The sequence below is a fragment of the Nakamurella lactea DSM 19367 genome (assembly GCF_000426645.1).
In the GTDB taxonomy this organism is placed as follows: domain Bacteria; phylum Actinomycetota; class Actinomycetes; order Mycobacteriales; family Nakamurellaceae; genus Nakamurella; species Nakamurella lactea.
This window is the reverse complement of sequence record NZ_AUFT01000007.1, coordinates 346,029-403,699: the sequence shown is the minus strand read 5'-3', so window position 1 is coordinate 403,699 and position 57,671 is coordinate 346,029. Positions and strand designations below refer to the sequence as shown.

46 protein-coding genes (2 of these 46 cut by a window edge) are annotated in these 57,671 nt (G+C 68.0%); 11 read left to right on the top strand and 35 right to left on the bottom strand.

Annotation, left to right across the window (positions count from 1 at the left end; all coding sequences use genetic code 11):
* Both K340_RS28825 and K340_RS0109700 read left to right on the top strand, forming a co-directional pair.
* Nucleotides 1-318, top strand: the final stretch of a protein-coding gene (locus K340_RS28825) for a thiamine pyrophosphate-binding protein (protein WP_051265651.1). The gene continues 1,320 nt to the left of window position 1, outside the view; 318 of the gene's 1,638 nt are visible here — the last part of the coding sequence; its start codon lies off the left edge, out of view; it ends in the stop codon at nucleotides 316-318.
* Nucleotides 319-371: 53 nt separating this feature from the next.
* Nucleotides 372-944, top strand: coding sequence for a MerR family transcriptional regulator (locus K340_RS0109700; protein ID WP_051265649.1), 573 nt, complete (start codon nucleotides 372-374; stop codon nucleotides 942-944).
* 66 nt (nucleotides 945-1,010) lie between these two features.
* Here K340_RS0109700 and K340_RS28820 read toward each other — a convergent pair whose 3' ends face one another.
* From K340_RS28820 to K340_RS28810, 6 genes are all read right to left on the bottom strand, one after another.
* Nucleotides 1,011-1,847, bottom strand: coding sequence for a PIG-L deacetylase family protein (locus K340_RS28820; RefSeq protein ID WP_084614223.1), 837 nt, complete (start codon nucleotides 1,845-1,847; stop codon nucleotides 1,011-1,013).
* Nucleotides 1,848-1,960: 113 nt separating this feature from the next.
* Complete coding sequence (locus K340_RS0109690; RefSeq protein ID WP_029136572.1) at nucleotides 1,961-3,091, bottom strand: mandelate racemase/muconate lactonizing enzyme family protein; 1,131 nt, start codon at nucleotides 3,089-3,091, stop codon at nucleotides 1,961-1,963.
* Nucleotides 3,092-3,150: 59 nt separating this feature from the next.
* Nucleotides 3,151-4,761: an N-acyl-D-amino-acid deacylase family protein gene (locus K340_RS0109685; protein ID WP_029136571.1), complete on the bottom strand. Its 1,611-nt coding sequence runs from the start codon at nucleotides 4,759-4,761 to the stop codon at nucleotides 3,151-3,153.
* Nucleotides 4,758-5,528, bottom strand: a complete 771-nt coding sequence (locus K340_RS0109680; protein ID WP_029136570.1) for an amino acid ABC transporter ATP-binding protein — start codon at nucleotides 5,526-5,528, stop codon at nucleotides 4,758-4,760. Before K340_RS0109680 ends, K340_RS0109685 begins: the two co-directional genes overlap by 4 nt.
* The gene (locus tag K340_RS28815; protein WP_037363599.1) at nucleotides 5,525-6,250 is read right to left on the bottom strand and encodes an amino acid ABC transporter permease; all 726 of its coding nucleotides are present in this window, start codon (nucleotides 6,248-6,250) and stop codon (nucleotides 5,525-5,527) included. The genes K340_RS0109680 and K340_RS28815 overlap by 4 nt, the downstream gene beginning before the upstream one ends.
* A 63-nt stretch (nucleotides 6,251-6,313) precedes the next feature.
* Nucleotides 6,314-7,258 (bottom strand): substrate-binding periplasmic protein, encoded by a 945-nt coding sequence (locus tag K340_RS28810; RefSeq protein ID WP_051265646.1) that lies wholly within the window; start codon nucleotides 7,256-7,258, stop codon nucleotides 6,314-6,316.
* Nucleotides 7,259-7,424: 166 nt separating this feature from the next.
* Between K340_RS28810 and K340_RS28805 the strand changes: the two genes are divergently transcribed.
* Both K340_RS28805 and K340_RS0109660 read left to right on the top strand, forming a co-directional pair.
* Nucleotides 7,425-8,171, top strand: coding sequence for a GntR family transcriptional regulator (locus K340_RS28805; protein ID WP_051265644.1), 747 nt, complete (start codon nucleotides 7,425-7,427; stop codon nucleotides 8,169-8,171).
* Between the two features lie 4 nt (nucleotides 8,172-8,175).
* Complete coding sequence (locus K340_RS0109660; protein WP_029136569.1) at nucleotides 8,176-9,366, top strand: mandelate racemase/muconate lactonizing enzyme family protein; 1,191 nt, start codon at nucleotides 8,176-8,178, stop codon at nucleotides 9,364-9,366.
* Between the two features lie 18 nt (nucleotides 9,367-9,384).
* Here the strand turns inward: K340_RS0109660 and K340_RS0109655 are convergent, their stop codons facing one another.
* A complete protein-coding gene (locus K340_RS0109655) occupies nucleotides 9,385-11,037 on the bottom strand; it encodes a gamma-glutamyltransferase (RefSeq protein WP_029136568.1) in 1,653 nt (550 codons plus the stop codon).
* A 15-nt stretch (nucleotides 11,038-11,052) separates the two neighbouring features.
* Complete coding sequence (locus tag K340_RS28800; RefSeq protein ID WP_051265642.1) at nucleotides 11,053-13,035, bottom strand: S9 family peptidase; 1,983 nt, start codon at nucleotides 13,033-13,035, stop codon at nucleotides 11,053-11,055.
* A 157-nt stretch (nucleotides 13,036-13,192) separates the two neighbouring features.
* On the opposite strand from K340_RS28800, the gene K340_RS0109645 reads away from it, so the two are divergent.
* On the top strand, nucleotides 13,193-14,404 hold the full coding sequence (locus tag K340_RS0109645; RefSeq protein ID WP_029136567.1) for a PucR family transcriptional regulator: 1,212 nt from the start codon (nucleotides 13,193-13,195) through the stop codon (nucleotides 14,402-14,404).
* A gap of 12 nt (nucleotides 14,405-14,416) precedes the next feature.
* Here the strand turns inward: K340_RS0109645 and K340_RS28795 are convergent, their stop codons facing one another.
* The 8 genes from K340_RS28795 to K340_RS28780 form a co-directional block, all read right to left on the bottom strand.
* Nucleotides 14,417-16,276, bottom strand: coding sequence for a dipeptide ABC transporter ATP-binding protein (locus K340_RS28795; RefSeq protein WP_051265640.1), 1,860 nt, complete (start codon nucleotides 16,274-16,276; stop codon nucleotides 14,417-14,419).
* Nucleotides 16,273-17,130, bottom strand: coding sequence for an ABC transporter permease (locus tag K340_RS0109635; protein WP_211229353.1), 858 nt, complete (start codon nucleotides 17,128-17,130; stop codon nucleotides 16,273-16,275). The genes K340_RS28795 and K340_RS0109635 overlap by 4 nt, the downstream gene beginning before the upstream one ends.
* Nucleotides 17,131-17,134: 4 nt before the next feature.
* On the bottom strand, nucleotides 17,135-18,088 hold the full coding sequence (locus tag K340_RS0109630; RefSeq protein ID WP_029136565.1) for an ABC transporter permease: 954 nt from the start codon (nucleotides 18,086-18,088) through the stop codon (nucleotides 17,135-17,137).
* A gap of 46 nt (nucleotides 18,089-18,134) precedes the next feature.
* On the bottom strand, nucleotides 18,135-19,808 hold the full coding sequence (locus K340_RS0109625; protein ID WP_084614219.1) for an ABC transporter substrate-binding protein: 1,674 nt from the start codon (nucleotides 19,806-19,808) through the stop codon (nucleotides 18,135-18,137).
* 188 nt (nucleotides 19,809-19,996) lie between these two features.
* Nucleotides 19,997-22,306 carry a S9 family peptidase gene (locus K340_RS0109620; protein WP_029136563.1) on the bottom strand — a complete coding sequence of 770 codons (2,310 nt, stop codon included), beginning with the start codon at nucleotides 22,304-22,306 and terminating at the stop codon, nucleotides 19,997-19,999.
* 100 nt (nucleotides 22,307-22,406) lie between these two features.
* A complete protein-coding gene (locus K340_RS0109615) occupies nucleotides 22,407-23,717 on the bottom strand; it encodes an NAD(P)/FAD-dependent oxidoreductase (protein WP_029136562.1) in 1,311 nt (436 codons plus the stop codon).
* Complete coding sequence (locus K340_RS28790; RefSeq protein WP_161632081.1) at nucleotides 23,714-25,321, bottom strand: DUF885 domain-containing protein; 1,608 nt, start codon at nucleotides 25,319-25,321, stop codon at nucleotides 23,714-23,716. Before K340_RS28790 ends, K340_RS0109615 begins: the two co-directional genes overlap by 4 nt.
* Before the next feature lie 1,153 nt (nucleotides 25,322-26,474).
* Nucleotides 26,475-27,128, bottom strand: a complete 654-nt coding sequence (locus tag K340_RS28780) for a fumarylacetoacetate hydrolase family protein (protein ID WP_051265636.1) — start codon at nucleotides 27,126-27,128, stop codon at nucleotides 26,475-26,477.
* Between the two features lie 181 nt (nucleotides 27,129-27,309).
* Between K340_RS28780 and K340_RS35785 the strand changes: the two genes are divergently transcribed.
* Both K340_RS35785 and K340_RS0109590 read left to right on the top strand, forming a co-directional pair.
* Nucleotides 27,310-28,086, top strand: coding sequence for a GntR family transcriptional regulator (locus K340_RS35785; RefSeq protein ID WP_051265634.1), 777 nt, complete (start codon nucleotides 27,310-27,312; stop codon nucleotides 28,084-28,086).
* Nucleotides 28,083-28,811 (top strand): SDR family NAD(P)-dependent oxidoreductase, encoded by a 729-nt coding sequence (locus tag K340_RS0109590; RefSeq protein WP_029136561.1) that lies wholly within the window; start codon nucleotides 28,083-28,085, stop codon nucleotides 28,809-28,811. The genes K340_RS35785 and K340_RS0109590 overlap by 4 nt, the downstream gene beginning before the upstream one ends.
* Here K340_RS0109590 and K340_RS28770 read toward each other — a convergent pair whose 3' ends face one another.
* The 10 genes from K340_RS28770 to K340_RS34090 all read right to left on the bottom strand — a co-directional run bounded on the left by K340_RS28770 (nucleotide 28,812) and on the right by K340_RS34090 (nucleotide 39,963).
* Nucleotides 28,812-29,489, bottom strand: coding sequence for a bifunctional 4-hydroxy-2-oxoglutarate aldolase/2-dehydro-3-deoxy-phosphogluconate aldolase (locus K340_RS28770; protein ID WP_051265632.1), 678 nt, complete (start codon nucleotides 29,487-29,489; stop codon nucleotides 28,812-28,814).
* Nucleotides 29,486-30,478 (bottom strand): 2-hydroxyacid dehydrogenase, encoded by a 993-nt coding sequence (locus K340_RS28765; protein WP_051265630.1) that lies wholly within the window; start codon nucleotides 30,476-30,478, stop codon nucleotides 29,486-29,488. Before K340_RS28765 ends, K340_RS28770 begins: the two co-directional genes overlap by 4 nt.
* Nucleotides 30,479-30,538: 60 nt before the next feature.
* Nucleotides 30,539-32,419, bottom strand: a complete 1,881-nt coding sequence (locus K340_RS0109575) for an ABC transporter permease (protein ID WP_161632080.1) — start codon at nucleotides 32,417-32,419, stop codon at nucleotides 30,539-30,541.
* A 5-nt stretch (nucleotides 32,420-32,424) separates the two neighbouring features.
* Complete coding sequence (locus K340_RS0109570) at nucleotides 32,425-33,855, bottom strand: ABC transporter substrate-binding protein (RefSeq protein ID WP_029136559.1); 1,431 nt, start codon at nucleotides 33,853-33,855, stop codon at nucleotides 32,425-32,427.
* Between the two features lie 236 nt (nucleotides 33,856-34,091).
* Complete coding sequence (locus tag K340_RS28760) at nucleotides 34,092-35,117, bottom strand: Ldh family oxidoreductase (protein ID WP_154674159.1); 1,026 nt, start codon at nucleotides 35,115-35,117, stop codon at nucleotides 34,092-34,094.
* Nucleotides 35,114-35,995 carry an SMP-30/gluconolactonase/LRE family protein gene (locus tag K340_RS28755; RefSeq protein WP_051265626.1) on the bottom strand — a complete coding sequence of 294 codons (882 nt, stop codon included), beginning with the start codon at nucleotides 35,993-35,995 and terminating at the stop codon, nucleotides 35,114-35,116. The genes K340_RS28760 and K340_RS28755 overlap by 4 nt, the downstream gene beginning before the upstream one ends.
* Nucleotides 35,992-36,762, bottom strand: a complete 771-nt coding sequence (locus K340_RS28750) for an SDR family NAD(P)-dependent oxidoreductase (RefSeq protein WP_051265624.1) — start codon at nucleotides 36,760-36,762, stop codon at nucleotides 35,992-35,994. Before K340_RS28750 ends, K340_RS28755 begins: the two co-directional genes overlap by 4 nt.
* A complete protein-coding gene (locus K340_RS0109545; RefSeq protein WP_029136558.1) occupies nucleotides 36,759-37,751 on the bottom strand; it encodes an alpha-ketoacid dehydrogenase subunit beta in 993 nt (330 codons plus the stop codon). The genes K340_RS28750 and K340_RS0109545 overlap by 4 nt, the downstream gene beginning before the upstream one ends.
* Nucleotides 37,748-38,758, bottom strand: coding sequence for a thiamine pyrophosphate-dependent dehydrogenase E1 component subunit alpha (locus K340_RS28745; protein ID WP_051265622.1), 1,011 nt, complete (start codon nucleotides 38,756-38,758; stop codon nucleotides 37,748-37,750). Before K340_RS28745 ends, K340_RS0109545 begins: the two co-directional genes overlap by 4 nt.
* Nucleotides 38,755-39,963 (bottom strand): 2-oxo acid dehydrogenase subunit E2, encoded by a 1,209-nt coding sequence (locus K340_RS34090; protein ID WP_029136557.1) that lies wholly within the window; start codon nucleotides 39,961-39,963, stop codon nucleotides 38,755-38,757. Before K340_RS34090 ends, K340_RS28745 begins: the two co-directional genes overlap by 4 nt.
* 118 nt (nucleotides 39,964-40,081) lie before the next feature.
* On the opposite strand from K340_RS34090, the gene K340_RS28730 reads away from it, so the two are divergent.
* Entirely contained in the window at nucleotides 40,082-40,825 is a 744-nt protein-coding gene (locus tag K340_RS28730; RefSeq protein WP_084614215.1) for a FadR/GntR family transcriptional regulator, read from the top strand.
* Nucleotides 40,822-42,249 (top strand): xylulokinase, encoded by a 1,428-nt coding sequence (locus K340_RS36215; protein ID WP_029136556.1) that lies wholly within the window; start codon nucleotides 40,822-40,824, stop codon nucleotides 42,247-42,249. Before K340_RS28730 ends, K340_RS36215 begins: the two co-directional genes overlap by 4 nt.
* 12 nt (nucleotides 42,250-42,261) lie before the next feature.
* Here the strand turns inward: K340_RS36215 and K340_RS0109520 are convergent, their stop codons facing one another.
* The 4 genes from K340_RS0109520 to K340_RS28720 form a co-directional block, all read right to left on the bottom strand.
* Nucleotides 42,262-43,314, bottom strand: a complete 1,053-nt coding sequence (locus K340_RS0109520) for an NAD(P)/FAD-dependent oxidoreductase (RefSeq protein ID WP_029136555.1) — start codon at nucleotides 43,312-43,314, stop codon at nucleotides 42,262-42,264.
* Nucleotides 43,311-45,917, bottom strand: coding sequence for an alpha-galactosidase (locus K340_RS0109515; protein WP_029136554.1), 2,607 nt, complete (start codon nucleotides 45,915-45,917; stop codon nucleotides 43,311-43,313). The genes K340_RS0109520 and K340_RS0109515 overlap by 4 nt, the downstream gene beginning before the upstream one ends.
* A gap of 81 nt (nucleotides 45,918-45,998) precedes the next feature.
* Nucleotides 45,999-48,479 (bottom strand): alpha-galactosidase, encoded by a 2,481-nt coding sequence (locus tag K340_RS34085; RefSeq protein ID WP_051265620.1) that lies wholly within the window; start codon nucleotides 48,477-48,479, stop codon nucleotides 45,999-46,001.
* A gap of 206 nt (nucleotides 48,480-48,685) precedes the next feature.
* Nucleotides 48,686-49,564 (bottom strand): AraC family transcriptional regulator, encoded by an 879-nt coding sequence (locus K340_RS28720; protein WP_084614214.1) that lies wholly within the window; start codon nucleotides 49,562-49,564, stop codon nucleotides 48,686-48,688.
* Nucleotides 49,565-49,624: 60 nt separating this feature from the next.
* On the opposite strand from K340_RS28720, the gene K340_RS28715 reads away from it, so the two are divergent.
* Nucleotides 49,625-50,371 carry an alpha/beta fold hydrolase gene (locus tag K340_RS28715; protein WP_211229351.1) on the top strand — a complete coding sequence of 249 codons (747 nt, stop codon included), beginning with the start codon at nucleotides 49,625-49,627 and terminating at the stop codon, nucleotides 50,369-50,371.
* A 16-nt stretch (nucleotides 50,372-50,387) separates the two neighbouring features.
* On the opposite strand, the gene K340_RS28710 is transcribed toward K340_RS28715, so the two are convergent.
* From K340_RS28710 to K340_RS0109475, 5 genes are all read right to left on the bottom strand, one after another.
* Nucleotides 50,388-51,146, bottom strand: a complete 759-nt coding sequence (locus K340_RS28710; protein WP_084614213.1) for an isochorismatase family protein — start codon at nucleotides 51,144-51,146, stop codon at nucleotides 50,388-50,390.
* Nucleotides 51,147-53,018 (bottom strand): hydantoinase B/oxoprolinase family protein, encoded by a 1,872-nt coding sequence (locus K340_RS0109490; RefSeq protein WP_029136553.1) that lies wholly within the window; start codon nucleotides 53,016-53,018, stop codon nucleotides 51,147-51,149.
* A 5-nt stretch (nucleotides 53,019-53,023) separates the two neighbouring features.
* Nucleotides 53,024-55,084 (bottom strand): hydantoinase/oxoprolinase family protein, encoded by a 2,061-nt coding sequence (locus K340_RS0109485; protein ID WP_029136552.1) that lies wholly within the window; start codon nucleotides 55,082-55,084, stop codon nucleotides 53,024-53,026.
* 73 nt (nucleotides 55,085-55,157) lie between these two features.
* Nucleotides 55,158-56,372, bottom strand: a complete 1,215-nt coding sequence (locus K340_RS0109480; RefSeq protein WP_029136551.1) for a CaiB/BaiF CoA transferase family protein — start codon at nucleotides 56,370-56,372, stop codon at nucleotides 55,158-55,160.
* Complete coding sequence (locus tag K340_RS0109475; RefSeq protein WP_029136550.1) at nucleotides 56,369-57,058, bottom strand: GntR family transcriptional regulator; 690 nt, start codon at nucleotides 57,056-57,058, stop codon at nucleotides 56,369-56,371. Before K340_RS0109475 ends, K340_RS0109480 begins: the two co-directional genes overlap by 4 nt.
* 168 nt (nucleotides 57,059-57,226) lie before the next feature.
* On the opposite strand from K340_RS0109475, the gene K340_RS0109470 reads away from it, so the two are divergent.
* Nucleotides 57,227-57,671, top strand: the beginning of a protein-coding gene (locus K340_RS0109470) for a hydroxymethylglutaryl-CoA lyase (RefSeq protein WP_029136549.1). Its footprint extends 473 nt past the window's final position; the window shows 445 of its 918 coding nt (coding positions 1-445); its start codon is at nucleotides 57,227-57,229; its stop codon lies beyond the right edge, outside the window.

Below are 57,671 nucleotides of genomic sequence, written 5' to 3'. Positions count from 1 at the left end.
GGCGAGCTGGCCACGATCGCACAGTTCGACCTGCCGATCACCGTCTGCGTGTTCAACGATCGCGGGTACGGCATCCTTCGCGGCATCCAGTCCGCTACCTTTGGTGGAGCTCAGAACGACGTCGACCTGGCCACGCCCGACTTCACCATGCTCGGCACAGCGATGGGCCTGCCCAGCCGGTACGTCGATTCGGTTGAGACTTTCGACGCCGCGTTTGCCGAATCGGTCCATCAACCGGGGCCGATGCTGATCGAGATCGATCTGACCAAGCTGCAACCGATGGACTACCCCATCGGCGCGCAGGAGCTGTTGAGCTAGCAGCACAGGTCGGCGCGCCGTCTATAGGGTGGATGAACGCAAGGAGGCACTCGGTGACAACCATCGAAGACATCCTCGACAAGTACGGCAATGGGCTGACCGTTAAGGACTTCACCGCGGAACTGGACCGGACACTGTCCCAATCCGGCCGACCGGATCCGGCAGCACTCAGCTCCCACGACCGCGCGACCCTGGTGGCCGTCGGCGTGCCGGAAGCCGACCTCGACGCCGATGTCGCCAACGACCTGATCCGCACCCGCGCCGACAACCTCGTCCGCCTCGCCGGTCAATCGGCGACCGTTCAGCAGGTCGCGGCGCGGCTGCATCGAACCGAACAACGGATCCGCAGTGCCATTGCCGACGGAACGCTGTACGGCATCAAGCTGGGCCGCGGCTGGCGGCTGCCATTGTGGCAACTGACCGAAGACAGTCCGCTCCCGCAGCTGCGCCGGGTGATCGCCGCGATCCCGTCCGGAACTCCTGCGCTGGCGATCAGCAACCTGATGGCCACACCCAACCGTGAGCTGTTCCTGGATGACGCACCGGCCTCACCCGCGGACTGGCTGCTCGCCGGCGGGGATCCGTCACGCGTCGAGAAGCTCATCGCTGATCTCCTCCGGTCGTGAAGCTCCCCGGCCACTGAGCCATCCCGGCCTGATCGCTGCGTTTTATGCAGCCACCGCCCGCATCGGCTACCTCTGGGACTGATCTCGTCCGACAGCGTCGGAGGTCCGATCGACCGTTGCCGCCTCGCCGTCACCGGAATCGCCGGGCATCTGGAACGGCAGTCCGATCACCTCGAACGCACAACACGGGATCCCGCCGAACCTGTCGGCGGCGAAGCCGGCGAACATTCGCAGCATCTGCGCCGGGTCCGGCGCCTCCGGTCCGAGACCTTCCAGGTAGGCGCGGTGCGCACTCAACGACGCAACACCGGCGTCCAGGTGGTCGCTGACGTCGACCGCGTGACTCGGCTGCCCGGAACCTGCTACGGCGGTGAACTTCACCCCACTCCACGGCGGCAGGGCCGCGCCGTCCGGTCCGGTGAGATCGGTGAAGACCCAACGGTTCGCGGCGTCCCTGACGGCGTCAAGGGTGGCCAGCCCGACAACGCGGTGATCGGCCATGTTGAAGATGCCCGGCCCGAAAATCTCCCGATGACTGGTGCCGATCACCACGTCCGGGCGGTGCCGGCGGATCGCCGCCGCAATCTCCCGGCGCAGCCGCATCACGTCGTGGATCGTCCCGTCCGGGTGGTCGAGGAACTCCAGGTCGGTGACGCCGACCGCCTGGCAGGCCGCCCGTTGCTCGGCGGCGCGCACGGTGGCTGTGGTGACCGGATCCATCGAGTCGATGCCGGCCTCACCGCGGGTGGCCAGCAGGTATCGCACGGTCTTGCCCTGCGCCGTCCACCGCGCCACTGCTGCGGCTGTGCCGTATTCCATGTCGTCGGGGTGGGCGACGACTGCCAGGGCCGAGTCCCAGTCCTCCGGAAGCGGTTTCAACTGCGAGAGTTCGCTGGTTGTCATCGCTGCATCCTCGTTGACGGGCCGCGCATGGTCAGCCGCCAGGCGGGCGAATCAGTCGCCTGGCGCCGACGCCAACGGACGCCGCGGCACTTGTCGTCGGCCGAAACCAGGACTTACAGCAAGGGCTCCCCACCGGTGTAGCGACGGACCGCCTCTGGGTCGAGAGCCGGTGCCAGCCCAGGTGTGGTCGGGATCGCCAGCATGCCCTCGTCATCCAACGTCCAAGGCTCGGCGACGATGTCGTCGATGTACGGCGAACCGGCAATGTACTCGACTCGGTCGGTCTGACGCAATGCCGACGCCAGCTGCAGATCGGCTCCGAGCCCGATTGCGGTATTCCATCCGTGCGGAATCAGCTGCACGTCGTGATCCTCTGCTGCCCAACCGATTCGCCGCTGCTCACTCAGTCCGCCAACCTTGGTGACGTCGGGTTGCACAATGTCGAACGCATGCCGTTGCAGCCAGGGCAGGAACGATTGCCGGCGAGTCATCACCTCGCCTCCGGAGATCGGCACCGGCGAGGCCGCCCGGAGCGCCACGAAGTCGTCGAGTGCGTCCGGGCACAAAGGTTCCTCGAACCACCTGACGTCATAGGCGGCTAACATGGCGGCCGTCCGGTGCGCCCACTTCAGGCCGTGGCGCCACAGACTGTCGCTGCCGCCGGCGTCCACCATCAGCTCCGCCGTCGGTCCGACGGCGGCTCTGGCATCCGCGATGATCGCCTCATCGGTGGCGCTGTCTTCCCGCCCGAACGGCCCCCAGCCGATCTTGAACGACCGGAACCCTTGCGCGGCGACGCGATGCAACGCCTCAGCCATCGGTCCCGGATAGTCCATCAGCAGGGAGGCGTAAGGCAGTACCCGATCACGCCACCGTCCGCCGAGTAAGCGACCGACGGGCTGGCCGGTCGCCTGCCCGAGAATGTCCCACAGCGCAAGATCGATACCGCCGATGGTATGGGTGACGGCACCTCCACGACCCAACCAGAAGGTCGCCCGATGCAACTTCTCGCTGACGCGTTCGGGCTCCAGCGCCGTCTCAGTCTCGAGCAGCGGCCAGAGCACGTCGAGTGAGGCCTTCACCAGCGCATCGCAGGTGAAGGCGCTCCCCACCCCGACCAGACCCTCGTCGGTATGCACTGCGATCAGCGTGTGGACGACGTCGTCGGCCTGGATCTCCTCACTCCAGCCGCCGGCCGGTGTCGAGCCTCGAAGGCCGGCGGCGCGAATCTCTCTGATCTTCAACTGTTCTCACTCTCGGGTAGTACCACTGGCAGATGGTGCGGATCGGCCTGCGGGGCCGATCAGGATCGACGCCGCAGCACTCGACCGGCGCGCCGCCCGGTGTGTTCGGCGTCCCGGACGACGACCTGGCCGTTGACGGTGACCAGCTTGATGCCGTCCGGGTAGACGGCAGGGTTGGCGAAGGTCGAGTTGCTGTGCAGCCCGTCGGAATCGAAAACGACGATGTCGGCGTAGTAACCGGGTCTGATCAGGCCACGTCCGCTGAGGCCAAACCGAGCGGCGGGCTGGCCAGCCATCTTCCGTATAGCCTCGGCGAGTGTCAGCGTCTTGGTCTCGCGCACGTGGTGTGTCAGGTACTCGACATGTCCGCGGTAGGGCAAGGGGTTTGCGGTGATCTGACTCAGCGGGCCGTGGTCGACGCTGGTGTAGGCATCGACACCGAGGCTGAATAGTGGATGCGACACCATTTCCGCGAGGTGCTTCTCGGTGAACAGGTCACCGACCATGATCAGGTTGCCGATTCCCTCGCCGGCTGCGGCGAGCACATCGAAGTAGGAGTCCCAGACGTCCTGCCGTCGGCGGCGGGCGATCTCGAGGAAGGTCAGGCCGTTCAGTTCAGGCATCTGCGGACTGTTCTGCAGCCGCACCCGTTCCCACTGTCCCTGATGGATGAACCGCCAGTAGCGATCGCACTGGTCGCGCAGACGGGTCCGCACCCCGTGGTCGCGCAACATGGTTGCAGCGGCGCCCGGACCATCGGCGAGCACCCAGGTCGGCAGCAGACCGGTCATCATGCCGAGCCCCTGCCGGAAGGGCGTGGTATCCGCCTGCACGTCCAACCCGGCGGAGCGGGCGTTGGTCATCAGCTCGACAGCGCGTTCCCACCCACGCTCGGGGGCGCCGGTGTTGTCCCTGACGTTCAGGTGAGAGATCTGCGCCGACGTGTTGCCCGTTCGCGCGATGGCCAGGAACTCATTGATGGACTCAAGGATCTGCGAGTCTCGGTTCCGGACATGGCTGGCGTACATGCCGCCGTACCTGCCCGACACGGCCGCCAGCCGCATGAGCTCGGCCGTGCCCGCCGTCGCGCCGAGGCTGTACTCCAGCCCGGAGGACATCCCGAGGGCACCGGCCTCCATGGCCTCACTCAGCAGGCTCTCCATAGTCGCCAGCGCCGCCTCATCGACGTCGCTACCGGAGACGCCGGCGGCCTCTCGCAGTGTGCTGTGTCCCACCAAGAAGGCGAGATTCTGTGCCACACCGTCCTTCTCGACGTCCGCAAGATACTCGCCGAACGACCTCCAGGTGATCTCGCCCGAATAGCCGTAGGCCCGCATACGGCCCATGGCGGCGTCCAACGACTGCCCGCTGACCGGTGCATTGGTAATACCGCAGTTGCCGACGATCTCGGTGGTCACACCCTGCCGAATTGTCGACTGAGCATCACGATTGGAGTGCAGCGTCCAGTCGGAGTGGCTGTGCGGGTCAACAAACCCCGGTGACACAACGAGCCCTCGCGCGTCGAGCTCCTGCTCGGCTGCATCAACTCTGCCGAGCTGGACAATACGATCGCCGGCCACTCCGATGTCGCAGCGCCTGGGTTCCTCGCCGGTGCCGTCAACCACCCTGGCGTTGCGAATGGCCAGGTCCAATCTTGAGGGTGCCGTCATGCGGTGCCGTCCTGTGCCGTGTGGGTGAGCACCGAGGACAGGAACGACCTGGTGCGCGGTTGAGCTGGTGCCTCGAAGATCTCGGCCGGGCTGCCTTGTTCGACGATCCGCCCCTCATCCATGAAGATCACCCGGCCGGCGACCTTTCGGACGAAACCCATCTCGTGGGTGACGACGATCATCGTCATCCCGTCCTCGGCTAGCTGCTGCATCACGGCCAGGACGTCGCCGACGAGTTCAGGATCCAGCGCGCTGGTCGGCTCGTCGAACAACATCACCTTCGGCTGCATGGCCAGCGCCCGGGCGATGGCCACGCGTTGCTGCTGACCGCCGGAGAGCTGCTCGGGGTGCTGATCCGCCTTCTCGGCCAGCCCGACTTGGGCCAGCAGCGCGCGCGCCCGCTGTTCGCTCTCTGCTCGATCCTTGCGCCGGACGAACCGCGGACCGGACGCGACGTTCTGTAGCACCGTCAAGTGCGGGAACAGGTTGAAGTGCTGGAAAACCATGCCCACTCCGCTGCGGGTGTCGGCGATCCTGGCGGCGCTCAGGGTCTTGCCCCGCTCGTCGATGTAGGCCTGGTGACCATCGACCTCGATGACGCCCGAATCGGGAGTCTCCAAGTGGTTCAGGCATCGCAGGAGGGTCGACTTGCCGCTGCCGGACGGGCCGATGACGCCGACCACTTCGCCGGCCGCCACCGTCAGCGATACGTTGTTAAGCACCTGGGTACCATCGAAAGACTTGCACAGGTCGGTCACGGTGATCATTTGATGAGCTCCACGGTCTCGACGCCGCCAGTCGGGGTCACGATCAACTTCTTCCGGCCCGAGTAGCCAGCCTTCACCCTCTTCTCCAACAGGATGACCAGCCGGATCGCCGGATACCCAACGGCAAAGTAGAGGATGAATACCATTGTGTAGATGGTGAAGTAGTCGTAGGTCTCGGCGGATACGATCTGCCCAGCGAACAGCATCTCCTGAACCGTGATGACGGCCGCCAGCGACGTGTCCTTGAACAGCGACACCATGTAGTTGCCCAGCGCCGGGATTACGATCCGAATCGCTTGCGGCAGGATGACCCTGACCATCGCCACACTAGGACGCATGCCCAGCGCAGCGGCGGCATCGTGTTGCCCGCGTGGCACGGCCTCGATACCGCTTCGATAGACCTCGGCGAGATAGGCGCTGACGTTGAGGGTCAGGCCCAGGACGGCCGAGACGAACGGACTGAAGCGGATACCGACGAACGGCAATGCATAGTAGATGTAGATCAGCTGAATCAGCAGCGGGGTGGCGCGGACCAACTGCACGTAGCCACTCACGATCCACCGCAACGGCCCAAACGGCGACATCCGGGCCAGCGCGACGAGCAGGCCAAAGGCCAGACTCAGCACGCCACAGATGACCGTCAGTTCGACGGTGACCAGTAGGCCCCTCAGTAGGACCGGAAAAGCTGTTCTGGCCAGATCCGGATCAAAAAGCGAGGACATACTTCACCCAATCTGCAGGTATGGCACGGCTTTCTCCGATAGCAAACACTCGGCCGAAGGAGGTTACGGGCCGTACGGCGGTTGAAAGAAGTTGTCCGTCAGGCCGTAGTTCTTGAGAATGGTGGTGATCACGCCGTGCGCACGCAGTTCGGACAGTGCGCGGCTATACGCGGCGTTGAGTGTGCAGTCTGATTTCCGCAGACCGTACCGGGCGTAGTTGGCCAGTAGCTCGTTCGGCGGCACATCCTCGGTCTTGAGAATCGTCAGTCCGGAGTCCGGATGCTGCATGATGTACTCGGCAGCCTTGGGCGAGTCGTCGACCACCACGTCTTCACGGCCGGCAACCAGACTGGCGAACTCAGCGTTTGCATCCTGATAGGCGATGACCTCGGAGCCGAGTGTCTTCACATAAGCCTGGGACTGTGAGCCGTTGACGACGCCGACCTTGACGTCCTTGCGCTTGAGATCCTCCCAGGACTTGATGTTCCCCGGATTGTCCTCGGGAATCAGGAGCGCCGAGCCGTACCACCAGGCGGGCGCGGTGAAGGCGATGTTCTTGAGTCGGTCGGGCGTCTCGTGGATGTTGCCGGTGATCACATCGATCCTGCTCGAGGTCAGGGCCGGGATCATCCCGTCCCACTGCAGGGTGGTGGTCTTGATGTCGGTCACGCCGATGTAGGCGAGCACCGCCATGTTGATCTCCCAGTCGAGCCCTGCAGGCTCGTTCGTCTTGGAGTCGATGTATTCATAGGGCGCGGCGGAGTAGATGCCCAGATTGATGCCGTCCTTGACGGCCTTGGCGTACGACCCGTCCGTACAGGCGAAAGACGGCAGCGAGTTCTCAGCCGGCGTCCAGCCGATCTTGGTCAGCGACGACCAGTCGGGCGTGACGGTGACCGACTCCGCGACGCCCGGATCGGCAGTATCGCTCCCGCAAGCGGATAGCGAGAAGGTAGCGAGCGCTGCGATCACGGCGACGAGCTGAGTACTGCGGCGGTGGCGTGCCATGCGAACCCCTTTGCCTGGTCGGTGTCGGTTCGGTTTCCGTCGGACTCGTCGACTCCCGGAGGAACCGGCGCCCGGCGGCGGTGCGTTGGGTAGCAACGATGATCTACTATCGATAATCTGTCAAGAGGTAACTTGCACTCACATCGATAGTGAGGAAGGGGGCGTCATGCGACGCACGGATCCGGGCGGTCACCCAGCAGAGAGCGGCAACGGGCTGTTCGCGGAGTGGACCCGGTCGGCCCGACCGGGGGTTCCGGTGTCCAGTCGAAGAGCGATCATCACCCAGATCCGCGAAGCGATCATCTCCGGCCAGATTCCCGCCGGCCAGCAACTAAAACAGGACGAGCTCAGCGCGCTGTTCGGCGTCAGTCCGGCGCCGGTCCGGGAGACCCTGCGGCAGCTGGAAAGTGAGGGCCTGGTCGAACACTTCCCCAATCGCGGCGTGTTCGTGGTTGGGGTCAGCGACGAGGAGGCCCTCCGGGTGCTCTTGCCGATCCGCCTTCTGCTGGAAACGTTTGCCGCACACCAGGTCGTGTCACGGCTGGACGACGAGCTGATCGAGGAACTGCAGCGCCAGATCGAAGTGATGGACGCTGGCGCCGATACTGGCGATATCGCCATGCTCAATGAGGCGGACGCTCGGTTCCACGAGTTGCTGGTCGAGGCCTCCGGATCACCCCACACTATCCAGCTCTGGCGCAGCGTCCTCCCCCGCATCCGCCTGCAGTTCTACCGCCTAGTGCCCAGGCACCCCGATCTTCATGACGTAACGCGGGAGCACCAGACGCTGCTCGAAGTGCTTCGTGGCGGTGATCCGGTAGCTATCGACGACGAACTCCGCGTGCACATCGTCGAGACCTCTGCCGCGCTGATCCTGCAGCACCAGAACGATTCCACTAACGAAGGCAGCTGACACAATGCCGATCAGGACGATTGAATCGGTCGACGCGTTCTACCTTTCGATGCCCACGATCGACGACGTGGGCGATGGCAGCCAAGACATGCTGCTGGTCCGGGTGGCTGCCGCCGGGCAGGTCGGCTGGGGCGAGTGTGAGGCGGCGCCGCTGCCGTCCATCGCCAGCCTTATCTGTCCGCCGTCGCACAGCGCCTGCCGGCCGGTGCTGGAATCAGTTCTTGGGATGCGGCTGGAGACTCCGGCAGACATCGCGGCCGTCGTCCGCAGGGTGCGGACCCGGAGCCTGGATCTGCTCCAGGCCCCGCACATGCTCTCCGGCATCGAGATCGCACTGTGGGATCTGCTCGGGCGCTGCCTGGAGGCTCCGGTGTATTCCCTGCTCGGTTCCGGCCGCTCACATCCTAAGGTCCCCTACGCATCCGTGTTGTTCGGCGACTCTCCGGAACAGACCCTTGCTGAGGCGAAACGTATTGCTGCCGCAGGGTTCCGGGCGGTCAAGTTCGGGTGGGGACAATTCGGCCGGGGCACGGTCCCGGAAGACGCCGATCAGTTGCATGCTGCCCGGGAGGGCATTGGGCCGGACCGGAGCTTGCTCGTCGATGCCGGAACAGTGTGGGTTGACGACGTCGACGCAGCCTCAGAACGGGTGAAGGCGTTGGAAGAGTGCGCGGTGGACTGGCTGGAGGAGCCGTTTATCTCCCATGCCATCGGCGCCTACCGGACCCTGGCCTCCCACTGCCGGACGCTGAAGCTGGCCGGCGGTGAGGGTTCCCACGACCCGTTGATGGCCGACAACCTCATGCGGTTCGGAAACATAGGCGTGGTCCAGATCGACACCGGCCGGGTGGGCGGCATCGGCGATGCCGCCCGGGTGGCCCTCTCCGCAGATCGGCTCGGCGTGCAATTCGTCAACCACACCTTCACCTCGCACCTGGCGCTGAGCGCATCATTGCAGCCATATGTCGGCCTGCCGAACCACGGTTTGTGCGAGTACCCGATTCACGCACGCTCACTGGCCACCCAGTTGACCCGCAACCACCTGGCCGTGCTCGATGATGGACTGGTCCGCGTTCCGGAGGCCCCGGGCCTGGGAATGGAGGTCGACCTGTCTTCGGTCGCCGATCTGGTGGTTGATGTGCAGATCATCGTCGACGGCCAGACCCGTTACCGAACCCCGGAAGTCGCCGGATGAGCCCCGGCGGCGCCGTAGTCAGCCCGCGCCCGCCGCCTTTCCCGCCCTCCGACGACCGGTGTAGGATCTGAATTCGTCGCCGTCTCGCCAGGCCATCTGATAGGTCCCCATGTGAAAGTCGTACGGTGCGAGCGCTTCGAGTAGGACGCCGCGCCGGGCCAGACCCGCAGCCATATCCTCGGATACCCGACTCTCGATCCCGAGCACGTAGTTGTCGTCCATCGGCAGCATCCGCGGCGCATCCTCGGCCTCATTGGGACTCATGCTGTAGCCGAGACCGTTGAGCAGGACCTGCGGCGCGGTGCAGTGCACGTTGCCGGGACTGCCCAACGACCACCAAGGTTCTCCGTCGCGGAGCACCATGGTGCAGGCGAGAATGCACTTGATGCGCGCACCCTCCGCGAGCCAGTGCGACATACCGGCGGCCAGCGAGGGAAGGGAGTGGCTGCCCACCATCGGGACTCCCCCCACCACCTCTCCCGGGATCCCGCCGGACTGCAGCGTGTTCATCAACTGCACCCAGTTTCCCTGGGCGTCGACCACGGTGAGCTCGCAGCTTCCCGCGGGCTGGTCCGGCGCTCCCCCGGCCGCCGCGACCGCGGTGGGCCCGTGGGTGAGAGTCACATGGTTGGACAGGTCCGCGGAGGTCTTCTGCCCCTTGACGATCTTCGCCAGAGATTCGTGGAAGTCGGGGTCCAGCAGGGCGTCCACCGGTGACTCGAATACCTGGGTGTCATTGAGGTAGCCACACATCCGATCGGCGATGCGCAACGCGTGGCCGAGCGCCCAGGCACCTTCCGGATCCTGGCTGTAGTGGCCGAACCCCGTGCCGCCCAGCGCGTCGAAGACGCCGAGGGTGATGGCACTGAATGCCGCTTGCCGCTCCGGCGCGGACAGCTGCACGATCTCGTGGTCCCGCCAAGTGAATCGTTGGCCGGATCCCCAGCGCGGCGGGGTGCGGGTGAGATGCTCGATGGTGATGTCCCAGCCGAGATCGTTGGCGCGCTGGACGAATGCCCGCGCCCACGGCCCGGTGGTGAACCACTCTGGTCCTTCCGCAGCGAGTCCGCGCAGCGTCTGCGCCAATGCCGGCTTTGGCCATCGATCGCCGACCTGTGGTAGGTGCCCATCGACGAGGAAATGTTGCCGTCCGGACGGCGTGTAGAGAAAGAAGTCGACCGTCAGCGCCTGGACGAAGTGCTCGAACGAGGTGACGACGTTGCCCTCCTCTGCCCAGGGGACGGCTGGCGTCACCAAGGTTTCCCACGGCCGCGACCCGAACCGGCCGTGCAGGGCGGCTAGCCCGGGTATGAAGCCGGGAAGAACCGCGAACGGTCCGCGAGTACCGGGAGGGGCGTAGAAGCCGTGTCCGCCAGGCACTCGGTGGAACGGGGCAAGGTCGTACGCCGGCGTCCCGACGCTGTTGAGATCGTGCAACTCCTTATTCAGGTTGTCCCAGTACAGGCAGCTCACGGTGCCCGCATGGTTGGTCATCTCTTGTTGGATCGTCGCCTGGATCAGGGCGCCGGTGACGACAGCGTCGACCGCGTTACCCCCATGGGCCACGGTGTCCAGCATGGCATCGGTGACGACGGGATGTTGGCTCGTCGCCACCACCCGCCCCGATGCGACTGCCTTCTGACCGACGACTCCCGGCTCAACAGTCTGCATGACAACAGTTCTCCTTCATTCCGGTTCGGATCTTCTGCGTGGAGTCCCGAGGTGGGCGTCGAGGAAGCCGAGGAGCTGAGAGAGCAGATCCTCGACAGCTGCAGGCGATTCGATGTGATGACCCTCATCCGGGTAAATGACGATCGTCGAGTCTCGCCCGTGTCGGGTCAGGGCACGGTGGAACTCCGTCGCCTGTGAGAGTGGCGTGCAGCGGTCCCGTCCGCCGGCGATGGTGAGGACCGGGGCGCGGACCCGGTCGGCGAAGAAGACCGGGCTGCGGCTGTAGAAGCGCCCGGTCGGGTTACTGACGCGGTCGGCCAGGAAGTCTTCGGCGAACGGCCCCAGGTTGGACGTGAAGTGGTGGCTGAACCAGTTTGTCACTGGGGCCATCGGGACCGACGCGGCCCAGCTCCGGTCCCCGGTGACCAGCCAGGACGCCAGATATCCGCCATAGCTCCGACCCGCTACGGCAACCCGGTCCGGGTCGATGACCCCTTCGATGGCGAGCACATCGACCGCACTGGTGATGTCCCCCGAGTCGGCGCCGCCCATATCGCCGCGGACCAGGGCGGTGAACGGCTGACCGCGACCGCCGCTGCCCCGTGGATTGGGATGTAGTACCGCGTATCCGGCCGCGACAAGCAGCGGTGTCCACCCGTAGATCAATTGCCACGACGGCCGATAGGCGGCGACCGGGCCACCGTGGATCAGGACGACCAACGGGTGTGGTCCGGGCGCGTCGGGAGCGGCCAGCAACCCCTCGATGCCGAGCCCATCCTCCGCCTGCCAGCTACGTCCGGTCAACCGACCGCCCACCTCGCGGACATATCGGGTCCCCACGGTCTCGGTGTCGACCATCGAGCGGTGTCCGGCGGGTGTGATGACCGTGAGCGCCGGCGGCCGTCCGTACCCGTGCAGTACGGCGGCGAAGGCGCCGGGCACGCCCGAGTCCAGCGGCATAGCCAGCGGATACCAATTGCCGCAGGTCTGCTCCACAGACTCCCACAGTTCGTGCCATCGGCCGTCCCGGCTGATCTCCGCCACCACGCTGCTGAGGTGGCGTTGCCCGGCCGCCAGCAGCGTGGTGTCGTCCCGCCAGGCCAGTGAGGCGATGTCGACGCCCGCGCCGTCCACGGTGGTGGCCAGACCGGTGGCGATCTCGATGATCCTTGCGGTCCCGGCAATCACTCCGCGGTCGCTGCAGATCGCCTCAACGAACGCGATCGCCTGGCCGTCGGGTGACGCGCAGAGCAGCCCGAGTTGATCGTCGGCGGTCGCGACGATCTTCGTGGGTCGGTCAGGTCGGTCGAACGTGACGATCCGGGAGGCGTACCAGGCGCCCTCCTCCGGAAGATCGGAGGCGATCGCGACGACTCCGCCGACGCACCAGTCCGCCTCCCACACATTGCAGCCTGAAGGCGACATCCGCACGGGCGCAGCGCTTCCAGCAGTGTCGAGCCGCCAGATCCGCCGCCATCCCCGGCTGCCCTGGCCGCCTTCGACACGCGTGATGCCGGCGCCTTCCTCATCCGTGAAACCACCGGATCCGGCTGCGCCGGCCCGATCCGCGTCGGGATCGGCGATCCCGACCAGCAGCCGGGTCATGCCGGGCGCGAACCGCAGGTACTCACCGATCCCCGGCAGGGCAAACGACCGGGTCCTACGAGAACGCACCGTCACCACGGTGACTGTCGACGGATCACTGAAGTAGGCCAGCAGGCGGCCGTCCGATGACCACCCGGGGGTCGTTCCGTCGGCGACCTCGGTCAACTCGCCGGTGTCCGTTCGGACCAAGAACATCCGGTCCCGCTCCGGGAGATCCCGGGCCTCCCGAACCCTGCCGGTGAAAGCGATCCGGGCGCCCCCGGGGGCCGGTGCGAACTGGGTGATGTCGCTGATCCGGCCGAGGCCCGGGCCAAGACTGCGGTCCAGGAAACCGCCGACGAAGACCGCGGCGTCGTCACTGTCCTCGGCGGGGCGACCCGATCCCGGCGTCACCGGCGCCGGACCTGCTCGATCGCCACGTCTCACCCTTCGTCTCTTGCATCCCCGGAGACAGCTTGTCGCACAGGACAACGCCATCTCGACCGACGGACGCCGAACAATTGGCCAGGGGCTTTGGACAATCGTAGGGAGGAGTGCCTAGGCTCGCCCGGTGACCTACGAGCTGCAACGGCTGGTGGAGAACCTCGGCAACCGGCTCAACCGATCGGTGGCGGTCGACGATCCTCAACTCCACCTGTTGGCCTACAACCCGCATGTCGGCGCGGTCGACTCGGCTCGCACTGGCTCGATCCTCAAACGCAGTGTCCCCGCGGAGGTCGTCGAGTACATCTACCAACGAGGGGCAGGGGACGCGACCGACCTGTTCACGGTCCCGGCGCGCGCGGACCTCGGACTGAACATCGCCCGCATCGGCATGCCGGTGCACCACCAAAACACCTTGCTCGGCTTCGTCTGGATGCTCGCCTCCGAGGGCCCGGTGACCGACGAGCAGGCCGATGTCGTTCGCCGCGCGGCGGACACCGTGGCCTTGATGCTCCACCGCGAGTATCTGATAGGCGAGCTCAGCCGCGGCCGGGAGCGGGAGCTGGTCCGGGACCTGCTCACCGACCAGGCCGGTGTCCGGGCCCGGGCCGCCACCGAACTCGTCGCGCAAGATCTCTTTTCGCCCGGACCCGCCGCCGTGCTCGTCGTCACTCTCGCTCGTGTCGGTACCCCCCTGTCCGACCACGACCGCCTGGCCCTGGCTGCCGGCGTCGCGTTCGGTCGTAGCAGGCGCGCACCGCGCCAATCCCTGGCATTGGAGCGCCCCGACCACGGGGTGCTGGTGCTGAGCCAGGACGGGCCGAAGGCTCGGAACTCAAGTCTGGAACTCGGCCGCGCCGTCCGCGAGCGGGTGCTGACGGAGGCCGCCGAGGGCGCGGAGTGCTGGGTGGGACTAGGCGGGACGCAACCCGATCCGGCCGACCTGCACGACTCGTACACCGAGGCGCGCCGCGCCGCGGAGGTCGCCAGCGTGGTGCGGGTGCTCGGACCGGTCGTCGCCGACGGCGAACTCGGCGTCTACGGGCTGCTCTCCGAACTCCCCACCCAACTGCTGGTCGAGAATCTGCATCCCGGAGTGCGCCGCATCCTCGACCGCGACGGTGGTTCCGCGGACGCGCTCGTGCTCACGGTCGAGACGTATCTGGACAACGCCGGCGAGGTGCAGCGGACCTCCGACCAGCTGCACATCCACCGCACGAGCCTGTACTACCGCCTCAAAAGAGTGCAGGAGATCACCGGCCTCGACCTGTCGGTCGGTGACGACAGGCTCGCGCTGCAGCTGGGTCTGAAGATCGCCCGGCTGATCGACGCACGCTGATCCGTCGGGCGGCTATCCGGGCTCGATGGCCGGCAGTGACGGCCGTCGACCTCGTCCGGGAACGGCCAGGATCAGCTTCCGTGTGTAGACGTGCGCCGGTCGATCGAGCACTTGGCCGGTGTCGCCGGATTCGACCACCTCGCCGCGGTACAAGACCACGACTCGGTCCGCCATCTGGCGCACGACGGACAGGTCGTGCGTGATGAACAGCATGGCCATCCCGTGGCGGCGGCGGATCTCTCGGAGCAGCTCGAGCACCTGTGCCTGGGCCGAGACATCCAGTGCCGCCACCGGTTCGTCGCAGATGAGGAGTTCGGGGCGCATCGCTACGGCCCGGGCGATGGCCACACGCTGGCGTTCGCCGCCGGACAGGGCGGCAGGCCGACGCACCGCGTACGAGCCCGGCAGGCCGACCTGGCGGAGCAGCTCGGCGACCTCGTCGTCCGCGGCGCTGCTACTCCGTAGTGCCAGCACCTCCCGAAGCGTGCTGCCGACGGTGAGCGACGGGTTCAGCGAAGCGTACGGGTCCTGGAACACGACCTGGACAAATCGACGCGCGCGCTTTCGCTCCGCCGACTTGAGCCGGCGGTAGGAGGTGACGTCAAGTCCACCCGCTTCGATCGTCCCTGAATCCACTGTGGTGAGCCCGAGGATGGACCTGGCGATCGTGGTCTTGCCCGACCCGGTTTCGCCGACCAGGCCCAGCGATTCACCCGCGGTGATGGTGAAGGAGACGCCGTTCAGAGCTACCGTCCTGGTGGACGAACGGAGCAGACCGGTGCTCTGGAACGACTTCCGGACCTCGGAGAGGGTCAGGATCGGCGGGCCGGCCGGCGGCGCCGGGGTGGCGGACCTCTCGTGCTCGATCTCGGCGACGGCCGCGCGCAGTTCCTCGGCGATGGATTCGACGCGGGCGCAGGCCGACGTGCGGCCCGCCCTGACGGTCTGCAGGCCGGGGCGGGCGCTCCGGCATCGATCGGCCGCCCAGTCACAGCGGGCAGCGAAAGCGCACACGTGCCGGACAGAGTCCGGCGACGGCACATTCCCCGGGATGGAGTTCAGCTGCCCGACGTAGTGGTCGACCGGCGGCTCCGACCTCAGCAGTCCGAGGCTGTACGGATGGAGCGGTTCGGTCATCAGCTCCGCTGCAGGTGCCTGCTCCACCACCGACCCGGCGTACATCACCTGGACGCGGTCGCACACCGAAAAAGCAACCTGCAGATCGTGGGTGATGAGGATCAGCGCCATCCCACGCTGTTCCTGCAAACCTTTCAACAGCCGCAGGATGTCGTTCTGCGTTGTCACGTCCAGCGCGGTCGTCGGCTCGTCGGCGATGAGCAGGTCCGGGTCGCTGGCCAGCGCCGCCGCCAACGCCACCCGCTGACACATGCCGCCGGAGAGTTGAAAGGGGAAGCGCTGGGCGACCTCCGAGGACAGCCCGACCTCCAGCAGCCGACGTTCGATCTCCCGTGATCGACGCTGCCGGTCGTGGCGAACGTCCCGCGGCAGCGACTCGCCGATGTGCGCGCCGATCGTCTGGGACGGGTTCAGCATGGTGAACGGATCTTGCAGCAGCAGGCTGATCCGGTCTCCGCGCAGCCTGCGCAGGGTTCGCTCCGGTGCGTTGAGGAGCGAGATGCCCTGGAACGAAGCACTTCCGATCGCGTGCAGGCCGGCCGGCAGCAGACCGACCAGTGAACGCGCGGTCAGGGACTTCCCGCTGCCGGACTCCCCGACGACGCCGAGCGTCCGACCCGGTCCGATCCGGAGACCGACATCGCGAACCAGGGTTCGGTCCGGCTTGCTTGCGGTGACCGTCAGCCCCTCGACCTCCAGCAGGACATCTTCGCCGTCGCTGCCCGAAGTGGTCACCTCGACACCGCCTTCGATGAGAGCCGATCGTACAGCCAGTCTCCGACGAGGGTGACGCTGGAGGCGGTGGCGATGAGCATGATCGCGGGGGCCAATGACAACCACGGGTTCACCGTGATGAACGACTGGCCCTCGGCCAGCATGGCACCCCAGTCCGGCTGACCGGCCTGCACGCCGAGGCCGAGATACGCCAGCGCGGAATAGCCGATCAAGGCGGCCACGAAATCGAGCAGCAGGGTGGCGACGACGGTCGGCAGGATGTTCGGCAGGATGTGCCGGAACAGCGTCCGCCTGGACGTCAGCCCGATCGTTCGTGCCGCATCCACGTACGGCAGCCGGACCTGCACCATGGTGACGCTGCGACAGAGCCGGATCTGATACGGGGTGGACAGGAAGATCAGGATCGCGGCGGTCAGCCAGTAGCCACCGTCGACGACGCCGATGACGACGATCGCGATCAAAAGCGCGGGCAGGGCGTACACCAGATCGGCAAACCGGTTCACTGCAACGTCTGCCACCCCGCCGAAGTAGGCGCCGACCATGCCCAGCGTGCCGCCGATCAGCACGCACCCCAACGCAACGCACACGGGTCCGACGATCGCCGATCGCGCGGCCGCAATGATCAGCGAAAAGACGTCCCTGCCGAGTTGGTCGGTGCCGAGCAGGTGGCCATCGCCCGGCGGCGTAACACTCAGCAGCGGGTCCTGAACGGTCGGGTCCTGCGGAGCCAGCCATTGCCCGAACACGGCAAGCACCGCGACGATCAGCAGGACGGTGAACGCCAGCATGATCAGCACCGACGGTCGCCGAGGCGTGCGGGCCGGGGCCACGACGAGCGCGGTTTCAGCAGTCACGTCGCTATCCCTTCACCGAGAGCCGAATGCGGGGATCGATGATCAGAGCGAGCAGATCGACCACCAGGTTCACCACGACCACCAGGACTGCGATGAAGAGCGCGAGCCCTTGGACGACCGGAATGTCCTTCGCCTGAACGGATTCGATCATGAGAGAGCCGACGCCCTGCAGCGAGAAGACGGTCTCGATGATGACGGTCCCGGAAATCGCACCGATCAGCATGAGTCCCGCGGCGGTGACCATCGGCAGTGCGGTGTTCCGCAGCGCATACGGAATCAGGATGCGCGATCGGCTCAGGCCACGCGCCCGGGCGAACGTGATGTAGTCCTGATCCATGACGGTCATCGTCGCCGCCCTGGTCTGGCGCACGATCAACGCGGTCAGACCGGTGGCCAGCGCCACCGCGGGGAGGGTGAGATGTTCGATGCGCCCTAGGAATCCCTCGCCCGCGCCGTAGACCGGCATGATCTCGAACCGCACTCCGAAGACGTAGATGAGCAGGATTCCGACGGTGAATACCGGCGCGCTCATCCCGACGATCGTCAGCAGCGTGACAAGCCGGTCGAACGGCTTGCCCCGGCGCATGCCGGCGGCCATGCCGGCCGGAATCCCGATCACCAGCACGAGCAACAACGCGAGCCCAGCCAGTCCGAGCGTGACCGGCAAGCGATCGGCCACCACGGTGGTGACGTCTTCACCGGACTGGATGGACTGACCGAAATCACCGTGAAGTGCGTTGACCAGCCAATTCCAGTACTGGACGAAGAACGGGTCGTTGAGGTGGTAGCGCTCTTCGAGCGAATGGATCAGCTCCGGGGTGGTCGGTTGGGTACCGAGCAGCGTCGCCAGGATCGAGCCGGGGCTCAGCATCAGGAGACTGAACACCAACAAACTCACCAGCAGCAGCACCACGACCATCGCTACCAGTCGCTTTGCTATGAAGACAACGACCTGCATCGACAGAGTCCCTTCGGACGGCGGTCGCTCACTGACGGCACGCTCGCTACCCGGCCCGGAGCTCGTTCATCCAGGTTCCGCTCGCGACTTCCATGATCCCCGGCGTCTCGGCGAAGGTGAACCCCTTGGCCAACACCAGGTTGTACTGGGGTTGGAAGAGCGGAATGTACGGCACCTCCGTCGCGATCGCGGTGAGGATCTTCTGCGCCGCCTCCCAGCGGGCGGCCTTGTCCACCGAGCTCGTCAACGTCTCGGCCGGCTCCTGCAGGTCGGCGGGGGCCCATTTGGCGAAGTTGTATCCGCCGGGCGCGGTCATCGCCGCTTCGGTGACGACCCGGCCGAGCCCCACCGGGTCCGGCGTCGCCGCGGCGAAGGCCATGGGCCACACCGATGTCGTCTTGTGGCCGAAGACCGCGGCCACCCACTCCTGCGAGCTCAGTGGCTTCGGCGTGACCGTGATACCGAGCGGTTTGAGGTTCTGCTGGAGATTCAGCACGGTGAGCTTGCTCCAGGGCTGCTCGGAGATGTAGGGGATGGTCACGGCGAATCCGTCGGCGTGGGAAGACTCGGCCAGCTCGGCCTTCGCCTTGTCCATGTCGAATTCATACGCCGGTAGTCCGTCCAAGAAACTGTTGGCGGCGTCCTCGGACGGAGCGACCGGGGCGATGACGCCGACGGGCATCAGGCTGGGTAGAAGGCTGGCATTCCCACCGAACGCGGCCTGCAGCAGGCCCTTGCGATCAATCGCGTAGGCCATCGCCTTGCGGACATGAGGGTCGTCGAAGGGCGCGGCAGTGGTGTCCAGGGACAGGAACTGGGACAGCAGCGCCTGCGACGAGTAGGCCGTGCTGCCACCGATCGCCTTCCACTGCGCCAGGGTGGTGGCATCGTTGACCAGGGCACCCTGGATATCGCCTGAACGCATGGCCAACTGCGCGGTGTTGTCGGTGGCGAGATAGCTGATCGTCACGGCATCCGGGGCGGGCTTGTCTCCCCAATAGTGCGGATTCCGGGTCAGCGTGACAGCCTCGGTGCCGAACTTTGTCACCTGGTAGGGGCCGGTGCCGACCGGCACCGCCGCCGGGGTGCCTAGATCACTGGCGTGGGCCTTGGCGAACTTGGCGTTCTGCACCAGCGCGACCAACGACAGGTTCTTTCGAACGGTCGGATCGGGATGGCTGAGGGTCACCGTCACCTCGTTGTCACCGGTCTGCTTGACGCTCGCGACGCTCTTCACCAGAGACGAGGTCTGGGCGCCCGCTTTCGCGTCGGTGACGTGCTGGATGGTCCAGACCACATCCGCCGGGGTGAGCGGGTCCCCATTGCTGAACGTTGCGTCGTCGCGCAGTGTGTAAACGATCGTGGTGTCGTTCGGCTCGGCAACCTTCGTCGCCAGGTTCGGGGTCGTGCTCCCGTCGCTGGCGATGCGTTCGAGCGGCTCGGTGAACAGAGACATGGTCCCCATGTTGACCGCGTCGAAATGTTTGGTGATGTCCAGGGAGTTCGGGTGAGCCCCGAGCGCGATGTTGACGGACGGCACCGTCGCGCCGGCGGCACCGGAGCCCGCCGCCGGGCCGGAACCGGAGCCGGCAGCTTGCCCGGAGCCAGCACCGGGGCCGGAGTTCGAGCTGGCGCCACTTGAGCAGCCGGACATCAACAATGTGAGCCCGATCAGACCGCACAGCCAGGAACGCCGCCCGGCCGTCATTCTCGTCGACATTTCGACGACCTTTCTGTCGGTGATGCCGTGCTTGGGTTTCGCTGAGTGTGTCCGCCCGCGGCCGGGCACACCATCTACGGACGTAGCGTTCTTGACCCGCCGGTCAGAACATGTGTTGCAGGGGCCAAGCGGGCTCGGGCGGTGGTCCCGTCCGGTCCGGAACCCACTGCGCGGCAACGGGCCTTTCGTCACGGCACGAACTGCTCGGGCGGCCGCTCGCCCAGCAGGTTCTCGACGAAGTAGTCCCAGGTGATCATCCGGATGTACCCGGTGTTCGTGCGGTAGTGGTCCATTCCAGGCCAGAGCTTCATGTCGAATCGCTTGCCGGCGCTCATCAGTGCGTTCACCAGGGCCAGCGTGTGGTCCGGTGTGGCGTTCTCGTCCAGATCGCCGAAAAGCAGCAGGAGCTTCCCGCTGAGTCGATCAACCAGTGGCAGGTTTCCCAGAGACCGGTAGAGGTCGGAGTCGCGCGGTGTTTCGGCACCGACGTGCCAGGCCCACATGCCGTTGGGCAGCTTCTGTGGGACGTGTACGCCTGCCGAGCTCACGCCGACCTTGAAGAAGTCGGGGAACAGCAGCATTGAACGCACCGAGTGGTAGCCGCCGTACGAGTGTCCGGTCACGCCGACCCGGTTCAAGTCCAACGGGTATCGCTCGGCCAGCTTACGGATGGCGGTCACGTGGTCGGCCAGTCCACGGGTGATGTCCGGGTGGCGTTGCGTCCACTGCCGGAACACCCGGTCCCGGCCGGGTGTTCCGCGACCATCCAGCACGACCGTCGCGAAGCCCAGGATGCCGTAGCCAACCGCGGCCTGAACGGACCGGTGGTCCAGGTCAGAACCCAGGAAGCTGGTCGGCTGGGTTGCCTTCTGAAAGCCGGCGTACATCAGGTCGATGACCGGCGCCCGCTCGTCGTCGGCCAGTCCGGGAGGCAGGCTCAGCACACCCCACAGATCGGTTTGCCCGTCGTCCGCCTTCACGGTGAACTGTTCCGGTGGCCGGTAGCCGGCGGCCAGCAGGGCACTGACGTCTGTCTTCTCCAGCGTGCCGACGAGACCGCCGTGGCGAGTCTCCCGCAGCACGATCTCGGGCGCGCGGGAGACCGTCGACATATGGTCGATGACAAACCGCCCGCTGGGGCTGATCGCGGTAACGTCCGGAACGCCGAAGACCAACCCGAAGAACTGCGGCACCCTGGCCGGGATCTCGTGGTCGGCGGGCTCGGGCGTCAGCAAGAGTTGGGAGCCGCCGTCGAGTCCGGCGCGATAGAGCTTGCGCCAGTATGGATTGTGACCGTCGGCGCCGCTACCGGCGAGCAGGTAAACCTCCCGCTGTTCCTCGTCCACCCGCAGGATGTCCCGCACCACCAACTCACCCGAGGTGATGGCGTTCGTGCAGTCACCGGTGTCTAGGTCGTATCGGTACAGGTGTCCCCATCCGTCGCGCTGGGAGAACCAGATGACCTCGCGGGTGCGCGGCAGGACCCGGATCAGCGGCAGGCTGTAGAGGTGGGTGTTCGGCTCGTAGATGTGGTCGGCGGTCTCGGAGATCACCGTGCTCTGCTCACCGGTCCGCACGTCGATCCGTTCCAGGGTGGCGGTGCCGGTCCCTACCCGGTGGGCCAGCACGTACAGGCACTCGTCTTCCGCTCCCCAGGTCAGCACGTCCAGGCCGGTGGACATCAGCGTGGCTGCCAGTTCCTCGCCGAGGTCGATGCTCACCCGCCGCCCGGTCTCCACCTCGATGATCGCCAGCTGTGGTGTGCCGCGGCGATTCTCATCGTCGAGCAGGTTGCGGATCGGGTACGTCCTGGGCCGGGCGCGATCGGCCGGAAGCTGTTCCACGAATGGGTATTCCGGGTAGTCGCGCTCGTCCGGGCGCAGGGTGACGACCAGGCGGCCGGTCGGCGAAAAGCCGGTGAACACGGGCGGGAGTAGTCGCCCCTGCCTGAGTAGGGGGATATGGACCACGTTGTAGTCAGGCAGGGCCCCCCATGACCAGTGCGGCTCGCCGTCCGCGGTCAACGCGCGCTCTTCGCCGCTCCCGATGGCGCGCAGCCAAAGATTGTGGTCGCTGACGAACAGTTCGTAAGCTCCGTCGGGGCTGGCCAGCACGGCGGACTTCGGCGACGCGTCAATCTGGTCGCCGCCCTCACGGAGCGCGGCGATCCGGCCGTCGACCAGCGCCACTCTGACGCCTCCGGCCGGGTCCGCATCGTAGGAATCAATCGGGAGCTGCCAGGGATCGACCTCAGTGCCCAGGAGCGACGCCAGTCGCGCCGCGGTCGCCTGGTGGTCGAACAGCGGCCGGCTGCTGAAGTCCTCTGGATCGACGAGCGCGTACTCGTGCCCTCCGGTCTCCCGCTCCCGCCGGTACCAGAACCGGTCCCCGTCCCCGGTCCAGTGCGGGGAGATGTTGCGGTTGCGCATCAGCGCCAGCAGCTGCTCCGGCCCCAGCGATGCGGCCCTTCGGTATCGCTCGAGCAAGTCGTCCTGCATTGCTCCTCCATCCTTGTCGCACAACGGGCCCCTCATCCGAGCGCCTCACTTCGGTGCGGCGACCGGATGCTGTGCCGGTGACTCGTTCGCTGTCGCACCTTCACCCCATGACAGTTCCGGTCGAGTTGTTGTTGACCGGACGTTTCCGGGAGAACGCCGCGAGGTTGATCTCGTGTCCGGTGTGCTCACACCGGTACTGCAGCGGATCACGGTCGTGGTCGTGCCCGGCCTCGACACGATCGACGAGCAGGGCGAGAAAACGCCCGGCCAGGGGCGCATTCTTGAACTGGTTGCCGCTGGTACCCATGGCGACGTAGTAGCCGCCGAGATCGGTCCGGTCGTAGATCGGCGTCCAGTCGCTCGCCACGTCGTAAACCCCGGCAATTCCCGCCGGCGCATTGGGGACGGTCAGGTCCGGCAGTCGCCGGGCCGCGCGCACGACCTGTGCCTGGAAGCGCTCGACAGTCACGTTCGGGTTGGCCAGGTCAGGGTCGTCCAGCCACTCGAGGGGGTCGCACTCCGGCTCGGTGCCTCCGATGTACAGCCGATCTCCCGATCCGGGACGGAAATAGACTCCGAGATCCAGGTCCGCCACCGCAGGGCCAAGGCTTCCCGCGCCGTTATAGCCGTGCGGTGCCTGCACCTGGTGAACCTCCTGCCGCATCGGGCGAACATGCACCGTGAACTCGGCTCCGACACCTGCCAGTCGGTTCAACGCGCCCGACCATGGCCCCGCAGCGTTCACCACCACCGGCGCCTGCACGCGTGTTCCGTCCGCCAGCAGCACCCCGCTAACCCGGTCGCGGTGTCTTTCCACCGCCACTACGGCGGCGTTGTACCGGAACCGCGCGCCGAGATGGTCAGCGGCCACCGCGAGGTTGTGTGCGGCCAGTTGCGGGTCGTCCACGTAACCGGCGTCCGGCGTGAAAAGGGCGCCTACCTCGGTCGTGGCATCGGCGAAGAAGTCCTCGGAGCTCAGGGGTTTGGGCGGCCAGTATCGTCCGGTGTCGATACCAGGTACCCGGTCGCGCAGAGCGGCGGCATCCAACTCCTCGTACGGGATCCCGACTGCCTCGAACAGCGGCATGATCCGCTCGCGTGGCGCCGCTGGCGCATCGATCATCATCATGCCGGTCCGGCGGAATGCCGCCAGGCCGGCACTGTCCCGGAACTGGAGGTGTTCGGCCCATTTCTCCCAGCAATGCTTGGACTCCCACGCCGTTGCGACGCCGTCCCACGTGGAGTAGTTGAAACGGACGATCGCACTCGATGCGCTCGTCGAACCGTGTCCGGCGCCGCCGGTCCGGTCCACCACGATCGTCGTCATTCCGAGTCGGGCGAGTTCCAGGGCGACGGCCGATCCGATGACACCGGCACCGACGACGATGACATCGGCAGTACTGTTCCTCATGCTGATTCGATGCCTTGCTCGCGGGCCACTCGGCGCTCCAGGGCACGGAACGGCAGCGCCCCACCGCCGAGGACCGCCTCGTGGAACTCGCGGACATCGAACCCAGATCCCAAGTGGGACTGAGAGTGTTCGCGCAGCCGCAGGAACTCACGGTATCCGGCGCGGTAGCACAACGCCTGGCCGGGCAGATCCGTCGAATACCGGAGCAGCTCGGTTCCGATCTGCACCTCGGACTCGATCGTGTTGGCCCGCATGAACTCTCGAGCCTTTTCCAACGACATGATGCCCAGGTTCAAGCCGGTGTCGACGACGAGTCGCTGGGCGGTGAACCGTTCGTGCGCGAGCCGCCCGTACGCATCCCACGGGTCGTCGTACAGCCCCATCTCCCAGCCGAGCCCGGCGGCGTACTCGGCCCATCCTTCGGTAAAGGCGGTGAATGCGATCAGGTCGCGGCGCAACGGAGGCAGGTGGTCGTCCTCGCGCTGGCGCGCCATATGGAAATGATGCCCCGGCGCGAGCTCGTGATAAATGAGGGTGCCCGCGGTCAGCAGGGAGCGCTGAGAAAGATCGGAAGCGTTGTAGTTGTAGCGGCCGATCGGAGCGGCGGGGGTCGGCGGTTGGTAGAAGCCGAAGGTCATGCTGGCTTCAAGTGCCGGGTTCAGCCGAGTGACACCGTAGGGGGTGGCAGGCAGCCGTGAAAACCATTGTCCCAGCATCGGTTCCAATCGGCGCATGTAGCCGATGTAGCGCTCTTCAACTTCCTCCGGGGAGGCGGCGAAGAGCCTCGGCTCGGCTGCCAGCCGCGCCCGGAAGTCCTCCTCCGACCCGGTGAAGTCGAGCGCGCCCCGCAACTCGCTCATCCGCTCGGCGAGCCCGGCACATTCCGCCTTTCCGCGCTCGTGCAGGTCCTCGGGCGACTGATCAGTCGTCGTGTAGTCCGCGACAAAGTTGCGATAGGCATCGTCACCGTGCGGATAGCGCACCCAGCCGACTGCGCCCGGCGCCGCGTCGCGGTACTCGGGATCGTTCAGCTCGGCCAGCAGCGCGTTGAAGGCCGGACCGAGGTCGTTCTTGACTGCATCGTCGAGCGCGTCGTCCAGCTTGCCGCGACCGCCCGGGTCGAGCCGACCGAGTCGCTCTTCGTCGACACGTACCGAGTGTAGGAGGTGCGTCCGCAGGTTCTCGATGGTCGTCACCGCGCCGGGAAGGGCCGGCTTCGGGATCCGAAACCCGCGCGCGGCCTGGCCGGCAACCTTGGCGCCGATGCCCGCGATCGATCCGGCCAGTGAGCGGACCAGCCCGACATACCGATCCACGGAGTCGGCCGACTCGAAGCCGAACCTGGTAAAGACGGGATCGCTGTAGGTGGTGAAGTGGAACAGTTGATAGGGGGTTGCAGTCGGCGTCGCCCAGTAGTGGGTGGCGGCCCGCACATCCTGGGCGGCCAATTCGCTGACGAATCCGACGGTGTCGGCGTCCCGGCCGTCGAGGCCCTTTTCGCCGATGTCGGCCAGCGCCGCAAGCACGTCGGTGGCGAATGCTGCGCGCGCCTGCGATTCGTCCTCGGAGTAAGTGGGGAATCCGTCGACCGGCTCGCCCCGCACGATCCGCAGCCCCGGTTGGGTGTCGAGCGTGAACTTCAGATAGGCATCGGCAACTGCGGCGGTGTCCGGCGAGCTGAGTAGCGACCCCCTGGCGTCGTTCATGACCACAGTCTTCGACCCGACCGCACCGGGGTCATCCATCAACCGTTGAAAACTATTACGGTCGGACGCATCGAACGTGGTGATCCGATGCGAGCGGGTTATCGGCTGAGTGACCCGACCGATCGTCGCCTGCTTCCCACCGTTCGTCCGGCTCGGCCGTTCCGAACCCGGCGAGAGACGTCAGTAATCTGAGGACCGTCAGGTTCGCCGTATTGGCGCCACGAACCGTCGACAGCGGCAGTGAGTAATCGAAGGTGACGAACCCGCGAACTTCGTGGTGGCCAGGGCCAACAGGTAGGCATCGGTACCCTGCCGCGGGCCGTGCATCCGACTGCGGTCGCATGCCCAGAACTCGTGATGCGGGTCGTTCGTCGCCTGTCGCAACAGCATCACTGCCTCGGACGGTGAGACCGGACTCGGGTAGCGAGGCTGACTGATACTCCGGACGAACCCGTGCCCCGCGCGCACGCATCAGCGCCTTCCAAAAGCGCAGCCCCTGGATCCGGCTCAACCGGTGTGGACAACAGGGGACTATGAGCAACACCCAGGTTCGCCCGGCTGTGCCGGCGGAAGCGGCCGAGCTCAGCGAGCTCGCACTGCGTAGCAAGGCCCACTGGGGCTATTCGGCCGACTTCCTGGACAGCGTCCGCGCCGAGCTGACGATCCAGGCCGAACTCTGCGACGGAGTCCGACTCATCGCCGCCGAGCGGGACGGGACGCTGCTCGAGTTCCACCAACTGGCCGGCGACCCGCCCGAGGGCGCTCGAGTCGCTGTTCATCGATGCTCCGGCGATCGGCACCGATGTCGGCCGCTTGCTGTTCGCCGATGCCGTCGACCGCGCCCGGCAGCTCGGTCTGACCAAGCCTGCTGATCGACTCCGATCCGGACGCCGAAGCCTTCTATCTGCACATAGGTGCCGTGAGGATCGGCGAGACGCCGAGCAGGTCGATCCCCGGCCGGGCGCTGCCACAGTTGCGCTACGCCCTCTGCTTCAGGCTCTCGCGCTGAATCAGGGCCTCAAGCCGGCAGCGAGGAGTGCTGGCGCCGCTCTCACGCCTGCCGCACCCGATTGGTGAGGATGCCGATCCGGTCGATCTCGATCTCTACGACGTCACCGTCGGTCAGGAAGATCGGCGGGTTGCGGAACGCCCCGACCCCGGACGGCGTGCCGGTCGTGATGATGTCCCCGGTTTCCAACGTCATCCCCTGGGAAAGCCGCGAGATCAATTCGGCCACCGGGAATATCATCGCGCTGGTGTTCGCCTGCTGCAGCACCCGCCCGTTGACCCGGGCGACAACCGACAGCGACTGCGGATCGGGAATCTCGGAGGCTGGCACGAGCCGTGGGCCGATCGGCCCGAAAGTGTCGAACGACTTCGCCCGGCTCCACTGGCCCTCCTCGCGCTGCACCCGCCGGGCGCTCACGTCGTTCATGCAGGTGTAGCCGAGCACATGCGACAGGGCCTGCTCCACCGGGACATCGCGGGCCGGCGCGCCGATCACCACTGCCAGTTCGGCCTCCCAGTCGACCTCATCGATGCCGGCCGGGATCACGATGTCCTCACCGTCCCCTACCAGGCAGGTCGGGAACTTGGTGAAAGTGACGGGAGCGATCGGTGGCTCGGTCTCGGTCTCGCTCGCATGGTCGGTGTAGTTCAGCCCGACAGCGATGATCTTTCCGGGGCGAGAGACAACAAGGGACATCGGTGGATCCTCTCGAGGGTCTGCGAGCGGGGCCGATGAGCTGCACCACCCGGTGCGTGGTTGTAGCATGCACTTTGTCAACAATAATCAATTGATGTGCGCGGATCAACAACGGGGCGCGTCTAGACTTCGCGGAAGGCCGGTGGCCTCACCCAACGAGCGGGCGTGTGGAGGTAACGGCGTGAGCAAACTGACGGCAGCGGCATCTGACGACCAGGCCCCGGACCGGAGCCGACTGAAGTCGGCCGCGCCCCGGACCAGTCTGGGTGAGGTGGTCGCGGACCGGGTCCGCGACGCAATTCTGCACGGCGAACTCCGCCCGAGCGAACACCTTCGGGAGGAAGAGCTCTCCGAGCTGCTGGAGGTGAGTCGCGGGCCGGTCCGGGAGGCATTCCTGATCCTGCAACGCGAGGGCCTGGTGCAGGTGCTGCGGCACCGCGGCGCGCGGGTGGTTGACCTGTCGCTCACCGACCTCGGTGAGGTCTACAGCCTGCGGGCTTCGATCGAGGACCTGGCGGTCCGGCTGGCAACAAGGCGCCGCGAGGAGTCCGACCTCGCTCGTCTGCAGGGATCCTTCGATGCGATGGAGAAACTGCCCAAGTCCAAGCGCACCGAGCACGAGGCGGCGCGCATGGACGTCGAATTCCATGACGGCATCTTTGCGGCGGCGCGGCACGAACGGTTGTGGGACAGCTGGAGCGCGATCCGGATGCAGGTGTTCCTGTTGCTCCTCAAGCGCAACATCGCCAACCCCGACTGGCGTGTCATCACCGCCGAGGGTCATCACCGCATCCTGGAGCGAATCCGCAGCGGCTCCGAGGATGCCGCCGCCGCGGAGGTCAGGGACCACATCTCGACCGGCTACCAGCGGATCGTCAACGGCTTGGTCGAAACCGCCGGCAAGAGCACTCCGGAGGACGACATCCGCCGGCTCGCCGACACCTTCCTGCTGCCATGACCGACGATGCCAGGGTCGCCGTCGTCACCGGCGCCGCCGGCGGGATCGGCGGCGCCGTCTGCCGGCTGCTGGCCGACAACAGCTGGGCCGTGGTCGGTATCGACCGGGACTCCTGCGAGCTACCCGCCGTGGAAGGCATGCGTGTCGACATCACCGACGGGGACGCCGTCCGGGACGGTATCGCCGGCATCGTCGCCCGGTACGGCCGGATCGACGGCCTGGTGAACGCCGCCGGGATCCTGCGCACCGGTTCGGTCCACGACACCGAACTCGCCGACTGGGAACAGGTTTTCGCGGTGAACGTCCGCGGCACCTTCCTGCTCGCCAAGTGGTGCCTGCCGCACCTGCGGGCCGTCCCCGGCAGTTCCATCGTCAACCTTGCCTCGGTGCACGCCGAGGCGACGGTGCCCCGGCTGGCCGCCTACGCGGCGAGCAAGGGCGCGGTGCTGTCGCTGACCCAGCAGATGGCGCTGGACTATGCGGACGACGGCGTCCGGGTCAACGCCATCGTGGTCGGCAGCGTCGACACCCAGATGTCGGCGGCGCACGGCGCCGCGATGGCGGCCGAGGGCGTCACCGTTGCCGGTGGCAACGGCGCCATCGGCCGAACGGCCGAACCGCGCGAGATCGCCGAGGTGGTCAGCTTTCTGCTGTCGCCCGCCGCCTCCTTCGTCACCGGGTCCGCGCTGCGCGCCGACGGCGGTCTGCTCTCCCGGCTGATGTGACTACGGGACAACCATGCTACGGCTGACGGCGACCCCAGCCGCGGCCAGCACCCGGCTGGCTTGTGCCGCAACGGCATCCACGTCACCGGCGGCGGCCGCGTCGCCGTCGATGATCTCCCGGCCAAGGCACGCCGCGTGCACGCCGGCCGCGAACAGGTCGGCGAGCTGCTCGATGGTGACTCCCCCGGAAACCACCAACCTCGGCTCCGGCATCGGCTCGCGGACGGCCCTGACGAACGCCACACCGCCGAGCAGGTTGATCGGGAACAGCTTGACGGCGGCCGCTCCGGCCAGGTGTGCCCGCTGGATCTCGGTCGGCGTCGCGGCCCCGGGCACCAGCGGAACACCCTCCGACACAGCCACTTCCAGCACCGCCAGGTCGGTGCAGGGCGACACCAGGTAGCCGGCGCCCGCGGCGATGCACCGACGCGCCTGGTCGACGCTGAGTACCGTTCCGGCGCCCACCCGGCCGCCAGCGCCGGGAGCGAGTTCGGCGATCAGTTCCACCGCGTTCGGAACCGTCAGGGTGATCTCCACGCCCGGCACCCCGGCGGCCAGCAGTCCGAGGCTCGCGGTCCGGGCGAACTGCGGGTCGGTGCTGCGCACCACCGCGACAACTCCGGCCGGAACCGCGCCGCGCTGCGACACCGCCCCGCCCGGTGACGCCGCTGTGCTCATGCCGGGTGACCGGCGGGATCGGCGACCGGGCGAACCGCCAGCCGGCCGCGCTGCGGATCTTTGCCCAGTGCCACCTCGATCACGTCGCTGACCGTCCAGTCGGCCAGGCGCCGCCCGGAAGCCGATGAGTACCAGGCGATGTGCGGCGTGAGGATGGCGTTCGGCGCGGTGCGTAGCGGCGAGTCGTCGGCGAGCGGCTCGGTCTCGAAGACGTCGAGGGCGGCGGCACCCAGCCGGCCGGAGTGCAGCGCCTCGGCGACCGCCGCCTCGTCGACCAGGCCGCCACGGGAGACGTTGACCAGCACCGCACCCGGCGGTAGCAGGGCGAGTTCGTCCGCCCCGATCAGGCCACGGGTCTGCGGCGTCAGCGGCACGTGCAGTGAGACGATCGAACTGCGGGACAGCAGTTCCGGCAGCGAGCCGACCATCTCCAGTTCGTCGGACCCGGGGGTGCCGGGGACGTCATAGCCGAGCACCTCGCGGACGAACGGCCGCAGCCGGCGGCCGGCGGCCCGGCCGATCCGGCCGGCGCCGACGATCCCGGCGCTCACCTCCTGAAGATCCAGGATCGGGCCCAACTGCGGCCCGGACGCCCACTGCCCGGTGCGCAGGCTCCGGTCGGCAAGGGGAATCAGCCGAACGGCCGAGAGGGCCATTGCCGCAGCGTGATCGGCGACCTCGTTGGTGGCGTAGTCGGGCTGGTAGACCACCGCCGTGCCCCGTTCGTCGGCCGCGACCAGGTCGATGGTGTCCAGACCGACCCCGGCCCGCCCGACCACCCTGACCGACTCGGGCAGCGCCGCGAAGTGCTCGGCCGACAGCCGGTGCAGGGTGACCACGATGGCGTCGGCCCCGGCCGCGGTCCGGGCCAGGCTGTCCGGCGAATCCATTGGCCCGGTGACGAATCGGGCCTGACCCCCGTAGCGTTGCTCGATCTCGGCCTGGGTACTGAGGGCGCCGTCCGCGACGGCGATGGTGAGCGAAGACATGGGAGTCCTTCCGATACAGGTCCCGAGCCGGGACCGACGTGCACTGCCGAGCGAAACGGGTCAGCCCTTGACGGAGCCGCCCTGGTAGGCGGTCGCCAGGTGTCGCTGGGTGAAGGCCAGCAGGATCACCGCGGCGACGATCGGGATCAGCAGGTAGACGGCCTGCATCCCCGGTGTGGTCTGGGCCTTGAAGCTGTAGGAGGACATGAACTGCTGCAGTGCCGCCGGGAAGGTCCGCCGGTTCAGGTCGCTGATCAGCGTGGTGCCCAACAGGTACTCGTTCCAGGTGTTGATCAGGGTGTACGCCGCGACCGCGCCGATCACCGGCTTTGCGGAGGGCCGGATGATGGACAGCAGCACGCGAATGGTGCCGGCACCGTCGATCGCCGCCGCTTCCTCCACCTCCCTTGGCATCCCGTCGAAGAACACCTTGAACAGCAGCGTGCAGATCGGCAGGTACAGCGCCGCCGTCGCCAGCACCAGTCCGGTCAACGTGCCCAACAAGCCGATCTTGGCCAACAGGTCGTACAGCGGGAACACCAGCACGATCACCGGCACCAGTTGCAGCACCAGCACCAGGCCGATGCCGACCTTGGCCAGCGGCGAGCGCCAGCGGGAAAGCGCGTATCCCGCAGTCATTCCCAGGATGAGCACCAGCACGGTCGTGGCCACCGAGACCAGCACGCTGTTGAGGAAGTTCACCGCCAGCGGCGGCACCACCAGGTTTCCGGTGTTGTACAACTCCGGGTTGCCGAGCACCTGCTTGAAGTTGGTCAGCGACCACTGGCGCGGGATCAACGTGACGGGTTCGAGTCCGCCGGGGGTCGAGTCGAACGCCCTGGACACGATGAACAGGATCGGCAGCAATGACGTGACGAGCACCAACAGCGCGCCGATCGACGGCAGCAGCAATCCCGGTCCGTGCCGCCGGCCACGACTTCGGCCGCCGCCGACCACCACCGGCCGCTGCCGGCGGGGCAGGTCCGGTATGGCCCGCCGGACGGACCGGAACACCGGGCGCAGCAGCCGGAGCAGCACGAAGCCGACCGCCAGCGTCAGGATCATGATGATCATGCTGATGGTGGTGGTGGCGGTGGCGTACCCGTTGTCGTAGTCGCTGAATGCCTTGGCATAGGCGAAGGTTGCCAGCGTCTGGGTACTGCCCAGCGGCCCGCCGCCGGTCAGGATCCAGATCAGGTTGAACTCCTGGAAGCTGGCCATGAAGTGCACCACGCAGGCCGCCAGGCCGATCGAGCCGATGCCGGGCAAGGTGATGTGCCGGAACCGCTGCCATCTGTTGGCACCGTCGGCCTCGGCCGCTTCGTAGAGCTCCTGCGGAATCCGGCTCAGTCCGGCCAGCAACACGATCGTATAGAACTGGAACGAGGCCCAGGTGTTGATGATCAGCAGCACCGGCCAGATGGCGTCGGGATTGGCCAGCAGATCGCCGCCATGGAACCCGAGGGCGGCCGGCACCCCGGTGTAGGGGTCGAGCAGCAGCCGCCACATGTTGAGCCCGACCGGGGCCGAGATCACGAACGGCACCAGCACCAGCACTCGGATCAGGGTGCGGCCCTTGAGTTTCTGGTGCAGGGAGATCGCAGCCAGCATGCCAAGCAGGTAGCTCGGCACCACGCCGCCGATGCCGCGGATGAAGGTGTGGCCGATGATCGCGCCGGCGTCCGGGTTCTCGAAGAACCGGCGGTAGTTGTCCATCCCCACGAAGTTGCCGGTGTTGCCGGCCTTGAAGCTGGTGATGACGCTGGAGATGATGGGGTACAGCACGAAACCGACCAGCAGCACCAGCGCGGGCACCAGCAACATCAGGTAGGTGCCGCCGCCCCGGGCGCCCGGCCGGCGGGATCGTCGGGGATCGACCCCCGACGACCGCTCCACCGGAGCCGATGGAGCAGTCGTCGTGGGGTTCGTCGCTGACGTCACCAGCGTCATTTCTGTGCGTTGATGGTCTCGAGCTCCTTCTCCATGGCCGCGATCAGCGCAGCCGCCGCATCAGCTGGTGCGGTGTCCTTGAGCGAGACCGACTGGATCGCCGGCAGCACCGCATTGTTCATCAGCGGGGCGATCGGAACCGGCTCGGGCACAACGGCATTGTCCAGCAGGCCGGCGAAGCCCTGGACGAACGGATCGGTGATCGCCTCGTTGGCGGCCTTGCGGACAGCCAGCTGGGCGTCGCCGGTGCGGGTGGCGATCAGGTTCTGGGTCTCCTCGCCGCGCATCGCCTCGATGAACTTCCAGGCCAGGTCCTGGTTGGCCGAATCGCCGTGGATGAACAGGGTGTGCTCCTCCCAGAAGGTGGTCGGTTTGGAGATGTGCGGGAGCGGGCCGACCGCCAGATTCTGCAACGTTTCCGGGTAGTTCTTGGAGTTCGGGTAGACGAACGGGCCGGCCGAGTATGAGGCCAGCAGCCCCTTGGCGAAGTTGCCGTCGGTGTTCTCGTAGCCCCAGGTGCCGGCGTCGGACGGGGTGGACTTCCAGGTGTGCACGGCGTCGTAGTAGAACTGCATCACCTGGGTCATCTGGTCCTTGGTGAAGCCCGGCTTCCAGGCCCCGTCGCCGCCGGTGACGAAGGGCGAACCGGTGGACCAGATCAGCGGCAGGAAGTTCGACGACGAGCGGCCGTCGCCGGTCTTGGCCTCGAAGCCGAAGCCGATGTGGTTGTCCACGTTCAGTGCGGTGGCGAACTTGCCGAACTCGTCGAAGGTCCAGCTGTCCGGAACCGTCAGCCCGGCCGACTTGGCGTAGTCGCCCCGGTAGACGATGCCGCGGCAGTTGCAGCGGAAGCCCAGCCCCTTGATCTTCCCGTCGATGGTGTTGGCATCGTAGTCGGCGGAGTAGAAGGCAGCCTTGTCCTCGGTCGCCACGTACGAGTCCAGGTCGGCAAGTTTGACCCCGCTGGCCAGCAGCGCGGTGGCGCCCTGGGCGGTCCAGAAGATGAGATCCGGCGCCTGGCCCGCCTTCTGCGCGGCCGCGGCCTGCGCCGGATAGGTGCCGTCGTCGACCGTGACGAGCTTGAGCTCGGCGCCGATGGACTTGGCCGCCGATCCCATCATTACGTCGGTGATGAACCCTTGGTCCACCCAGGAGGCCAGCATCAGGGTGAGCGTCTTGTTTCCACCGGATCCCGACCCGCCGGCGGCCGCGCTGGTGGCGCCGCCAGAGGCGGCAGCGGTGGTGCCGGCGCCGGCGTTATCGGCCGAGGTGCCCGACTCCCCCGGGCTCGCCGTACCCCCACAGGCACTGAGCAGGCCGCCGCCGAGCGCCAACGCGCCGGTGGCCGCGACCCCCTTGAGGAAGCTACGGCGGGCAAGTGGGTGCCCGGCCGGAAGGCTGCTGTCACTGCTCTGGAACCGCTTCATCGGTGTTCCTCCTGGACGGATGTCGGCATCGTTGCCGGGTGTTCGCGGACGAGTCTTCGCTTATTGTTAACAATCACCGGTTGACATGAGTGTGCGCATCCGAGTCGAGCCTGTCAAGAGCGCGAGCCGGATCGTGGCCGAGTCCACCGCGCCCCTGGTGCCGGCGGGCACCGCCGGCGGCAGGGCACCGACTGACGACAAGGCACCGGCTGACGACAAGGCACCGGCTGACGGCGTCACCACGGGACACCCAGCCGATCGGCCGTCGCGGACAGCTGCTCCCAGACCTCCTGCGGCACCGGGATGCCCTCGGCGTCCCGCTGCTCCCTGACCCGCTTTTCGATGTCGCCGGGGGCCAGCACCTCGTCGAAGCCGGCCGCCGGGCGGGCGCCGCGAATGCCCTGCAACCCCCGGCGGAACTCGTCGGTGATGACGGCCGGGTCACCGAACGCCTCCGGGGCCAGAGCAATGAGCACCACTCCGTTGCCCCAGTGATATTCGGGCAGGAAGCCCACGTGGTTGCCCGACAGCGCGCCGCCCAGCAGTTCGATCATCAGCGCCAGCCCGAATCCCTTGTGCAGCCCGAACGGCAGCAGGGCGCCCCCGCGGTAGAAATCTTCCGGATCGGTGGACGGGCCGCCTGCGCCGTCCTGGATCAGCCCGGGAGCAACCGACCGACCGGCCGCGCGCTCCAGCCGGAGTTTCCCCTCGGCGACCGCCGCGCTGGCGAAGTCGACGATCATCGGGTCGGCGTCGCCGGCCGGCACCCCGATCGCCATCGGGTTGGTACCGAGCATCCGGTCGCGGCCGCCGAACGGCGCCATCGCCGGATCGGCATTGCACCACATGATGCCCACCAATCCCTTGGCGACCAGCCGCTCGACGTACTCCCCGAGCCGGCCTACGTGGTTGGCCGAGCGCACCGTGACCGCCGCGATCCCGGTGCCGGCCACGATCCGCTCGGCGACGTCACAGGCCAGGTGGCCGGCCAGCTGCCCCCAGCAGCGCTGCCCGTCGATCACCGCGGTGGCACCGAACTCGTTGACCACCACGGGTTCGGCGGTCGGGACGGCGCGGCCGTCCGGCACGAAGTCGGCGTACCACGGGATCCGGACCACGCCGTGCGAATCGTGTCCGCAGCGGTTGGCCTCGGCCAGAGAGCGGGCGACCCGCTGCGCCGCGGGCACCGGCGTGCCGACCGCGACCATCAGGGTCGTGCCGCGCCGGACAAGTTCCTCGACGTCGAGCAGCCTGGTGGTCATCGGCTCGTCACCGGGTTCCACAGCTGCGCCGGCGGGGCGCTCACCCCGACATCGATCGCGAACAGGTCCCCGGCCAGCGGGGCACACGCGCTGCCGTCGGGGCGGGTGGCCCTGGCCGTGGTGATCACCAGCAGGTCGCCGAAGAAGGCACAGCTGGTCGCGTGCGGGACCGGGAGCTCGACCACCAGGTCGAGCCGCCCGTCCGGGGTGTACCGGTGCACCCGGCCGCCATCCCAGAGCGCCAGCCACACCGCCCCGGTCTCGTCGATGCACAGGCCGTCCGGGCCGCTCACCGTCACGATCACCTCGCCGCCGCGCAGGGTCGCGGTGCCCGGGTCGTAGCCGAATCGGGTGACGGTGCCGGCCACGGTGTCGGCGAAGTACAGCGTGCCGCCGTCCGGGGACCAGCCGAGGCCGTTGGACAGCCCCACCGGCGCAAGGAGTTCCCGCATTGCCGGCCCGTCGTCGAGCACCAGCAGGGCGGCCGCGGCGGGTTCTTCGGTGAGCGAAAGGGTCCCGGCGACGACCCGTCCGGCGGGATCGCACTTCGCGTCGTTGAACCGCAGGTCCGGCCGGTTGCCCAGCACCTCGAGGAGCGTCTGGATCTCGCCGCTGCCGCGACGGAGCAGGAAACCTTCCCTGGCGGCCAACAGATACTCGCCGTCACGCACCGACGGCAGGGCGGCGCCGAGCGGCCGGTCGATCTCACAGACCGTCGTCAACTGGCTGCCATCCGTGCGGAAGAGCCGTCCGGCGGCGATGTCCACGAATCCGAGGTCGCCGGTGCGGCCGTCCCAGAACGGGCCCTCGCCGAGCTCCGCGCCGACCGTCAGCCACTGATCCGCGGTCCGCCAGGTCGGCTCTGTCGTGGTACTCATCGAGGTGCTCCCACTGTTCCGCCGGGGTTGAGGGCCAAGTTGCCGCCGTCCACCGGAAGGACGACGCCGGTGATGAATGCGGCCGCCGGCGAGGCCAGAAAGGCTACCGCGGCAGCGATCTCGTGTGGCTCGGCGTAGCGGCCCATCGGGATGCCGGCCAGCATCCTGGTGCCGACCGTCCCGTGGTCCAGTGTCCGGTCCGTCAGCAGCGGCACGAAGCCGGGCGTGCTCACCTGGCAGGGCGCGACGGCGTTGACCCGGATGCCCCGGGGTGCCCACTCCACCGCCAGCTCCCGGGTGAGCCCGTCGATCGCCGCCTTACTGATGCTGTAGGCCAGGTTGCCGCGACCCAGCGCCGACGTGCCGGCGATCGAGGACAGGCTGACGATCGAGCCGCCGGCGGTCATCCAGCGGGCCGCGGCCTGGGCGCCGAAGAAGCAGCCGCCGATGTTGGTCCGCAGCACCCGGTCGAACTCGTCCGCGACGAGATCGTCCGGCAGCGTGTGGCTGCCAAGGGCCGCATTGCTGACCAGCACGTCGATCCGGCCGTAGCGCTCGCCGATGCCATCGATCACCGTCCGGAGTTGGACCGGGTCGCTGACGTCGCAGGCCAGCACCGCGGTTGCTTCGTCCCCCGTGTCGTTGGCGCGCAGATCGAGTCCGACGACGGCGAGGCCGTCGGCCCGCAGGGCGTCGACCACGGCCGCGCCGATGCCCTGGGCGGCGCCGGTGACGACCGCGACCCGCGGCCCGGGTGCGACCGTCATGAGGCGAGCGCCGGGCCGGTGGCCGCCGCGATCTGCTGCAGCGCGGCGACCACGCCGGCCTCGCTCGGCAGCAGTGCGTCGACCAGGGCGGGGCTGTGCGGGATCGGGCTGTCCGCCCCGCACACCCGACCCACCGGCTGGTCGAGGTACCAGAAGGCGTGGTCGTTGATCTGCGCGGTGATCTCGGCGGCCGGGCCGGCGCTGATCGGCGCCTCGTCCAGCACGATCACCTTTCCGGTCTTGCGCACGGAGGTCACGATGGTGTTCAGATCCAGCGGGGAGAGGCTCCGCAGGTCGATCACTTCGGTGTCGATGCCCTGGGCCGCAACGGATTGCGCAGCCTTCTCGGCGATCGTCACCCCGTAGCCGTAGCTGATCAGGGTGACGTCCCGCCCGGGGCGGGCGATCCGGGCCGAACCGATCGGCACCAGCTCGTCCGGGCCGCCCGCCGGGCCGCGGGCACCGGTCAACATCTTGTGCATCATGAAGACCACCGGGTCCTCGCCGCGCAGCGCGGATTTCAACAGCCCCTTCACATCCCAGGGTCGGGACGGGAACACCACGGACAGCCCCGGGGTGCTCATGAACGTCGACTGCAGGCTGTTGTTGTGCTGCGCGCCGCCCTGGGCCACGCCGGCGGTGGCCCGCACCACCAAAGGCACCGGGCGACCCCACATGTACCGGATCTTGGCCGCCTGGTTGATCAGCTCGTCCATGGCTCCGTAGGCGAAGTCCATGAAGTTCAGGTCGACGACCGGGCGGGTGCCGTTCATCGCTGCGCCGACGCCGGCCGCGACCATCGCCGCCTCGGAGATCGGGGTGTCCCGGATGCGGTCGGCACCGAATTCCGGACCGAGGCCCTTCACCTGGGAGAAGTGCCCACCCCGGTCGAACAGATCGGTGCCGAGGACGAAGATCGTCCCGTCCCGTTCCATCTCCTCGCGCATGCCGGATCGATAGGCGGTGGAATAGGTTTCGTCGTTGCTCATCGCTGCTCGTTCCCGGTGTAGGCGCTCACGTTCTCGGCGGCGGTGCAGGGGTCCGGCCACGGTGCCTCCTCGGCAAAGGTGACCGCCTCGTCGACGGTCGTTCGGGCGGTGTCGGTCAACGCGGCCAGTCCGGCCTCGTCGAGCAGCCCGGCGGTGATCAACCGGGCGGCGTAGTTCTCGATCGGGTCCTTGGACGAGCGCCACCGCTGCACCTCGTCGTCGGTGCGGTAGCGGATCACCTGGCCGCTGTCGTGGCCCTTGTAGCGATAGGTCAGGATCTCCAGGAAGGTCGGTCCGGATCCGGTCCGGGCCCGGTCGGCGGCCTCGGACACCGCCTGATGCACGGAGACCACGTCCTGGCCGTCGACGGTGAACGCAGGCAGTCCGAAACCGGCTGCCCGCCGCGTGATGTCGGCGCCGCCGGTCACCGAGCTCGTCTGGGTCTCCACCGCGTACAAGTTGTTCTCGCACACCACGATCAGCGGCAGCTTCCAGATCGCGGCCAGGTTGGTGAACTCCCAGACCCGGCCCACGTTGGCGCCGCCGTCGCCGAAAATGCCGGCGGCCACCTGGTCGGTGCCCCGCTGTTTGGCGCCCAGGGCAGCGCCCATGGCGATGCCGAGACCGGCGCCAACCACGCCGTTCGATCCCCAGAGCCCGAGGTCGAAGTCGGCCAGGTGCATCGAGCCACCCCGGCCGCCGTTGCTGCCGCTGGCCTTGCCGTACAACTCGGCCAGTACCGCGCTCGGCGTCATGCCCTTGGCCAATGCGTGGTGGTGGGCACGATGGGTGCCGGCCACCAGATCGGTGCCGCGAAGTCCCCTGGCGATCCCGACGGCGGCGGCTTCCTGGCCGATCGCCGGGTGCATCCCGCCGGGGATCTTGCCGCGCAGCGCGAGCTCGTCGCCGCGTTCCTCGAAGGTGCGGATGAGAATCATCGCGGCCAGCCACTCGCGGGCGGCGGCTGGATCGACGTCCGGCATCGGCTGGGCAGTGCTGGTGGTCATGAACCCTCCGTTGAGTGGGTGAGTGCCGCGGGTGCGGTGAGCAGGGTCGGCGCGCCGAGGATGCGGGCGAACCGGTCGAGAATCACCGCGGCGTCGGCGCCGTCGAAGACGCGGTGGTCCACATTGAGCGAGGCGAACATGGTGTGCCCCACCACTACTGCTCCGTCGCGGACCACCGGCCGGTCGGCCGCGCGACCGACGCTCAGGATGCTGGCCTGCCCATACGGCACGATGGCGGTGAACTGGTCGACGCCCAGGGCACCCAGGTTCGACAGGGTGCTGACCGGGGTGGTCCCGTCAGCGGCGCTCATCAGACCGGAGCGGGCGCGGTCCACCGCTGCGACCCTGGCCCGCACCAGGGCCGGCAGGTCGAGTCCGGGGACATCACCGACCACCGGGATCGCGACGCCTCGGCCGGTGGCGACCGCCAGGCCGATGCCCAGGTCCGACCGGCCCTCGTGCTCCAGGAAGGCGAGCGCCTGGGCACGGATCAGCAGGTCGGTGACGGTCAGCTTGGGCAGCACGATCCGCAGGTCCTGCACCGTGGAAGCCAGTACCGCGACGTCGATCTCGCGGGTCACCGCGAAATGCGGGATCTCCTGCCATGATCGGCTGACGGCCGCCGAGATGGCCGCGCGGTAGTCAGTACCGGGCCGACTGCCGGCCGGCGCCGCGGTTGCCGGCGTTGCGCTGGCCGGTGCCGTGGTGGCGGTCGCGGTCACAGCGCGGGGCGCCGCCGCCGTCCCCGGCGGCGGTGGCGGCGGCGGGATGTGCGGAGCCGGCGCCGCCGGCTCCCTGGCCGCGGTCTCGGCCAGCTCCCGCCGTCGGCGCGGGCTGAGCCGATGCGGCCGCCCGTCACCGTCGTCGAGGGGCGAAACGCGCGGTGCGGCACCCGGTTCCACCGGAGCCGTCTGCTGGGTCCTGGCCGGCTCCGGCAGCGGCTCGGTGCGGGTGGGTGGCGGTTTCTCGCCGTCCTCCAGGACCGCAACGATGGTGCTGCCCGGTGCGATCAGGTCGCCGACGTCGAACAGCCAGGGCCCGAGCACGCCGGCGATGGGTGCCTCGATCTCCAGTTCCGCCTTGGACGTCTCGATGGAGGCGACGACGTCGCCCTTGGCCACCGGTTCGCCGCTCCCCCGCAGGATCGCGGCCAGGACGACATCGTCCGGGGCCATACCCGTCACCGGAATGAATACCTCTTGCATGCAGCCACCCTGCTGTCGAAGTCCGGAGGTGCTCGCCGCCTCGTCATCCGCGGCCTCGCGACATTAGACGTCTAACGTCTGATGTCGATGCTAGGGTGGGTGACCCGAGGAGGTCAAGATGGCAGCGCGTTCCGATCGACATCGATTCGATGCCCAGGAAGAGATCAAGTCGGTGATCCTGAAGCGCAAACTGCCGCCGGGAGCGCCGATTCCCACCGAGACCGAACTCATGGAGGAGCTGGGCATCAGCCGCGGTTCGTTGCGCGAGGCACTGAAGGGCCTGCAGGCCAGGGGCATCGTCGATGTGCAGCACGGTCGGGGGATGTTCGTCGGCGCACTGTCGATGGATTCGTTGGTCGACGGACTGATCTTCCACGGCCGGCTGGACCGCAGCCGCAACGACCTCACCACGGCCGCCGAGCTGGTGGCCGTCCGCGACGTGCTGGAATCCGGGCTGGTGGCACAGGTGGCCGCCGACCCGGACGAGCAGCTGCTGGCCGACCTGGACACCTGTGTCGACGACATGGAACGGGCGGTGGCAGCCGGCGAGTCGTTCCAGGACGCCGACCGGGACTTCCATCTCCTGCTGTACTCGCGGATGGGCAACAGCCTGGTGCAGCAGCTGGTCCAGGCGTTCTGGACAGTGCTGGACGGGGTGAGACCACAACTGGCCAGCGGCATCTCGGCACCCGAGGACGACGTTGCCCACCACCGCCGCATTGTGGAGCGGCTGCGGGCACGGGACCCGGACGGCGCGAGAGCGGCCATGACCGAGCACTTCCGCGGCACCCATGCCTGGATCCGAACCGGACTCGGAGCGGACGCCGCGACCGCCACCGGCACACCAGCGACCGACCGGTGAGCGTGCGCGTCCTCGGGCTGGACATCGGCACCTCCGGCCTCAAGGGCCTCCTGGTCGACGACGCCGGGCGCGCCGTCGCCAGGGCAGCGGCCGGATACCCCACCGCAAGCCCGGCACCGGGGCGGTCAGAGCAGGAGCTCGACGACTGGCAGCGGGCCCTGCGCTCGGTGGTGACGCAGATCCGTGCCACCGCCGACGGGCCGATCGATGCGGTGGCGATCGTCGGGCACACCCCGTCCCTGGCAGTGTTGGACCAGCGCCGGGTGGCACCCGGCCCGGCGATCACCTGGCAGGACGTCCGCGCCGACGCGGAGGCCGCGGAGCTGGCACGCATCTTCGGTGACGAGAGAGCATTGATCGGCGGCCGGCTGCCCTGGAATCCGGCCTATCTGCCGGCGAAGCTGCTGTGGTACAGCCGTTCCGGGGCACCGGCCGGGTGGCTGTTGCAGCCCAAGGACGCCCTGGCGTTCGCCCTGACCGGCGTGCCGGCCACGGACACCTGGGGCTCCAAGGGGCTGTGCCGGATCGACGACGGCGAGCCTGTCGAGCCGCTGTTCGAACTCTGCGGGATCCCGAGCACGCTGCTGCCGCCGCGGTTGGATCCCTGGTCGGTGCAGGGATCTGTCGACCCGGACGGTGCCAGCTGGTCGGGCCTGCTCACCGGCACCCCGGTCGCGGTCGGCTGGACCGACGCCCTTGGCGGGATGACCGGCATCGGTGCGTTCGCCGAGCCCACCGCTTTCGTCCTCACCGGCACCTCGAACATCGTCGGGAGCACCCTGGGCGGCGGACCGTACGACGACCTGCTGTGCGTGCCGGCTTCCTGCGCGCCGTTCGCCGTCGACTACGGCCCGACCCAGTCCTCCGGCGCCAGCCTGTTGTGGTGGGCGCGGGTCACCGGCGGCGACGTCGGCGGGCTGCTCATCGAGGCGGAATCCGCTGAACTCCAGGCGGTCCCGCAGTTCGTGCCGTACCTGTCCGGTGAGCGGGCGCCGGTCTGGATGCCGCAGCTGCGTGGCGAGTTCATCGGCATATCCGCCGAGAGCGGACGCGCAGAGCTCACCCGGTCAGTGCTGCGCGGCGTCGCCAGCGCGGACCGTCACGTGCTGGACACCGCGGGTCATCGGGACGAACCGGTGCATGTCGGCGGGTCGTCGGCACAGGCGAGGGCCTGGCAGCTGGCCAGGGCCGAGGTGTGGGGAGTAGAGGCGGTCCTGCACTCCGAGCCCGACACCAGCGCGCTCGGCGCGGCGATGCTCGCCGTGGCTGCCGTGACCAGCGCGCCGCTCGCCGGAGTCAGTTCCGCCATGCTCGGTGAGGTCCAGACAATCCCGCCCGGTGCCGCCGACAGACTGACCGCGGAGCAGATCCGTACCGAGTACCGCGCCGCGGTCGATCGTTTGCGGGAGCGCGCAGCGAGCTGAACAGCCTGCCGATCAACGACACCGCCGGATCCAGAACTCCCCGTGACCCGGGCGGGCTCCGGCGACATGCTTGTACAGCCGACGCTCCTGCTCGCGGTGGACGGTGATCTGCTCACTCACCCAGCTCAGGTACCCGTCGAGGTCGGCGGCGGCGTGCAGCGCCCCGCGCAGACCGACCAGCAATCCATGGCCGGACAACGGATCTGCCGACAGCACGGCGTCGCCGACCGGCAACGCCGCGGTGTCACCGGCGCGCGGTGGGCAGTCGCCGACCACCGACCGGCGGGCGACCACCGGGGCATCGACGAGGTCGCCCGGAACCCACGGCGCGGAAGGGATCGCCGCGGCCCAGGTGGCCCGGATCCGGTCCGGCCCGGCCGCCAGCAGATCGGCGTCGGTCACATAGCCCACCGTGCTCGACCGCCCGTCCCCCATGGCATACCACCAGCCGTTGTCCGCTGCGTCGACCAGCAGCCGTGGCCCGAGGTCGGGCAACCCGTTGGGTATCCGGCAGGTGATCGCGACCATCGGATGACGACGGACGGCCGGCAGACCGGCACCGCTGTGCAGCCGATCGGATCGGCCGGTGGCCAGCGACAACGATCGCCCGGCCACTGCCATCCGGTCCTGCGCCGGACCGGCCACCTCAACGGCCCAGACACCCGCGGCCCGCTGCACCGTGGTGGCATTACCGTCCAGGAACTCGATCTGCGGGAAGCTCGCCGCGACGACGTCCCGCAGCGCCTGGTCGAACCAGGACCGGTCGATGACCCAGCCGCCCGCCCAGCGGTCCTGCTGTCCATTCTGCTCGGTGAAAGCGTCGTTCCCCCACCGGAAGACGGTGCCGGCACAGCGCGGCGCCCGGGTCCGAACGTCGTGCAGGATGCCGACCACCTGGAGCACAGGCGCCAGGTCGCCGGACAGCAGTTCGAAGGTCCCTGCCGGGTGCCGGCGGCCGGGACCGATCACCGCAACGGACCGGCCGGCCGCCGCCTGCGCCGCCGCATGCACGAGGCCGACCGGTCCGTCCCCGACGACCACCACGTCGTGGTGGACATCCGTCATACCCGTTGGTACTCCAGGATCCGGGCGGCCGGAGCCGCATCCACGGACACCTGCAGACCGGCGTTCATCAGGTCACTGCCGGGAATCTCCTGCGAGGCACCGGAATCGCGGTCCGTCACCTTGTACTGCCGGTTCTGCTGCAGCCCGCGGAACTTGATGGTGGTCGAGCTGTCCGGGCTGTCCGGGCGCCGGAAGACCTGCACGAAGCCGGCGGAGGCGTCCCGCTCGCCGAACTGCCAGGCGATCCAGACATCCGACGCGGGACCGCCGTCGGTCAGCGGGAAGTAGTCGCCGTACAGGTGCGTGGACAGCTTCTTCCACTCTGCCGTCGTCTCCTTGAGGGTGTCCCACGGTGTATTTTGCTGGTTGACGTCCAAGGCGTTGTGCAACGACGGCCCGTAGTTGCTTCGCACGTTATAGACATCATCCGGGCTGCCGGTGACCCGTACTGCCCCACCGTGCAACGGCACCCAACTCGAGGCGCCATGGATGTGCGTTTGATTGCCGATGGCGTTGAGCACGTAGTCGCTGCGGAGTAGGTTGACCGCCAGCCCCAGGGTCTCTACATCCATCCGGCGCCCACCGCTGGCACAGGTGTCGATGACCAGCCCCTTCTTGCGCTGCTGCAGCCCCTGCCAGAAGGCGAGATGCCCTTCCACATATCGGATCTGCAGCATGCCGCGACGGCCGTAGGCGTCGTTCTCCCGCCAGTACGGGAGAGGACCGACGTTGAAGTCCTCGCGGTAGACGTCGATGCCGTCGTGCACGATCATGTCGCCGATGGTCTTCGTCGCCCACTGACGGACCGCGGGCTTGCCGAAGTCGAGCAGGAAGATGTCGGAGTTGCCGGGCATCGACAACAACCACTCGGGGTGGTTCACGTGCAGCCAGGTACCTTGGCGTACCCGTTCGGGTTCGAACCAGACAATGGTCCGCATGCCCAGTTCGTGTGCCCGGTCCAGCGCCGGCTTCAGGCCGTCCGGATACCGGTCGGGATCCGGGAACCAGGAGCCGGGCCAGTTCCAGCTGTGCGAGGCGCCCTCGGGAACGGCGGCCCAGCCGGCATCGATCCACCAGTGATCGAGCGAGCCACCGGTCGCGGGCGTGGCGTGGTTTTCGCCGTAGGCGTTGAGCCAGGTGATCTGGTCGGCGGAGGTGTCCCACTGCTCCGGGAAGTAGTCGTTCGACTGGGTCGGCGCCAGTGGCTGGACGACGGCGCCGTCGGTGTGCGGTAGCTGGTGCGCGACGAACCACTGCCGCCAGTCGTTCTGCCCTGCATGCCAGTCCTGGCCCTGCCAGGGCAGCACGACGATCCGCGGCGTGCGGATCTGCTCGCGCGGTTCCAGCCAGAGTGCGGTGAGCTCGGCGGCCTCGATCCGGCTGCCGTCGGCGACCGAGTCCAGCTGCGTCATCCCCGCTTTCACCCGGAGGGTGCCGGTGCCGATCCGCTCGCTCTGCAGGGCCCATTGGCCCGGCCAGCCGATCGCGGCGATCATCCCCTGGCCACCCCAGTCGAAGTTGAAGTAGGGCCAGCCGTTGCGGATGAAGGTCGAGACCTGCGAGCTGTCCATGCCGTAGGTGATCCGGGGATCGTTGTCGTTGACCACCTCGGCGTCGTCGCCGGTGCCGATCTTGAACGCGTCCACATTGACGTTCACCCCAATGCCGGCCGGGTTCTTGTCGGACCTGGATCGCACCACGATGGTGTGCGTGCCGGCCGCGAGATCGGTCTTGGTGAACAGCTCGACCTGCTTGAGCCAGGACGTCGCGTATTGATCGACGACGGCGACCTGCTCGCCATCGATCAGCACATCGGCCTTGCCGCAGTCCACGTTCCGGACGCCGATCCAGGTGATCGCTGTGCCCTCGAAGGTCAGGCTCGCGGTCGCGCCGGCCGCCGTGGTGGAGTGCTGGTCGGAGTTGATGTATCCCGGTGCGCCACTGCCGGTCAGGTAGGCCCACGGATTGCCGGCCGCGGCTCTGTACACCCCGTCCGACGGGCGGCCGTTCGCGGTGGAGAAGAGCCGGAAGCTGTCGGCGGGCAGGCGGACGTCGAACGGGCTGAAGTCCTGTGCCTTGGCGTCACTGCCGCTGCTGGTGTGGACGGTCCACTCCCCCAGCGATCGCGGCTTGAGCGAGACATCCAGTGCGAGAACGTTTTCGATCAGCCGGGTGCCGATGGTGGAAGTGTTGGTGAAGTTGACCAGCCAGGAGACGGCGTTCGTCCGGCTGTACTGCACGCTCTCCAGCGCCACCTTCAGTCCGGTCACCGGATCGGTCCAGGTGACCGTCGACTGACGGCCGCCGGCGACGTTGCGGGACGACCGGGACCGGCGCCACCGCGGCAACAGCTCATGGGACGGAACACCGCCGTAGGTGAACGAGAACGGCGGTGTGGTGGCGAAGTCCGGCAGCGACCATCCGGCCGACGCCGCGACCGGCGTTCCCGGCTTCCCGCCGGTGGCGGCGGCCGCCTGCTGTCCGGTCAACGGCAGCAGCGCTGCCGTCCCGGCGGCCAGACCGGCGAACTCCAGGAACTTCCGCCGGTTGACCGCCGACTTCGGTGAATCCTCAGGCGCTGATTCGATCGGGTGCTGTGGCATGCGATTACCGTTCCTTGGCTAGGATTCCAGCGCGCCCGGGCCGGCGCCTGGTGGTGGACAATGGGTTGGTCGAGCGCGTCCTCAGGCCCGCTGGTATTCCAGGATTCGAGCGGCCGGCGCCGTGTCGATCGACACCTTCAGCCCGTCATTCATCAGCTCGCTACCGAGCAGGACCTGGGTGTCACCGGAGTCGCGATCCGTCACGGCGTACCGCTGCTTCTCGGTCAACCCTCGCAGTAGAAGCGTGGCACTCGACTCCTGGCTGTCCGCCCGGCGGAAGACCTGCACGACACCGGCGAAGGCATCCCGCTGACCGAACTGCCAGCCGACCCAGATGTCGTCTCCCGAACCGCCTGGCGTCAGCGGGAAGAAGTTGCCGTAGAAGTGCCCGGAGATCGCCTTCCATTCCGCGGCGGTCTGATTGAGGGTGTCCCAGGGGGCATCGGCCTGACGAACGTCCAACGCGTGGTGCAGCGACGGGCCGTAGGCACTGCGGGAGTCGTACAGGTCGGTGGGGCTGCCGGTCACCCTGACCACGCCGCCGTGCAGCGGCACCCAGCTGGACAGTGCGTGAAGGTGCGACTGGTTCCCGACGGCGTGCCGCACCAGATCGCTGCGCAGCAGATTGACGGCAAGTCCGAGCGTCTCGATGTCCAATCGCTTGCCGCCGCTGGCGCAGGTGTCGATCACCAGGCCCGGCTTTCGCTCCTGCAGTGCTCGCCAGTAGGCCAGATGTCCTGTCACGTACCGTATCTGCACCATCCCGCGGCGACCGAACGTGTCGTTCTCGCGCCAGTACTGCAGCGGGCCGATGTTGAAGTCCTCCCGGTAGACGTCGATGCCGTCGTGCTCGATCATGTCGCCGACGGTCTGCGTCATCCACTGCTGCGCCTCGGCGTTGCCGAAATCCAGCAGGTGCACGTCGTCGTTGCCCTCGATCGGCAACAACCACTCCGGATGATGCTGGTGCACCCAGGTGCCCTTGCGGACCCGTTCCGGTTCGAACCAGACGATGCTGCGCATACCGAGTTCGTGCGCCCGGTCCAGGATCGGCTTGAGCCCGTCCGGGTAGCGATTCGGGTCCGGATACCAGGTCCCCGGCCAGTTCCAGTCCTCGGACGCGCCCTCGGGAACCGCGTACCAACCGGCATCGATCCACCAATGGTCGTGGGCGCCGCCGGTCCCCGGGGTGGCGCCGTGCTCGCCGTAGGCGTTGAGCCAGGTGAGCTCGTCCGCTGCGGTGTCCCACTGCCCGTCGAAGTAGTCGTTGGACTGGGTCGGGCACAGCGGCGGCACCGGGACGCCACCGGTGCGCGGCATGTGGTGGTCGACAAACCAGGCACGCCAGGCATTCTGACCGTCGTGATGGTCGGCTCCGCTCCATGGCAGCAGCACGATCTGCGGGGTGCGGATCTCCTCACCCGGCTGCAGCCACAGCTCGGTCAGCTCGGCCTGCTGGATGCGGTCGCCGTCCTGTAGCTGATCCACCTGGGCCATGCCGGCGCGGATCCGGACCTCGGTGCCCGACCGCTCCGCCTGCAGCGCCCACTGCCCTGGCCAACCGACGGCCGCGATCAGCCCCTCGCCACCGGCATCGAAGTTGAAGTACGGCCAACCGTTGCGGACCCAGCTGGACGAGCCGACGGGCTGCATGCCGTAGACGATGCGCGCGTCGTCGTCGTTGATCACCTCGGCCTCGGCGCCAGGACGGCCGACGGTGAACGCGTCGATGTTGACGTTGTTGCCGATACCGGCCGGATTCCGGTCCGCCCTGGACTGGATCATGATGGTGTGCTCGCCGTCCGGCAGGTCTGCCCTGGTGAACAGTTCCTGCTGCTTGAGCCAGGACGTTCCGTACTGGTCCACCACCGCGGCCTGCTCACCGTCGATGAACACGTCGGCCATTCCACAGTCGATGTTGCGCACGCCGATCCAGGTGATCGAGGTGCCGGTGAAGGTCAGGGTCGCGGTGCCGCCGGCGATCACCGTCGAATGCTGGTCGGAGTTGATGTACCCGGGTGCGTCACCGCCGCTGAAGTAGCGCCACGGGCTGCTCTCGCCGGCGACGATGCCGTCGCTGGGCCGCCCGGCCGAGTTGGAGAACAGCCAGCACTTCCCGTCGGTGAGCTCCAACTCGAAGGGCGCGAAGTCGACGACCCGCGCGTCGCTACCGTTGTTGCTGCGAATGAGCAGCTGCTCCGTCGACCGTCGCTGGGTCGAGAGGTCCAGTGCCAGCACATCACCGATGAGCCGAGTGCCGATCTTCGAGGTGTTCCGGAAGTACACGATCCAGCTGACGGCGCCGGAGCTGGTGAACCGCTTGGCGTCCAGGACTGCCGCCAGGCCGGTGACCGGGTCGGTCCAGGTGTGTCGCTCGATTCGGCCGCCCGAGAACCGACCACCCGAACTCCGGTGCCGCCACTTCGGCAGCAGCTTGCTGGACGCCACGCCCCCGTAGGTGAACGAGAACGGCGGGTGCTTGTCGAAGTCGGGTACCGACCAGGTGGGGGGAGTGCGCTTCGGCCCGATGGCCCCTGCAGAATTGAACGGGTGCTGCGCCATGCGACCACTGGTTCCTTACGCAGAATCGAGCGCGCCCGGCTGGCGACCGCCCTGTCGACTACTCATTGTTTACAATTAGCATGATTGACGGTCGGCGTCTACGCCTCCGGGACTTCAGGTCGCGGCCAACTGGATTTGCACCCTTTCGGCGGATCGGCACTATCGCTGAGCGTGTCCGACCGCGCCCGATGGGCGGTCCGGTCTCGTCAGCCCAGGGGTGGGGCCACCAGCTCCATCGTCGAAGTGCTTGGGCTGCCGACCATCTGAGCACCCGGCCGGGTGAGATCCTCGGCCCCGAGGTGCTGATAGCGGCCGGGCGTGGTGCCGAGCAGCCCGGTGAAGGCGGCGATGAAACTGCTGGGGTTGCTCCAGCCGCAGGAGTGCGCGACCGAGGTGATGTCGTGGCCGTCGGCCAGCAGGGCGAGCGCATGGGCCAGCCGCAGCTGGGTGCGCCACTGGTAGAAGGTCATGCCGAGCTCGCGCTGCAACAGTCGGCTCAGGGTGCGGGCGCTGGCGCCGCCGGTTCGGCCGAGTTCGGCCAACGAGCTGTTGTCGGCCGGGTCGTCCTGCAATCGCCGGGCGATGCTACGCAGCCGGTCGTCCACCGGTTCCGGGATCTGCAGCGGTTGCTCCCGGGCGTCGTGCAGTTCGTCGAGCAGCACGCGTCGCAACCGGCCCAGCCGGCCGCGATCCTCGACGTCCGGGCCGGCGTAGCTGCGCGGCCCGGTGAGGGTGAGCAGGAGTTCACGGGCGAGGTTCTCGGCCAGCAGCACCACCGGATGGTCCGGCAGCCGGTCGTTGTCGGCGTGCGGAAGGAACAGGATGCGCATGTCGGTGGCACTGTGCGCCCGATGGAAATGCGAGACACCGGCCGGAACCCAGGCGACCCGGTTGGTCGGTACGACCGAGGTGCCCCGCTCGGTGTGCACGGACAGGACGCCGCGGGCGGCATAGACGAGATGGCCGCGCGAGTGGGTATGTGGGGCAACGGTTTGGCCGGCGGACCAGTGGTGCCGACCGCCGGTGGCCCACAGGATCGGCGGCTCGGTGGCCGGTGGCGCGGCAGGTTGGCGGCCAACGGGCATAACCTGGCAGCGTACCGGTGGACAGCCAGGCCCGCGCGGGCGAACCCTGGTCCCATGGAGATGACGAGCAGCACGCAGACCTTTGTCCTGGTGCCCGGTGCGTGGCACGGAGCGTGGACCTGGGACGGCATCGTCGACCGACTGCAGGCAGCCGGCCACCGGGCGATCGCCGTCACCCTGGACGGGCTGGAGACCGAGCCGACGGTGGACGGCGCCTCCGCGAACCTGGATACCCATATCGTCCGGGTGCTCGCCGCGCTGGACGCGGGCGGCCCGGGCCCGATCACGCTGTGTGGCCACAGTTATGCCGGTTTCGTGATTGCCGGTGCGGCCGACCGGTCGGCACGGCCGGTCCATCGGCTGGTCTACTGCGACGCGTTCGTGCCGGCGGACGGCGACTCCTGGTGGGAACGCGCCAACGAGTACTACCGGGAGCGGGTCATTGCCGGCGCCCGGGCCGACGGACGCACCGCGGCGCCGCGGGTCGGAGCAGATCCACGAACCCGCCCGCACCCCATGCCGTCTTTCCTGCAACGGCTTCGGCTCGGCGATGGCATCGACCGCGTCCGCCGGCGCACCCTGATCTACGCGTCCGGGTGGGCGTCGACGACACCGCTGCGCGGCCAGTACGAGCGACTCCGCAGCGACCCGACCTGGGAGGTGCACGAGCTGGCCGTCGGTCACGAGGTGATGAACGAGGCGCCGGATGAGCTCTTCGCGATCCTGACCGATGGCGTGGACGCCCGACCCGATCGGGCCTCAACTTCCGCATTCTCGCAGGTCGACCTGCGACGATCGACAAGTTGAGGCCGGATCGGGTCGCTCAGCCCGATTGCCTCAGCCGGGTCAGTACCTCGTCGATGTCCACCACGTCCGCGGACTTGAGATCCAGGTCGGTCAGGTTCGCCCGATGGATCCCCTCGCTCCGATCGCCGCAGGCCTCGGCCACCACCATCGGCCGGAATCCCAGCGCAATCGCGTCGGTCGCGGTGGCCCGCACACAACCCGAGGTGGACACGCCGCACAGCACCAGCGTGTCCACCCCCATCGCCACCAGGCTGGCGGCCAGCGACGTCCCCGCGAAGGCGGACGCGTACTGCTTGGTGATCACCAGCTCTCCCGCCCTGGGCGCCACCGCCGGCAGCGTCTCGTGCCAGTCGGTGCCGGCCCCGTCACAGAACAGCCGCAGCGCCGGGACCTTGCGGATGAACAGCCCGCCGTCGACCCCGTCCGCCCGATACCGCACCGTGGTGTGCACCACCGGTATGCCGGCACCCCGCGCGGCGCCGAGCAACTCCGCGCAGCGGTCGACGACGTCCGGCCGGCCCAAGTAGAACGGCGCCTCCGGGGCGAAGTAGGCGCGCACCATATCGATCACCAGCAGGGCAGGCGCCGAGCCCCAACCGAGCCGGTGACCGAACGGCCCGTCGCCGGGCCGCGCAGCGTCACCGGACAGCGCAGGGTCGCCGGGCCGCGCAGGGTCACCGGACAGCGCAGCGTCGCGGGGCCGCGCAGGGTCACCGGACGGCGCAGGGTCACCGGACGGCGCAGGGTCACCGGACGGCGCGGTGGGCCCGGACATCTACAGCGCCGGCTGCGGCGCCTTGGGCGCCGGGAGGCCGGTCTCCTGCTCGCAGCGATCCAGAATCTCCTGCAGCGGCGGGCCCATGTTGAACACCGGCAGCTCGGCGGGACGCTCGGCGCCAATGGCCGCCCGCAGCTCGGCGGTCGCCGCGGCGTCGACCTCTCCGGCTTCGCTGCAGACCACGCCATAACGGCGCGCCCCGTCGGTGGTGACCAGTCCGCGGAGCACCTCGAGTCCCACCAACTCCGGGTCCCGCGCGATCGGGTCGCCCCAGCCGCCGCCACCCCAGGTGTCGAAGTGAAGCAGGTCGCCGGCGGCGACCGGAACGTTGTGACACTTGCTGGGCAGCACGGTCTTCGAGCCGTCGGCGTGCTCGATCCATTTGCGCCCGCGGGCGCCGGGTTCACCTCCATTGACGCCCCACGGGTAGGTCAGCCAGCGGTCGTCGTGGATGGCGATGGTCCCCGGCTCCAGGAAGCGGTAGGCGACGTCGACGCCGTTGCCACCGCGGTGCAGGCCGGCGCCACCGGTGTCGGCGATGGTCTCCCAGCGCTCGATCCGCATCGGGTAGTACGACTCCAGGTATTCGCAGGGGATGTTCATGAAGCTCGGCCACAGCGAATACCCGTCCGGCCCGTCTCCGATCGGCCGGCCCGGGATGCCTCCGAAACCGAGCGAGTACAGCTGGAACCACTCGCCCTTGCGGTCGCCGCTGGTGTAGTGCCCGGAGAACATGAAGTGCGGGGATGACGAGAATCCCGCCGCATTCAGCAGGCTGGGGTTGGTCTGCCCGAGCAACCCGCCGAACAGGTCGAACAGCCTGCCCAGTCCGTGGTTTCGGGCATTCAGAGCCGCGGGGAACCTCGGCTTCCAGTACGAGTCCTCGGGGATCGTCACGTCCACCAGCGGGTAGTAGCCGTCATTCCACAGGATCTGCGGATCCGCCACCGTGATCATGTAGATGCCGAAGAACATCCGCAGCAGGTTCTCGTTGATGAAGTAGTTGACCGGCCCGACCGCCTGCGGCGACGACCCGGTTAGATCGATGTGCACCTTGTCGCCGTGCCGGGTCAGCGACATCTTCAACTCGTACGGGCCGTACCCGACGCCGTCGTCGCAGACGTAGTCGGTGAACGAGATCGTCTCGCCGTCGGTGAAGACCGCCGCCAGCAGAATCTTCATCGCCTGATAGTTGCGGTCCAGCAGCGAGTCCAGCGTGCTGAGGTAGGTGTCGACCCCGAATCGTTCGCACATCTCGTTGACCCGTCGACCTGCCGTCCGGCAGGCGGCGACCAGTCCGTTGAGGTCTGCCCGGTTCCACAGTGGCATGCGGACCTGATTCAGGATGATGCGCAGCGCCGTCTCGTCCAGCCGGCCCTGGTCGTAGAGCTTGAACGGCGGGATCACCACGCCCTCTTCGTAGATGGTGCGCGCGTCGGTCGGCATGGAGCTCGGCGTCTTTCCGCCGACGTCGGTCATGTGCCCGAACATGCTCGCCCAGCCGACCAGCCGCCCGTCGTGATAGATCGGCATCACGACCAGCCAGTCGTTGGCGTGGCTGATCGCCGCACCGCAGGAGTACGGGTCGGAGGTCAAAAGGACGTCGCCTTCGCGGATCTCGCCGTCGAAGTTGGCCAGGAAGTCCGGCACCGACAGTCCGAACTGGCCGACGATCATCTTGCCGTCGGGGGTGCCGATCAGCGGGAACTCGTCGTGCTGTTCGCGGATCCCTGGCGAGAGCGCCGTCCGGAAGAGCACCTCGTCCATCTCATAGCGCGCGTTGCGCAGACCGTTCTCGATCAGGTCGACGGTCACCGGGTCGACCTCCACGTGCCGGCTCTCGTGGGCCGCTTCGATGATGGTTGCCATGTTCGTCAGACCTCCGTTGGGCGGATCATCAGGCTGCCCGAGGGGTGAACGGTCGCCGCGTAGCCGGGCAGAACCAGCGCGGTGGAGTCCATCTCGGTCACGACGGCCGGACCGGGGATCACGTCGCCGGCACGTAGCTTCAGCCGGTCGTAGACCCTGGCTTCCACCCGTTCCCGGTCGGCCACGATCTGCGTCGTGCGCAGCAGCGCGGCCGCCGGATCACCGTCGCCGGAGGCCAAGGTGGTGGTGGCAACGCCCGGTCGTGGCCCGACGACGGCGGCCCGCGCGTTGACGATCTCGTGGTCGGTGTCCAGGGTGAACGAGAACAGTCGCTGGTGTTCGGCGTCGAACGCCGCCGTCACCTTCGACAGCAGTGAGTCCGACGCCCCGTTCAACCAGCCCGGATCGACCGCTACCGGGACCTCGAACCCCTGGCCGTGATAGCGGACGTCGAGTTCGTAGTGCACCGTCGGGCCGGTCACGCCCTGCTCGGCGAGTCGGCGGCCGGCGTCGCCGGCGAGCTCGGTCAGGGTGCCGGCCAGTTCCGCAGCGGTCAGCTCGCCGACCCGGCGCAGCACCGTGCGCGCCGACTCGTCCCTGGCTGACGTGGTGGCATCGCCCAGGGCGCACAGCACCCCGGGAGAGGGCGGGATGATGACCGGCCATGCCCCGGTCAACCGCCCCAATGCGTTGGCGTGCAAGGGCCCCGCTCCGCCGAAGGCGACGAGCGCGAAGTCACGCGGATCGAAGCCCTGCTGGACGCTGACCAGCCGCAGGCCGCCGAGCATGTTCTCGTTGACGATATCGATGATTCCGGCGGCGGCGGCGTCGGTGTCCGGCAGATCCATGGCGTCGGCGACGGTCTGGACCGCGCGTCGGGCGGCGTCGACGTCCAGGGTGATCTCGCCGCCGGCGAGTTCGGTGGGCAGGTAGCCGAGCACCAGGTTGGCGTCGGTGACGGTGGGATCGGTGCCGCCCCTCGCGTAGGCCGCCGGGCCCGGATCCGCGCCGGCGGACTGCGGTCCGACCCGCAAGGCCTTCGTCAGCTCCGGCACGTGCGCGATCGAGCCACCGCCCGCACCCACCGTGCGGACGTCGATCGACGTCGCGCGGACGGCAAGGTCGCCGACCTTCGTCTCCCGGCCGATGCGCGGCTTGAGCCCTTGCACCAGAGCGATATCGGTGGAGGTACCGCCCATGTCGAAGGTGATCAGGTCGGACACTCCGCACTGTTCGGCCACCCAGACCGCGCCGGTCACCCCACCGGCCGGACCGGACATCAGCATGTTGACCGGCGAGTCAGCGGCCGCCTGGGCGTTGGCCGTACCGCCGTCGCTGCGCAGGATCGACAGCTTTCCGTCGATCCCGGCCCCGACCAGTTCCCGGGACAGATTCGAGACGTACCTGGCGACCTGCGGTCGGACGTAGCCGTTGGCCACCGTGGTAATGGTGCGCTCGTACTCCCGCAACTCCGGCGATACCTGCGAGGACAGCGACACCGGCACGCCGGGGAGCAACTCGGCGGCAATGGCCGCGATGCGTTGCTCGTGGGCGCCGTTGGCGAACGCATTGATCAGCGACACCGCCAGCGATTTGATGCCGCGGTCGGCCAGCCGACCGAGCGCCCGGCGGACGTCATCCTCGTCGAGTTCGGTCACCACCGCGCCATCGGTGGCGATCCGTTCGGTCACCTCGACGGTGTTCTCCAGGGCGGCCAGCGGCTCGGGCTTCGGCCAGATGATCCAGCCCGCGAGACCGCCGGGCACGAAGGAGCGGGCGATCTGTAGCACCTGGCGAAATCCGCTGGTGGTCACCAGGCCGACCGTGGTGCCCTTGCCCTCCAGGATCGCGTTGGTGGCAACGGTTGTGCCGTGCAGGACTTCGGTGATGCCGTCCAACGGGGCGCCGGCCCGCTCACAGACCTGGCGGATTCCGGCCAGCACCCCGATCGACTGATCGGCCGGCGTCGAGGACGTTTTCGCCCGCCACGTCTGGCCCGAATCGGCATCGACCAACAGCACGTCGGTGAAGGTGCCACCGACGTCCACTCCGAGTCGATAGCTCATCGCAACCTCCTTGCGGCATTGCCGCGATCGGCGGGCGGTGCTCCGCCCTGTGGGTGGAACTGGTACTCCGGGGTCAGATCACCTTGCGTTCCTTGAGGGCGGACAAGGCGGCCTCGTCGATCCCCAGCAGCCGGCCGTAGACCTCGTCGTTGTGCTCGCCGAGTTCGGGTCCGGTGTGCCGGACCGCGCCCGGTGTCCGGCTCAGCCGCGGAAAGACGTTGGGCATGGCGAGCGAACCGAACTCGGGGTGGGCAACCCGGACGATCGCCTCCCGGGCGGCGAAGTGCGGGTCGGCGAACATCTCCCGTGCGGAGAAGATCCGGCCGGCCGGGACGCCGCCGGTATGCAGCACCGTCAGCAGCGGTTCGGCATCCTGGGTGGCCGTCCACTCGGCGATTAGCCCGTCGAGCTCTTCCATCGAAGCGCCGCGGGCGCCGTGGGTTGCGTACCGCGGGTCCTGCGCCAGCTCCGGTTGGCCCATCACCGCGGCCAACCGGGCGAACACGGTGTCCTGGTTGGCGGCGATCAGCACGAGTTGTCCGTCAGCAGTGGGATACACGTTGCTGGGCGCCACGTTCGGCAGGGTCGCGCCGGTCCGCTCCCGCTGGTAACCGGCGACGTCCCATTCCGGCAGCAGCGACTCCATCATGCCCAGGACCGCCTCGTAGATTGCCGAGTCGACCACCTGTCCGCGCCCGCTGCGCTCCCGCTGGTGCAGCGCCACCATGGTGCCGAGGCACGCGAAGGTGGCGGCCAGTGAATCGCCCAACGAGATGCCCGCCCGCGACGGCGGGCGCTCCGGATCGCCGGTGACGTAACGGATCCCGCCCATCGCCTCGCCGATGGACCCGTAGCCGGCGCGCTCGGCGTACGGGCCGGTCTGGCCGTAGCCGGTGACCCTGGTGATCACCAGCCGCGGGTTGGTCTGCCAGAGCTGCTCGGGCGCCATCCCCCACCGCTCCAGGGTGCCCGGCCGAAAGTTCTCGACCAGCACGTCCGCCCGGTCGATCAACTGCCGCACCAGTTTCTGGCCCTGTTCATCGCGCAGGTTTGCCGTCACCGACCTCTTGTTCCGGGCCACCACCGGCCACCAGAGCGACTTGCCGTACGGCTTCTCCCGGCCCCACTGCCGCATCGGGTCGCCGCGGCCCGGATCCTCCACCTTGATCACGTCGGCGCCGAAGTCGCCCAACAGCTGGCCGCAGAACGGGCCGGCCAGCAGCTGCCCGAGCTCGACGACTCGCAGGTCGCCGAGCGGCAGGGCGTCGTCGGGGGTCGGCTCGGTCATCGGTTCTCGTCCTCGGGTTCGATCAATGGTTCATTTCTGGCGAGCAAGGTGGAGCGGGCATTGCACAGGTGGGCCCGCATCACCGCCTCTGTCCAGTCCGGGTCCCGGGCGCGCAGCGCGGCGACGATCTCCCGGTGGTGCTGCAGGCTGCGCAGCATCGATGCATCGTCATAGATCTCGAAGTTGTGTCGGATGACCGCAGCGTGAATGGCGGTCGCGAGCGCCGCCGCCAGCGCCGGGCGGTGCGCCTGGGCAACCAGCAGGTCGTGGAACCGGCGGTTGAGCAGATGCAGTTCGGCGATGTCCTGACCCTGGCCGGGCAGGCCGATCTTCGCCATCCGCTCGGCCATCTCGTCCAGTGCGACGATCGCGTCCTCGGTGGCGTTGGTGGCGGCCAGCCGCGCCGCGTACGACTCCAGCTGCAACCGGAGTTCGAAGATCTCCGCGAGCTGTTCGGTCGTCCAGACCGCGACCCTGGCTCCCCGGTTCGGTTGTTGGTCCAACAGCCCTTCGGCGCTGAGCCGGCCGATGGCCTCGCGGACCGGCGTGCGGCTGACTCCCAACACCTCGGCCAGTTCGGCCTCCGCAACGTGGTCGCCGGGGGCCAGTGAGCCGTCGAGCATCCGACCACGCAGCACGTCCAGTACGCGGTCGACCGCACGGACCGCTGGCTGTTCTGCTGGCACGGTGACCCTTCCCGATTGGCTGACGGTGGCGAACGGGCGCTGACGGAGACTTCGGGCATCTTCCTCGATTGCATGCAATCTGGCACACGGTTCGCGGATACACAAGGGATGGCCGGCAACGATCTCCGGCTATTGCATGCAATCTCGGCGCGGCGATACATTGAACGGATGGCTGCGCAGACCCGCATCGGGCCGGAGATCGTCGAGGTCTCGCCGCGCGACGGCCTGCAGAACGAGGCCGCGATCCTGTCGACCGAGACAAAACTTCAGCTGATCTCGGCGCTGATCGGCGCCGGCGCCAGACGCATCGAGGCCACCAGCTTCGTGCATCCCCGGCTGGTTCCGCAGATGGCCGACGCCGAACAGGTCGCGGCCGGACTGCCAAGGGCCGACGGCGTCACCTTCAGTGCGCTGGCGTTGAACGATCGGGGCCTGGACCGGGCGCTGGCGGCCGGCATGGACGAGATCAACGTCGTGGTGGTCTGTTCCGAGACGTTCGGCCGGCGCAATCAGAACGCCGGCATCGACGAGATGATCGCGACCGCGCAGCGTGTCGCGGACCGCGCGCACAGCAACGGCGCCCGCATCACGGTGACGCTCGCCGCGGCCTTCG

Excerpts from the sequence above, each read along its gene's own strand:
- K340_RS28820 (WP_084614223.1), bottom strand. The coding sequence starts at position 1,847 with ATGACAACCAGCGAACTCTCGCAGTTGAAACCGCTTCCGGAGGACTGG.
- K340_RS0109685 (WP_029136571.1), bottom strand. The coding sequence starts at position 4,761 with ATGACGGCACCCTCAAGATTGGACCTGGCCATTCGCAACGCCAGGGTG.
- K340_RS0109680 (WP_029136570.1), bottom strand. The coding sequence starts at position 5,528 with ATGATCACCGTGACCGACCTGTGCAAGTCTTTCGATGGTACCCAGGTG.
- K340_RS28815 (WP_037363599.1), bottom strand. The coding sequence starts at position 6,250 with ATGTCCTCGCTTTTTGATCCGGATCTGGCCAGAACAGCTTTTCCGGTC.
- K340_RS28810 (WP_051265646.1), bottom strand. The coding sequence starts at position 7,258 with ATGGCACGCCACCGCCGCAGTACTCAGCTCGTCGCCGTGATCGCAGCG.
- K340_RS28805 (WP_051265644.1), top strand. The coding sequence starts at position 7,425 with ATGCGACGCACGGATCCGGGCGGTCACCCAGCAGAGAGCGGCAACGGG.
- K340_RS0109660 (WP_029136569.1), top strand. The coding sequence starts at position 8,176 with ATGCCGATCAGGACGATTGAATCGGTCGACGCGTTCTACCTTTCGATG.
- K340_RS0109655 (WP_029136568.1), bottom strand. The coding sequence starts at position 11,037 with ATGCAGACTGTTGAGCCGGGAGTCGTCGGTCAGAAGGCAGTCGCATCG.
- K340_RS0109630 (WP_029136565.1), bottom strand. The coding sequence starts at position 18,088 with ATGCAGGTCGTTGTCTTCATAGCAAAGCGACTGGTAGCGATGGTCGTG.
- K340_RS0109625 (WP_084614219.1), bottom strand. The coding sequence starts at position 19,808 with ATGTCGACGAGAATGACGGCCGGGCGGCGTTCCTGGCTGTGCGGTCTG.
- K340_RS0109620 (WP_029136563.1), bottom strand. The coding sequence starts at position 22,306 with ATGCAGGACGACTTGCTCGAGCGATACCGAAGGGCCGCATCGCTGGGG.
- K340_RS0109615 (WP_029136562.1), bottom strand. The coding sequence starts at position 23,717 with ATGAGGAACAGTACTGCCGATGTCATCGTCGTCGGTGCCGGTGTCATC.
- K340_RS28780 (WP_051265636.1), bottom strand. The coding sequence starts at position 27,128 with ATGTCCCTTGTTGTCTCTCGCCCCGGAAAGATCATCGCTGTCGGGCTG.
- K340_RS0109590 (WP_029136561.1), top strand. The coding sequence starts at position 28,083 with ATGACCGACGATGCCAGGGTCGCCGTCGTCACCGGCGCCGCCGGCGGG.
- K340_RS28770 (WP_051265632.1), bottom strand. The coding sequence starts at position 29,489 with ATGAGCACAGCGGCGTCACCGGGCGGGGCGGTGTCGCAGCGCGGCGCG.
- K340_RS28765 (WP_051265630.1), bottom strand. The coding sequence starts at position 30,478 with ATGTCTTCGCTCACCATCGCCGTCGCGGACGGCGCCCTCAGTACCCAG.
- K340_RS0109570 (WP_029136559.1), bottom strand. The coding sequence starts at position 33,855 with ATGAAGCGGTTCCAGAGCAGTGACAGCAGCCTTCCGGCCGGGCACCCA.
- K340_RS28760 (WP_154674159.1), bottom strand. The coding sequence starts at position 35,117 with ATGACCACCAGGCTGCTCGACGTCGAGGAACTTGTCCGGCGCGGCACG.
- K340_RS28755 (WP_051265626.1), bottom strand. The coding sequence starts at position 35,995 with ATGAGTACCACGACAGAGCCGACCTGGCGGACCGCGGATCAGTGGCTG.
- K340_RS28750 (WP_051265624.1), bottom strand. The coding sequence starts at position 36,762 with ATGACGGTCGCACCCGGGCCGCGGGTCGCGGTCGTCACCGGCGCCGCC.
- K340_RS0109545 (WP_029136558.1), bottom strand. The coding sequence starts at position 37,751 with ATGAGCAACGACGAAACCTATTCCACCGCCTATCGATCCGGCATGCGC.
- K340_RS28745 (WP_051265622.1), bottom strand. The coding sequence starts at position 38,758 with ATGACCACCAGCACTGCCCAGCCGATGCCGGACGTCGATCCAGCCGCC.
- K340_RS34090 (WP_029136557.1), bottom strand. The coding sequence starts at position 39,963 with ATGCAAGAGGTATTCATTCCGGTGACGGGTATGGCCCCGGACGATGTC.
- K340_RS28730 (WP_084614215.1), top strand. The coding sequence starts at position 40,082 with ATGGCAGCGCGTTCCGATCGACATCGATTCGATGCCCAGGAAGAGATC.
- K340_RS0109520 (WP_029136555.1), bottom strand. The coding sequence starts at position 43,314 with ATGACGGATGTCCACCACGACGTGGTGGTCGTCGGGGACGGACCGGTC.
- K340_RS0109515 (WP_029136554.1), bottom strand. The coding sequence starts at position 45,917 with ATGCCACAGCACCCGATCGAATCAGCGCCTGAGGATTCACCGAAGTCG.
- K340_RS34085 (WP_051265620.1), bottom strand. The coding sequence starts at position 48,479 with ATGGCGCAGCACCCGTTCAATTCTGCAGGGGCCATCGGGCCGAAGCGC.
- K340_RS28720 (WP_084614214.1), bottom strand. The coding sequence starts at position 49,564 with ATGCCCGTTGGCCGCCAACCTGCCGCGCCACCGGCCACCGAGCCGCCG.
- K340_RS28715 (WP_211229351.1), top strand. The coding sequence starts at position 49,625 with ATGACGAGCAGCACGCAGACCTTTGTCCTGGTGCCCGGTGCGTGGCAC.
- K340_RS28710 (WP_084614213.1), bottom strand. The coding sequence starts at position 51,146 with ATGTCCGGGCCCACCGCGCCGTCCGGTGACCCTGCGCCGTCCGGTGAC.
- K340_RS0109490 (WP_029136553.1), bottom strand. The coding sequence starts at position 53,018 with ATGGCAACCATCATCGAAGCGGCCCACGAGAGCCGGCACGTGGAGGTC.
- K340_RS0109485 (WP_029136552.1), bottom strand. The coding sequence starts at position 55,084 with ATGAGCTATCGACTCGGAGTGGACGTCGGTGGCACCTTCACCGACGTG.
- K340_RS0109480 (WP_029136551.1), bottom strand. The coding sequence starts at position 56,372 with ATGACCGAGCCGACCCCCGACGACGCCCTGCCGCTCGGCGACCTGCGA.